55 protein-coding genes and 1 other RNA gene (1 of these 56 running past the window's edge) are annotated in these 55,685 nt (G+C 62.6%); 30 read left to right on the top strand and 26 right to left on the bottom strand.

What is annotated here, in order from left to right:
- The 3 genes from EK416_RS00280 to EK416_RS00270 form a co-directional block, all read right to left on the bottom strand.
- Positions 1–932, bottom strand: the 5' portion of a protein-coding gene (locus tag EK416_RS00280) for a hypothetical protein (RefSeq protein WP_127075161.1). The gene continues 160 nt to the left of window position 1, outside the view; the window shows 932 of its 1,092 coding nt (coding positions 1–932); the start codon lies at positions 930–932; its stop codon lies off the left edge, out of view.
- A 352-nt stretch (positions 933–1,284) separates the two neighbouring features.
- A complete protein-coding gene (locus EK416_RS00275) occupies positions 1,285–2,226 on the bottom strand; it encodes an NADP-dependent oxidoreductase (RefSeq protein ID WP_127075159.1) in 942 nt (313 codons plus the stop codon).
- 20 nt (positions 2,227–2,246) lie between these two features.
- Positions 2,247–3,638, bottom strand: coding sequence for a class II 3-deoxy-7-phosphoheptulonate synthase (locus EK416_RS00270; RefSeq protein WP_127075157.1), 1,392 nt, complete (start codon positions 3,636–3,638; stop codon positions 2,247–2,249).
- Between the two features lie 218 nt (positions 3,639–3,856).
- Here EK416_RS00270 and gatC point away from each other — a divergent pair, with 218 nt between their 5' ends.
- The 8 genes from gatC (at position 3,857) to EK416_RS00230 (ending at position 11,757) form a co-directional block, all read left to right on the top strand.
- The gene (gatC, locus tag EK416_RS00265) at positions 3,857–4,153 is read left to right on the top strand and encodes an Asp-tRNA(Asn)/Glu-tRNA(Gln) amidotransferase subunit GatC (RefSeq protein WP_127075155.1); all 297 of its coding nucleotides are present in this window, start codon (positions 3,857–3,859) and stop codon (positions 4,151–4,153) included.
- A gap of 16 nt (positions 4,154–4,169) precedes the next feature.
- A complete protein-coding gene (gene gatA, locus EK416_RS00260) occupies positions 4,170–5,741 on the top strand; it encodes an Asp-tRNA(Asn)/Glu-tRNA(Gln) amidotransferase subunit GatA (RefSeq protein WP_245433892.1) in 1,572 nt (523 codons plus the stop codon).
- Positions 5,738–6,055, top strand: coding sequence for a chorismate mutase (locus EK416_RS00255; RefSeq protein ID WP_127075152.1), 318 nt, complete (start codon positions 5,738–5,740; stop codon positions 6,053–6,055). The genes gatA and EK416_RS00255 overlap by 4 nt, the downstream gene beginning before the upstream one ends.
- Before the next feature lie 145 nt (positions 6,056–6,200).
- On the top strand, positions 6,201–6,713 hold the full coding sequence (locus EK416_RS00250) for a DUF2141 domain-containing protein (RefSeq protein WP_164729779.1): 513 nt from the start codon (positions 6,201–6,203) through the stop codon (positions 6,711–6,713).
- A 48-nt stretch (positions 6,714–6,761) separates the two neighbouring features.
- Positions 6,762–8,237, top strand: coding sequence for an Asp-tRNA(Asn)/Glu-tRNA(Gln) amidotransferase subunit GatB (gene gatB, locus EK416_RS00245; protein WP_127075148.1), 1,476 nt, complete (start codon positions 6,762–6,764; stop codon positions 8,235–8,237).
- A gap of 160 nt (positions 8,238–8,397) precedes the next feature.
- Positions 8,398–9,435, top strand: a complete 1,038-nt coding sequence (locus EK416_RS00240) for a quinone oxidoreductase family protein (protein WP_127075146.1) — start codon at positions 8,398–8,400, stop codon at positions 9,433–9,435.
- A gap of 132 nt (positions 9,436–9,567) precedes the next feature.
- Positions 9,568–11,007, top strand: coding sequence for a serine--tRNA ligase (serS, locus tag EK416_RS00235; RefSeq protein ID WP_127075143.1), 1,440 nt, complete (start codon positions 9,568–9,570; stop codon positions 11,005–11,007).
- A gap of 138 nt (positions 11,008–11,145) precedes the next feature.
- A complete protein-coding gene (locus EK416_RS00230) occupies positions 11,146–11,757 on the top strand; it encodes an NYN domain-containing protein (protein WP_127075141.1) in 612 nt (203 codons plus the stop codon).
- A 29-nt stretch (positions 11,758–11,786) separates the two neighbouring features.
- On the opposite strand, the gene EK416_RS00225 is transcribed toward EK416_RS00230, so the two are convergent.
- Both EK416_RS00225 and argB read right to left on the bottom strand, forming a co-directional pair.
- A complete protein-coding gene (locus EK416_RS00225; protein ID WP_127075139.1) occupies positions 11,787–12,584 on the bottom strand; it encodes a pyrimidine 5'-nucleotidase in 798 nt (265 codons plus the stop codon).
- 161 nt (positions 12,585–12,745) lie between these two features.
- A complete protein-coding gene (gene argB / locus EK416_RS00220; protein ID WP_181952102.1) occupies positions 12,746–13,675 on the bottom strand; it encodes an acetylglutamate kinase in 930 nt (309 codons plus the stop codon).
- A gap of 258 nt (positions 13,676–13,933) precedes the next feature.
- Here argB and EK416_RS00215 point away from each other — a divergent pair, with 258 nt between their 5' ends.
- The 7 genes from EK416_RS00215 to EK416_RS00185 all read left to right on the top strand — a co-directional run bounded on the left by EK416_RS00215 (position 13,934) and on the right by EK416_RS00185 (position 22,321).
- Positions 13,934–14,761, top strand: coding sequence for a UDP-2,3-diacylglucosamine diphosphatase (locus tag EK416_RS00215; protein ID WP_127075137.1), 828 nt, complete (start codon positions 13,934–13,936; stop codon positions 14,759–14,761).
- Positions 14,762–14,835: 74 nt separating this feature from the next.
- Positions 14,836–15,873 (top strand): CHAD domain-containing protein, encoded by a 1,038-nt coding sequence (locus tag EK416_RS00210; RefSeq protein ID WP_127075135.1) that lies wholly within the window; start codon positions 14,836–14,838, stop codon positions 15,871–15,873.
- Between the two features lie 5 nt (positions 15,874–15,878).
- An RNA gene (gene ffs / locus EK416_RS00205) (signal recognition particle sRNA small type) lies at positions 15,879–15,975 on the top strand.
- A gap of 135 nt (positions 15,976–16,110) precedes the next feature.
- Positions 16,111–17,820: a DNA polymerase III subunit gamma/tau gene (locus EK416_RS00200; protein ID WP_127075133.1), complete on the top strand. Its 1,710-nt coding sequence runs from the start codon at positions 16,111–16,113 to the stop codon at positions 17,818–17,820.
- Between the two features lie 100 nt (positions 17,821–17,920).
- Positions 17,921–18,241, top strand: a complete 321-nt coding sequence (locus EK416_RS00195) for a YbaB/EbfC family nucleoid-associated protein (protein ID WP_127075131.1) — start codon at positions 17,921–17,923, stop codon at positions 18,239–18,241.
- Positions 18,242–18,893: 652 nt separating this feature from the next.
- Positions 18,894–21,428 (top strand): circularly permuted type 2 ATP-grasp protein, encoded by a 2,535-nt coding sequence (locus EK416_RS00190; RefSeq protein WP_164729778.1) that lies wholly within the window; start codon positions 18,894–18,896, stop codon positions 21,426–21,428.
- A complete protein-coding gene (locus EK416_RS00185) occupies positions 21,425–22,321 on the top strand; it encodes a transglutaminase family protein (protein WP_127075128.1) in 897 nt (298 codons plus the stop codon). The genes EK416_RS00190 and EK416_RS00185 overlap by 4 nt, the downstream gene beginning before the upstream one ends.
- 182 nt (positions 22,322–22,503) lie before the next feature.
- Here EK416_RS00185 and EK416_RS00180 read toward each other — a convergent pair whose 3' ends face one another.
- The 3 genes from EK416_RS00180 to EK416_RS00170 all read right to left on the bottom strand — a co-directional run bounded on the left by EK416_RS00180 (position 22,504) and on the right by EK416_RS00170 (position 24,730).
- Positions 22,504–22,776 carry a type II toxin-antitoxin system HicB family antitoxin gene (locus EK416_RS00180; protein WP_127075126.1) on the bottom strand — a complete coding sequence of 91 codons (273 nt, stop codon included), beginning with the start codon at positions 22,774–22,776 and terminating at the stop codon, positions 22,504–22,506.
- A gap of 368 nt (positions 22,777–23,144) precedes the next feature.
- Positions 23,145–24,344, bottom strand: a complete 1,200-nt coding sequence (locus EK416_RS00175; protein WP_164729777.1) for a rhomboid family intramembrane serine protease — start codon at positions 24,342–24,344, stop codon at positions 23,145–23,147.
- Positions 24,344–24,730, bottom strand: a complete 387-nt coding sequence (locus tag EK416_RS00170) for a lysozyme inhibitor LprI family protein (RefSeq protein ID WP_164729776.1) — start codon at positions 24,728–24,730, stop codon at positions 24,344–24,346. Before EK416_RS00170 ends, EK416_RS00175 begins: the two co-directional genes overlap by 1 nt.
- A 186-nt stretch (positions 24,731–24,916) precedes the next feature.
- Here EK416_RS00170 and EK416_RS00165 point away from each other — a divergent pair, with 186 nt between their 5' ends.
- From EK416_RS00165 to EK416_RS00155, 3 genes are all read left to right on the top strand, one after another.
- Positions 24,917–25,342, top strand: a complete 426-nt coding sequence (locus EK416_RS00165) for a Rieske (2Fe-2S) protein (protein ID WP_127075120.1) — start codon at positions 24,917–24,919, stop codon at positions 25,340–25,342.
- Between the two features lie 265 nt (positions 25,343–25,607).
- On the top strand, positions 25,608–25,973 hold the full coding sequence (locus tag EK416_RS00160; protein ID WP_127075118.1) for a (2Fe-2S) ferredoxin domain-containing protein: 366 nt from the start codon (positions 25,608–25,610) through the stop codon (positions 25,971–25,973).
- 126 nt (positions 25,974–26,099) lie between these two features.
- Positions 26,100–28,379: an NADP-dependent malic enzyme gene (locus EK416_RS00155; protein WP_127075116.1), complete on the top strand. Its 2,280-nt coding sequence runs from the start codon at positions 26,100–26,102 to the stop codon at positions 28,377–28,379.
- A gap of 60 nt (positions 28,380–28,439) precedes the next feature.
- Here the strand turns inward: EK416_RS00155 and EK416_RS00150 are convergent, their stop codons facing one another.
- On the bottom strand, positions 28,440–28,667 hold the full coding sequence (locus tag EK416_RS00150) for a hypothetical protein (RefSeq protein ID WP_127075114.1): 228 nt from the start codon (positions 28,665–28,667) through the stop codon (positions 28,440–28,442).
- A 213-nt stretch (positions 28,668–28,880) separates the two neighbouring features.
- Positions 28,881–30,614 carry an MFS transporter gene (locus EK416_RS00145; RefSeq protein ID WP_210210954.1) on the bottom strand — a complete coding sequence of 578 codons (1,734 nt, stop codon included), beginning with the start codon at positions 30,612–30,614 and terminating at the stop codon, positions 28,881–28,883.
- A gap of 372 nt (positions 30,615–30,986) precedes the next feature.
- On the opposite strand from EK416_RS00145, the gene EK416_RS00140 reads away from it, so the two are divergent.
- The gene (locus tag EK416_RS00140) at positions 30,987–32,495 is read left to right on the top strand and encodes an alkaline phosphatase family protein (RefSeq protein ID WP_127075112.1); all 1,509 of its coding nucleotides are present in this window, start codon (positions 30,987–30,989) and stop codon (positions 32,493–32,495) included.
- Between the two features lie 83 nt (positions 32,496–32,578).
- Here EK416_RS00140 and EK416_RS00135 read toward each other — a convergent pair whose 3' ends face one another.
- The 3 genes from EK416_RS00135 to EK416_RS00125 all read right to left on the bottom strand — a co-directional run bounded on the left by EK416_RS00135 (position 32,579) and on the right by EK416_RS00125 (position 36,159).
- Positions 32,579–34,222, bottom strand: a complete 1,644-nt coding sequence (locus tag EK416_RS00135; RefSeq protein ID WP_127075110.1) for a Na+/H+ antiporter — start codon at positions 34,220–34,222, stop codon at positions 32,579–32,581.
- Positions 34,223–34,335: 113 nt separating this feature from the next.
- On the bottom strand, positions 34,336–35,109 hold the full coding sequence (gene fabI / locus EK416_RS00130) for an enoyl-ACP reductase FabI (RefSeq protein ID WP_127075108.1): 774 nt from the start codon (positions 35,107–35,109) through the stop codon (positions 34,336–34,338).
- A 513-nt stretch (positions 35,110–35,622) separates the two neighbouring features.
- A complete protein-coding gene (locus tag EK416_RS00125; RefSeq protein ID WP_127075106.1) occupies positions 35,623–36,159 on the bottom strand; it encodes a hypothetical protein in 537 nt (178 codons plus the stop codon).
- Between the two features lie 126 nt (positions 36,160–36,285).
- Here EK416_RS00125 and EK416_RS00120 point away from each other — a divergent pair, with 126 nt between their 5' ends.
- Positions 36,286–37,167 (top strand): BrxR family helix-turn-helix transcriptional regulator, encoded by an 882-nt coding sequence (locus EK416_RS00120; protein ID WP_127075104.1) that lies wholly within the window; start codon positions 36,286–36,288, stop codon positions 37,165–37,167.
- 59 nt (positions 37,168–37,226) lie between these two features.
- Here the strand turns inward: EK416_RS00120 and EK416_RS00115 are convergent, their stop codons facing one another.
- Positions 37,227–37,475: a DUF6496 domain-containing protein gene (locus tag EK416_RS00115; protein ID WP_127075337.1), complete on the bottom strand. Its 249-nt coding sequence runs from the start codon at positions 37,473–37,475 to the stop codon at positions 37,227–37,229.
- On the opposite strand from EK416_RS00115, the gene EK416_RS00110 reads away from it, so the two are divergent.
- Positions 37,474–37,773: a hypothetical protein gene (locus EK416_RS00110; RefSeq protein ID WP_164729775.1), complete on the top strand. Its 300-nt coding sequence runs from the start codon at positions 37,474–37,476 to the stop codon at positions 37,771–37,773. The genes EK416_RS00115 and EK416_RS00110 overlap by 2 nt on opposite strands.
- A gap of 116 nt (positions 37,774–37,889) precedes the next feature.
- Here EK416_RS00110 and EK416_RS18195 read toward each other — a convergent pair whose 3' ends face one another.
- Together EK416_RS18195 and EK416_RS00100 are read right to left on the bottom strand one after the other, a co-directional pair.
- Positions 37,890–38,093: a KGG domain-containing protein gene (locus EK416_RS18195; protein WP_127075100.1), complete on the bottom strand. Its 204-nt coding sequence runs from the start codon at positions 38,091–38,093 to the stop codon at positions 37,890–37,892.
- Between the two features lie 454 nt (positions 38,094–38,547).
- A complete protein-coding gene (locus tag EK416_RS00100; RefSeq protein ID WP_127075098.1) occupies positions 38,548–39,309 on the bottom strand; it encodes a matrixin family metalloprotease in 762 nt (253 codons plus the stop codon).
- 301 nt (positions 39,310–39,610) lie between these two features.
- Here EK416_RS00100 and EK416_RS00095 point away from each other — a divergent pair, with 301 nt between their 5' ends.
- The 4 genes from EK416_RS00095 (at position 39,611) to EK416_RS00080 (ending at position 43,129) form a co-directional block, all read left to right on the top strand.
- Entirely contained in the window at positions 39,611–40,276 is a 666-nt protein-coding gene (locus EK416_RS00095) for a MotA/TolQ/ExbB proton channel family protein (RefSeq protein WP_127075096.1), read from the top strand.
- 30 nt (positions 40,277–40,306) lie between these two features.
- Complete coding sequence (locus EK416_RS00090) at positions 40,307–40,813, top strand: ExbD/TolR family protein (RefSeq protein ID WP_127075094.1); 507 nt, start codon at positions 40,307–40,309, stop codon at positions 40,811–40,813.
- A 7-nt stretch (positions 40,814–40,820) separates the two neighbouring features.
- A complete protein-coding gene (locus EK416_RS00085; protein WP_127075092.1) occupies positions 40,821–41,543 on the top strand; it encodes an energy transducer TonB in 723 nt (240 codons plus the stop codon).
- A 149-nt stretch (positions 41,544–41,692) separates the two neighbouring features.
- On the top strand, positions 41,693–43,129 hold the full coding sequence (locus tag EK416_RS00080) for a coniferyl aldehyde dehydrogenase (RefSeq protein ID WP_127075090.1): 1,437 nt from the start codon (positions 41,693–41,695) through the stop codon (positions 43,127–43,129).
- 129 nt (positions 43,130–43,258) lie between these two features.
- Here the strand turns inward: EK416_RS00080 and obgE are convergent, their stop codons facing one another.
- From obgE to EK416_RS00040, 8 genes are all read right to left on the bottom strand, one after another.
- A complete protein-coding gene (gene obgE / locus EK416_RS00075; protein WP_127075088.1) occupies positions 43,259–44,293 on the bottom strand; it encodes a GTPase ObgE in 1,035 nt (344 codons plus the stop codon).
- 82 nt (positions 44,294–44,375) lie between these two features.
- On the bottom strand, positions 44,376–44,591 hold the full coding sequence (locus EK416_RS00070; protein ID WP_127075086.1) for a cold-shock protein: 216 nt from the start codon (positions 44,589–44,591) through the stop codon (positions 44,376–44,378).
- A 666-nt stretch (positions 44,592–45,257) separates the two neighbouring features.
- Positions 45,258–45,743: a F0F1 ATP synthase subunit B gene (atpF, locus tag EK416_RS00065; RefSeq protein WP_127075084.1), complete on the bottom strand. Its 486-nt coding sequence runs from the start codon at positions 45,741–45,743 to the stop codon at positions 45,258–45,260.
- Positions 45,744–45,748: 5 nt separating this feature from the next.
- On the bottom strand, positions 45,749–46,234 hold the full coding sequence (locus EK416_RS00060; protein ID WP_127075082.1) for a F0F1 ATP synthase subunit B family protein: 486 nt from the start codon (positions 46,232–46,234) through the stop codon (positions 45,749–45,751).
- Between the two features lie 102 nt (positions 46,235–46,336).
- Complete coding sequence (locus tag EK416_RS00055) at positions 46,337–46,564, bottom strand: F0F1 ATP synthase subunit C (protein WP_127075080.1); 228 nt, start codon at positions 46,562–46,564, stop codon at positions 46,337–46,339.
- A 46-nt stretch (positions 46,565–46,610) separates the two neighbouring features.
- On the bottom strand, positions 46,611–47,354 hold the full coding sequence (locus EK416_RS00050; protein ID WP_164729789.1) for a F0F1 ATP synthase subunit A: 744 nt from the start codon (positions 47,352–47,354) through the stop codon (positions 46,611–46,613).
- 119 nt (positions 47,355–47,473) lie between these two features.
- The gene (locus EK416_RS00045) at positions 47,474–47,818 is read right to left on the bottom strand and encodes an AtpZ/AtpI family protein (RefSeq protein WP_127075076.1); all 345 of its coding nucleotides are present in this window, start codon (positions 47,816–47,818) and stop codon (positions 47,474–47,476) included.
- Positions 47,819–47,926: 108 nt separating this feature from the next.
- Complete coding sequence (locus EK416_RS00040) at positions 47,927–48,601, bottom strand: O-methyltransferase (RefSeq protein WP_127075074.1); 675 nt, start codon at positions 48,599–48,601, stop codon at positions 47,927–47,929.
- Between the two features lie 97 nt (positions 48,602–48,698).
- Here EK416_RS00040 and EK416_RS00035 point away from each other — a divergent pair, with 97 nt between their 5' ends.
- Positions 48,699–49,628, top strand: a complete 930-nt coding sequence (locus EK416_RS00035; RefSeq protein WP_245433888.1) for an MBL fold metallo-hydrolase — start codon at positions 48,699–48,701, stop codon at positions 49,626–49,628.
- 70 nt (positions 49,629–49,698) lie between these two features.
- Here the strand turns inward: EK416_RS00035 and EK416_RS00030 are convergent, their stop codons facing one another.
- Positions 49,699–50,394 (bottom strand): glutathione S-transferase family protein, encoded by a 696-nt coding sequence (locus EK416_RS00030; protein WP_127075070.1) that lies wholly within the window; start codon positions 50,392–50,394, stop codon positions 49,699–49,701.
- A 110-nt stretch (positions 50,395–50,504) separates the two neighbouring features.
- Between EK416_RS00030 and EK416_RS00025 the strand changes: the two genes are divergently transcribed.
- From EK416_RS00025 to EK416_RS00015, 3 genes are all read left to right on the top strand, one after another.
- Positions 50,505–51,113: a TetR/AcrR family transcriptional regulator gene (locus tag EK416_RS00025; protein WP_127075068.1), complete on the top strand. Its 609-nt coding sequence runs from the start codon at positions 50,505–50,507 to the stop codon at positions 51,111–51,113.
- Positions 51,110–51,808 carry a glutathione S-transferase N-terminal domain-containing protein gene (locus EK416_RS00020; protein WP_127075066.1) on the top strand — a complete coding sequence of 233 codons (699 nt, stop codon included), beginning with the start codon at positions 51,110–51,112 and terminating at the stop codon, positions 51,806–51,808. The genes EK416_RS00025 and EK416_RS00020 overlap by 4 nt, the downstream gene beginning before the upstream one ends.
- A 262-nt stretch (positions 51,809–52,070) precedes the next feature.
- Entirely contained in the window at positions 52,071–53,597 is a 1,527-nt protein-coding gene (locus EK416_RS00015; RefSeq protein WP_245433887.1) for an OpgD/OpgG family glucan biosynthesis protein, read from the top strand.
- Positions 53,598–53,611: 14 nt separating this feature from the next.
- On the opposite strand, the gene EK416_RS00010 is transcribed toward EK416_RS00015, so the two are convergent.
- Positions 53,612–54,052 carry a DUF1810 domain-containing protein gene (locus EK416_RS00010; protein ID WP_127075062.1) on the bottom strand — a complete coding sequence of 147 codons (441 nt, stop codon included), beginning with the start codon at positions 54,050–54,052 and terminating at the stop codon, positions 53,612–53,614.
- Between the two features lie 133 nt (positions 54,053–54,185).
- On the opposite strand from EK416_RS00010, the gene EK416_RS00005 reads away from it, so the two are divergent.
- A complete protein-coding gene (locus EK416_RS00005) occupies positions 54,186–55,229 on the top strand; it encodes an energy transducer TonB family protein (RefSeq protein WP_127075060.1) in 1,044 nt (347 codons plus the stop codon).
- Positions 55,230–55,685 lie beyond the last annotated feature (456 nt).

Here is a 55,685-nt window from a genome sequence, read left to right as displayed (position 1 = left end):
CCAAAGCCGACACGCGTGGCGAAAGTCTGTCCCGCCTGAAGCACCGGTTGCGACAGGGCCTGCGACACCGCGATGCCTTCCGCAAGCTCGTTGTCGCGCGTCTGAAGTCCACCGATCTGGGCGTTGAGCTTTGTGATGTCGCCGGTGGTTGCTAGTCCCAGGTCGCTCGCGGAGTGAGTCGCGAGGTCTCCCGCCGCATTCGACGTGACGAGGTAGGTCGGCGTACCCTGGGCGGCGCGGCTGTCGTTCGACGTCAGGCCTGCGAACGTGTATGTGTTGGTCGCGCTGCCGACGGCTACCTGATTATCGCGCGAAGTCGCGACGCCCTGGCCGATGGCCGTGGAATTGGCATGGGTCGCACGTGCACCTTGGCCGACGGCCGTGGAGTTCGCGCCTGAGGCGAGGGAGGAAGTGCCGATCGCCGTGGCGTTCTCCGCCGTGGCCTTGGCATTCTGGCCGGTTGCGGTCGAATAGAAGCCCGACGCGTTTGCTCCTTGGCCGAGCGCCGTCGAGTAGTAGAGGGCGTCCGCATCCTGACCGATCGCTGTCGAATTCGCGCCTGCGTAGGAGCTTTGCCCGATGGCAGTCGAGTTCTGAAGCTTCGCATAGGCATCGTGACCGACGGCCACTGCGTTCTGGTCTTCGGCGTTCGCGCCATTGCCGAGGGCGGTGGCCTGGAAGCCAAACGCGCTCGAGTCCCGGCCGATGGCGGTCGAGTCGCTTCCCCAGGCTTGCGCATTCGTGCCGCAAGCCATGGAGTTCAGCCCCATGTCGACGGCGCCGCCGTTCGTATTGGTGCTGGTGTTCGACGAATAAAGCCTGCATGTCTCCGCGTGTGCTGCCGGGACGACGCTCATCGCCGCCGTCGCCCCCGCGAGTGAAGCAAGCCCCCACCGCGCAGCCCTTTTCAGGGTGCGTTCGATCTCTTTCATGGTGTTCTCCGTAAAGCCCAATTTGTCTGCACCCCGCCGATGCCCGTCGGCAAGGGTAAGCTTCGATTAAGGTTCGCCTTCATGACACGGCGACAACGCGAGATTGGGAGATCGACAAGGCTCGGTCGGATTGTGGACATTATTCAGTAGCGTTGCATACATGCAACGCTACTGCCGTGGCAGAAGCGAAGACTGTGCCCCACAATTGCGTGGTCAAAAATGCCCTGGAAAGAATTGCCCGATCTTGCTTGCGGTGGAGGGCGCGCCGCTCGGCGGCAAGCGCGAAGATGAACTCACGAGCCGCGCCATCGCCGAGTGGCTTGAGAAGAACCGGTAAATTCGCGCCGCAAAGCTATACCGTCAGCACGATCTTGCCCGCCGTCCGTCCGGTTTCCAAGAGCGCGTGGGCTTGCCCCAATTCGGATAACGGGAACGTCTTCGCAATGCGCGGCCGGATCGCTCCATCGGCGAGAAGTTTCGCGACCTCTCCCATGTCGTCGCTTCGCGACTGCATCAGCACGAAGTCGAAAGCAACGCCCTTTGCGGCTGCTTCCGCGAAAATGCGTGGGTCGTGCTGCGGCAGGATGCTGACAACCGTGCCGCCTTTCTTGACGAGGTCGAGCGAGCGGAAGGTCGCCTCACCGCCGAGCGGATCGAAGACGAAGTCGAAATCGTGTGGGTAGTCCTCGATGCCAACGCTGCGATAATCGATATGCGCATCAGCGCCAAGCGACAGCACGAAATCCCGGTTCGCGGCGGAAGACGTGCCGGTGACATGAGCGCCGAACGCCTTGGCGATCTGCACGGCCATATGTCCGACGCCGCCTGAAGCGGCATGCACGAGCACGCGCTGCCCGCGTTCGGGGCGGGCGAGGCGCGTCAGAGCCTGCCATGCGGTCAGCCCCGCCATGGACGCCGCCGCCGCTTCCTCATGCCGGATGGCAGAGGGCTTCCGCGCGAGATGGCCCGCCTGCGCGACGGCGTACTCAGCGTCGACTCTGCCGAGGCCGGGAAAACCGATGGACCCGAAGACCTCGTCTCCGACCTTCCATTCTGTCACCTCGGCGCCGAGCGCGACGACGGTGCCTGAAAGATCCCATCCGAGGATTTCCGGCAGGACGAAGGACGTCCAATTGTTCGCCCCTTTGCCTTGCCGGGTCTTGTAATCGATGGGATTGACGCTGACCGCCGAGATCTTGATCAGAACCTCGCCCGCCGAAGGAACCGGGCTTGGCACCTCCGCTTCCTTCAGATTATCGATCGGCCCGAACTGCTCCAGAACGATCGCGCGCATCTCTATGCCCCGTTGTGCGGCTATTCCGCCGCGAAAAACACGGCCTTCGCCTCGTGCAGCGAGCGGTCGCGGCGCAGGCGCTCGGCGACGAGGAAGGCCAGCTCCAGCGCCTGATCGGCGTTGAGGCGCGGGTCGCAATAGGTGTGATAGCGGTTCGACAGATCGGCGTCTGAGATCGAATGCGCGCCGCCGGTGCACTCGGTCACGTCCTTGCCCGTCATTTCCACGTGGAGGCCGCCCGGATAGACGCCCTCCGCCTGGCAGATGTCGAAGAAGGTTTCGACCTCGGCGAGCACCTGATTGAACGGGCGCGTCTTGTAGCCGCTCGCGGATTTGATGGTGTTGCCGTGCATCGGATCGCAGGACCAGATCACGATCTTGCCTTCGCGCTTCACCGCGCGGATCAGGTCCGGCAGATATTTGCCCACCTTCTCCGCGCCGAAACGCGCGATGAGGGTGAGGCGGCCCGGTTCGTTCGTCGGGTTCAGGATGTCGATCAGGTCGACGAGTTCGTCCGGCTTCATGCTCGGACCGATCTTGACGCCGATGGGGTTCCTGATGCCGCGCAGGAACTCGACATGCGCATGGTCGAGCTGGCGCGTGCGGTCGCCGATCCAGAGGAAGTGGCCCGACGTGGCATACCAGTTGCCGCTCGTCGAATCGACGCGTGCGAACGCCTGCTCGTAGCCGAGAAGCAGCGCCTCGTGGCTCGTGTAGAAGTCGGTCGTGCGCAGCCGCTCCGAATTATCCGACGTGACACCGCAGGCGCGCATGAATTGCAGCGTGTCGGAGATGCGGTTCGCAAGCTCTTCGTAGCGCTCGCCCGCCGGGCTGTCCTTGACGAAGCCAAGCGTCCACTGGTGCACGCGTTCGAGATCGGCGTAGCCGCCCTGAGCGAAGGCACGCAGCAGGTTCAGCGTCGCCGCCGACTGGCGATAGGCCTTGAGCAGGCGGCGCGGATCGGGAATGCGCGCTTCCGGCGTGAAGGCGATGTCGTTGATGATGTCGCCGCGATAGCTCGGAAGCTCCACATCGCCGTGCTTTTCGGTCGGCGCGGAACGCGGCTTCGCGAACTGGCCCGCGATGCGTCCGACCTTCACCACCGGACGGCTTCCCGCATAGGTCAGCACCACGGCCATTTGCAGGAACACGCGGAAGAAGTCGCGGATGGAATCCGCGCCATGTTCGGAGAAGCTCTCCGCGCAGTCGCCGCCCTGAAGCAGGAAGCCGCGGCCCTGCGCCACTTCGGCGAGGCCTTTCTGCAAGCCGCGCGCCTCGCCCGCGAACACGAGCGGCGGGAAGCTCGCAAGCTCCTTTTCGACCGCAGCAAGCTCAGCTTCGTCGGGATACACCGGAACCTGCTCGACAGGTTTTGATCTCCAGCTTTCCGGCGTCCAACGCGGCGATGACATTATCAAGCTCCTTCGCGCCAGCAAACGCTTGCGCCCTACAGTCCCATTTCCCAAGCCGTGTTATAAGGATTGTGAGGCGTTCCGACAACTTTTACGATTTCGGTTTGCAAATGGCCCATTCTCGAAATGGGTCTCGCAATAGAGTGTTGCGGAGCGAAGCTGAACCGGCGTACAAAAAGTTTGACTATTTTCAGCCTAATCGTCGGCAAAATCCCAAAATGGCAAAATCCGAAATCGATGAAGCGACGGTGCTGCGGATCGCGCATCTCGCCCGTGTGAAGGTTACCGCGGAAGAGGCGAAGAGCCTTCAACGCGAACTGAACGGCATCCTCTCGTGGGTGGAAGAACTGAACGCGATCCCGACGGACGGCGTCGAGCCGCTGACGAGCGTCGGTGGAGCGAAGCTTCATATGCGCGAGGATGTGGTGACGGACGGCAACAAGCCCGCCGACGTGCTCAAGAACGCACCCAAATCCGAAGACGGCTTTTTCCTCGTTCCGAAGGTCATCGAATAGCCCCATGTCGAACACCATGTCGCTGAACGAACTGACGCTTTCCGACGCGCGCGACAAGCTCCGCGCCAAGGAGATCACCGCCACCGAACTCACCGAAGCGTGCCTTTCCGCCATCGATGCGGGCAACGGCGCGCTGAAGGCGTATCTCGTCGTCACCGCCGACAGGGCGCTTGAACAGGCGAAGAAGAGCGACGAGCTGCTCTCGGGCAAGGGAAAGCAGGCGCGCCCGCTCGAAGGCATCCCGCTCGGCATCAAGGATCTGTTCTGCACGGACGGCGTCCGCACCACGGCCGGTTCGCATATTCTCGGCACATTCGAGCCGCCGTATGAATCGACGGTCACGCAGAATTTATGGGATGCGGGCGCGGTGATGCTCGGCAAGCTCAACATGGACGAGTTCGCCATGGGCTCTTCCACGGAAACGAGCTATTACGGCCAGACGGTCAACCCGTGGCGCGCGAAAGGGTCGGACGAAAACCTCGTGCCGGGCGGATCGTCGGGCGGATCGTCGGCGGCGGTGGCGGCAGGTCTCTGCATGGCCGCGACCGCGTCTGATACCGGCGGCTCGATCCGCCAGCCCGCCGCCTTCACCGGCACGGTCGGCATCAAGCCCACCTATGGCCGCTGCTCGCGCTACGGCATGGTGGCGTTCGCCTCTTCGCTCGATCAGGCGGGACCGATCACGCGTTCCATCAAGGACGCGGCGCTGATGCTTCAGGCGATGGCGAGCTACGATCTGAAGGATTCGACCAGCGTCGACCGTCCGCTTCCCGACCTTGAAAAGGCGCTCACGCAGAAGTTCAAGGGCCTCAAGGTCGGCGTGCCGAAGGAATACCGCGTCGAAGGCATGTCGAAGGAGATCGACGCTCTCTGGGAAAAAGGCATCGACATCTTCCGCCAGGCGGGCGCGGAGATCGTGGACATCAGCCTGCCGCACACGCATGCGGCGCTTCCGGCCTATTACATCGTGGCGCCCGCCGAGGCGTCTTCCAACCTCGCGCGTTATGACGGCGTGCGCTACGGCTTGCGCGCCGATGGCCGCGATATCGTCGACATGTATGAGGAGACGCGCAGCCACGGCTTCGGCGCGGAGGTGAAGCGGCGAATCCTCATCGGCACTTATGTGCTTTCGGCGGGCTATTATGACGCCTATTATCTGAAGGCCCAGAAGGTGCGTTCGCTCATCAAGCGCGATTTCGACGACGCTTTCGACACGGTCGATGTGGTGCTGACGCCGACGACCCCGACGCCCGCCTTCGGCCTCGGCTCGAAGAAGGATGCTGACCCTGTGGAGATGTATCTGAACGACATCTTCACCGTGACCGTGAACATGGCGGGGCTCCCGGGCCTTTCGGTGCCGGGCGGTCTCTCGGCGGAAGGGTTGCCGCTCGGCCTTCAGATCATCGGCAAGCCGTTCGACGAAGCGACGGTGCTGCGCGCCGGGCAGGTCATCGAGGATGCCGTGGGTCGCATGCCTGTCCCGGAGCCCTGGTGGGCGGGGGAGGCCGGCAAGCCCGACGCCAAGGCGAAGAAGAAGACCGGAGCCACCGAAAGCGCGCCAGAGAAGAAAGCGACAAGGAAAAAATGACGACGCCCCGTAAAGCCGCCGATTGCGAGAACATGGATCAGGTTCGCGTGGAAATCGACCGCGTGGATGACGCCATCCTCGACCTCGTCGCCGAGCGCTTCTCCTATGTGGACCGCGCCTGGCAATTGAAAAAGAACACGCATGAGGCGACCGTGCCGTGGCGCATCCGGCAGGTCATCGACAGGGTGGAGGCGCGCGCGAAGGAACGCGGCCTGCCGCCGGAACTGGCCGTTGCGCTCTGGCGTCAGATGATCGGCTGGTTTATTCAGTACGAGGAAGAGAAACTCGCGAAACGCGGAGAGCCGAAGGACTGACGCGATGGCTCGCCCTGACCGCATACTTCGACGCGTGCCGTCGCCCTTCGCTGTTCAGCAGCGAAATCGGGGCAGGTGGCGCGCGCGCGGTTCGGCGGTCGGTTCCGAAGCCCGTCACGCTGGCGTCGGCGCGAGGCGACTTGCCGTGCGTTTTGGCATTGCGCTTGCGGCCTTGGCCGGAGCCTTGCCCGCGCTCGCGGACGATTTCGCGGATCTGCGCGTCGACGTCTCGGGCCTTCGCAGCTACAAGGGCCGCGTGGTTCTCGCGCTCTGGGCCGACACGGCGGACTCCTCGAAATATCCGGACCACACCAAGGTCCAGTTCCGCGACGAGCGCCCCGGCGACCCGCTCTGCGACTTCGCGAATTTCCCGGTGTGCATCCGCTCCATCGGCAGCCTGCAGAACCTCACCGTGTCCTACACCTTCCCGCATATCCCCGAAGGCGACTACGCGGTGTTCGTGTTCCACGACGAAAACAGCAACGGCATTTTCGACACCGGCCTTTTCAGGCGGCCCGTCGAGGGACGCGGTTTCAGCCAGACGCTTCCCGAAGATGTGAACCCCGTTGCGGCGCGGATCGGGTTCTACAAGGCGCGCTTTGCGCTCGCCGCGCCGAGAACGCTTGTCATCGGGCTTCGCTACCCGCCGCGCCTCTAACGCGCGAAGGCGAACCCGCTTCATTTAACCGGACTTCGGACGAAACCCATGGCAGACACGAGAAAAGAAAACCTCATCGACGGCGCGACGGGCCCTTGGGAAGTGATCGTGGGCATGGAAGTGCACGCGCAGGTGCTTTCCAACGCGAAGCTTTTTTCCGGGGCGTCGGCGGCCTTTGGCGGCGAGCCGAACAGCCATGTCAGCCTCGTGGACGCGGCGATGCCCGGCATGCTGCCCGTCATCAACGAGGAGTGCGTGAAGCAGGCGATCCGCACCGGCCTCGGCCTCAAGGCGCAGATCAATCGCCGCTCCGTGTTCGACCGCAAGAACTACTTCTACCCCGATCTGCCGCAGGGCTATCAGATTTCGCAGTTCAAATACCCGATCGTCGGCGAGGGCGTCGTTACGGTGGATCTGAAGGAATATTCCTTCGATGTCGGCATCGAGCGCCTGCATCTTGAACAGGACGCGGGCAAGAGCCTGCACGATCAGGATCCCAACTATTCCTATGTGGACCTGAACCGCTCGGGCGTCGCGCTGATGGAAATCGTCTCGAAGCCGGACATCCGCTCCTCGGAGGAGGCGAAGGCCTACATCACGAAGCTTCGCACGATCCTGCGCTATCTCGGCACGTGCGACGGCAACATGGAAGAGGGCAGCATGCGCGCGGACGTGAACGTGTCCGTGAGGAAACCGGGCGCGCCGCTCGGTACGCGCTGCGAGATCAAGAACGTGAACTCGATCCGCTTCATCGGGCTGGCCATCGAATACGAGGCGCGCCGCCAGATCGACGTGTTGGAGGACGGCGGTACGATCAAGCAGGAAACGCGGCTGTTCGATGCGAAGTCGGGCAAGACGCGCTCCATGCGCTCGAAGGAAGAGGCGCACGACTACCGCTATTTCCCGGACCCGGATCTGCTGCCGCTGGAACTCTCGAAGGAATTCGTCGAGGATCTGCACAAGGCTTTGCCGGAATTGCCGGACGAGAAGCGCGCGCGCTTCATGAGCGACTACGCGCTTTCGGCTTATGACGCGGGCGTGCTGATCTCGGATCGCGCCTCGGCCGACTTCTACGAAGCCGTCGCCAAGGGCCGCGACCCGAAGCTCGCCGCGAACTGGATGATGGGTGACTTCTTCGCCGCGTTGAACAAGACGGGCAAGGACATCACTGAAAGCCCGATTTCGGCGGCGCAACTCGGCGAGTTGATCGACCTCATTTCCTCGAACGTCATCTCGGGCCGCATCGCGAAGGAAGTCTTCGAGATCATGCTCGAAAAAGGCGGCACGCCGGGCGCTATCGTGGAAGAGCGCGGGCTGAAGCAGGTGACCGACACCGGCGCCATCGAGAAGGTGGTGGACGAGATCATCGCTGCCAACCCGAAGCAGGTCGAGCAGGTGCAGACGAAGCCCAAGACGCTCGGCTGGTTCGTGGGGCAGGTGATGCGCGCCACGGGCGGCAAGGCCAACCCCGATGCGGTGAACGCGCTGTTGCGCCAGAAGCTTCAGGTGCCGGAGGAGGTCTGACGCCTCCGGCTCCGGCTGGCTCAGGCACCGCCGGGAGATGCCGCAATCGCGGGCTCCTTGGACACCGGTCGACTTTTGCGCAAAAATGGCGCATAACCGCGACAAATCGGCCAGATGGCGCGTCGGGAATGCCGGCGCGCTTTTTCACGAGAGGTGAGGCATGCCGCGTCCGACCCACGCTATCCGCATCCACGCCTATGGCGGCCCCGATGTCCTCCGATGGGAGGAAGTCGAGGTCGGCGCGCCCGGCCCCGGTCAGGTGAAGATCCGCCAGCACGCGGCGGGCGTCAATTACATCGACGTGTATCATCGCACGGGGCTCTACCCGCAACCCTCCTTTCCGTTCACGCCCGGAAGCGAAGGCGCGGGCGAGGTCGTCGCGCTCGGCGAAGGCGTGACGGATCTGGCGGTGGGCGACCACGTGGCCTATGCGGGCGCGCTCGGCGGCTATGCCGAGGAACGCCTCATTCCGGCGGACCGTCTCGTGAAGATCCCGAGCGATTTTCCCTATGAGACGGCGGCGGCCATGATGCTGCAAGGCATGACGGTCCGCTATCTCCTGAAGGAGACATATCCGGTCAAGAAGGACACCGTGCTCCTGTGGCACGCGGCTGCCGGAGGCGTCGGCCTCATCGCCAGCCAGTGGGCGCACCACATCGGCGCGACGATCATCGGCACGGCCGGCTCGGACGAGAAGGCGCAACTCGCGCGCTCGCACGGCTGCACGCATGTCATCAATTACCGCACGGAAAATTTCGTCGAGCGCGTGAAGGAAATCACCGGCGGGCGCGGCGTCGACGTGGTTTACGATTCGGTCGGCAAGGACACATTCCCGGGTTCGCTCGACTGCCTGCGCCCGCGCGGCCTGTTCGTGAGCTTCGGCAACGCGTCAGGGCCGGTGCCCCCGTTTGAACTGGGGCTTCTGTCGCAGAAGGGCTCGCTCTACGCCACGCGTCCGACGCTCAACACCTATATCGCCACGCGCGACCAGCTGGTCGCAAACGCGAACGACGTCATCGACATGGTGCAACTCCGCCGCGTGAAGATCAACATCGGCAAGGTTTATCGCCTGTCCGAGGCCGTCGAGGCGCACCGGGCGCTTGAAGCGCGCGAGACGACGGGTTCCATCGTGCTGCTGCCGGATTATGCGACGCGGCGCGTGCCGTCCGCGCATCGCGGCGACGGCGGCGGGAACTGAGCCAGCGCGCTGGCGCTTCGCTCGCATAAGGGCGGCGCACCGTCTTTACGCCCGCGCGCGAGCCTTCTATAGCTGACGCAACTTGTTCGATGGCCGGGGCGTTCCCGGCCATGCTTCTTTGGGAGACCTTCCGTGCTCGACCTCAAATGGATCCGTGAGAACCCCGCCGACTTCGATCAGGGCCTCGCACGCCGGGGCGCGGAGCCGCTGTCGTCCACCGTGCTCGCGCTCGACGAGGAGCTTCGCGCGCACAAGAAGGCGTTGCAGGATTTGCAGGCGCGGCGCAACGCGGCATCGAAGGAGATCGGCAAGGCGAAGGGCAAGGGCGGCGATCAGGCGAAGGCCGAAGCGCTGATGGCCGAGGTGGCGGAGCTGAAGGGCGCGATTGCGGCTGGCGAGGCGAAGGAGCGCGAGCTTGACGCAGGCCTCACGGCGCTGCTCGCGGGCATCCCGAACATGCTGCTGCCCGCGCCCGAAGTGCCGGACGGCAAGGACGAGAGCGAGAATGTCGAGCTTCGCCGCGTCGGGAGCCCTCGCGATTTCGCCGCCGAGGGCTTCGCGCCGAAGCAGCATTTCGAGCTGGGCGAGGCGCTCGGGCTGATGGATTTCGAGGCGGCGGCGAAGATTTCCGGCGCGCGCTTCACGGTGCTGAAGGGCCAGCTTGCCCGGCTTGAGCGCGCGCTCGGCCAGTTCATGCTCGACGTGCAGACGAGCGAGCACGGCTACACCGAGGTGAACCCGCCGCTTCTGGTGAAGGACGATGCGCTTTACGGCACGGCGCAGTTGCCGAAGTTTGCAGAAGATTTGTTCAGCGTTCCATTCGAGAATGTTGAGTTATTCGGCGCTAGACTGAGAGCGTTCGCGGAAGGGTTCGGACTTCCCGAGATGAATCTCCTAGGACAATTTGCCAAAAATCCAGAGTATTTCAGGGAGCTGAATGCTCTTAAATCGGGCCAAGCTCCATACAGATTCTTTCTCATCCCGACTGCCGAGGTGCCGCTGACCAACCTCGTGCGCGAGAGCATCCTCGCCGAAGCCGACCTGCCGCTGCGCTTCACCGCGCTGACGCCGTGCTTCCGTGCCGAAGCGGGCGCGGCGGGGCGCGACACGCGCGGCATGATCCGCCAGCACCAGTTCTACAAGGTCGAGATGGTGTCGATCACGACGCCCGAAGCCTCGCCCGCCGAACATGCGCGCATGACGGCCTGCGCCGAGGAGATCCTGAAGCGGCTCGGCCTGCCTTATCGCGTCGTCGTGCTCTGCGCGGGCGACACGGGTTTCGGCTCGCGGAAGACGCACGACATCGAGGTGTGGCTGCCGGGGCAGGGCGCCTATCGCGAGATTTCGAGCGTATCGAACTGCGGCGACTTCCAGGCGCGGCGCATGCAGGCGCGCTTCCGCTCTAAAGACGCGAAGGACGTGCAGTTCGTCCACACGCTGAACGGCTCCGGCCTCGCGGTCGGCCGCGCACTCATCGCCGTCATCGAAAACTATCAGGAGGCGGACGGCGGGGTCCGCGTGCCGGATGCGCTCCTGCCCTATATGGGCGGCATCACCCGCATCGGAGCATAAGGGCGCTGGCGCGCCGAAGCATGTTGACACTGGATGCCGCAATGTCCTATATTTGGCATATATCCGCACGCCCGTAGGCGGGCATTTATCTTAAGCTCCTGAAGCAACAGCTTTGGGAGCTTTTAATTCGTTGCTCTCATGAGAGTTGCGATATTTATCGATGGTGGGCACATTCGCGTTTTAGCGAAGGCCTCCGGCTTTCATTACAATCCAGACTTTATAGAAAAGGTTGCTCATAACTGCCTTGGAAACGATGAAGAGCTTCTTCGCGTACTTTATTATGACTGCGCACCCTATATCGGTAGCCATAAAAAACCGGTTTCAGGGGATATGCAAGAATTCAAGGGGTCCGACGGTTGGCTTCATATTCTTGCGCAAAAAGATCTTTTCGCCGTAAGGCTCGGCGTTCTCAAATTTCGAGGCTTCAAGCCGATCTCTATTCCAATCTCAGAAAAACTGAACGACGACGATTTCAAGCCCGACTTTGAACAGAAGGGCGTGGATATGCGCATCGGTCTCGACATCGCGTCTTACTCTGCCAGCAAGGCAATTGACCGGATCATCTTGGTGTCGGGCGACACAGATTGTATTCCCGCAATGAAGCATGCGCGCAAGGCTGGGCTTCAGATCGTCTTAATTACATTCCCCGCGCATAAAATAGCTTCGGAGCTATTGGAGCACGCTGATTATCGGCGTGAAATCTCTTGGCCGAAGCAAGATAAGAAAATTGTAAAGAAGTCAAAAGCGTGACGGTTTGATCGGTTGGCAAGCGCCCAGCCTTAATTCGCCGCGATGCTGTCGAGGAAGCGCGTGAGGTCGTCCGTCTCGTAGTGGATGTAGGGCGGCAGCGCGGTTGCGGCGGCGAGCGCGTGCTGCGACGGGTGGTCGAGATAATCCGAGCGGACGAGCACCGTCTTGATGCCGAGCGCGTGCGCCGCTTCGAGGTTGTGCGGCAGATCCTCGAACATTGCCGCCTTGCAGTCGCCCCCCTCGCAATAGCGCATGAAGGCGCCGAAACTCTCCGGCTTCGGTTTCGGCACATAGTTGCCCGCCGCGATGTCGAAAATGCCGTCGAAGCGGTCGAGCACCCCGAGCTTCGCCGCCACGCGTTCGGCATGGCGCGCCGAGCCGTTCGTGAAGATGAACTTGCGGCCTTCGAGGCGCGCGATGGCGGCGTCAAGCTCCGGCATGGGTGAGACCGGCGCGAGGTCGATGTCGTGGACATAGTCCATGAACTCTTCGGGCTTCACGCCATATTCGGCCATCAGCCCCGCGAGCGTGGTGCCGTAATGATAATAAAGATCCTTCTGCACCTTCCGCGCCGCCGCGTGGTCGAGCCCGAGCAGCTTCTGGATGAAGCCCGACATGCGCTGATCGATCTGCGCGAACAGGTTGCACTCGGCGGGATAGAGCGTGTTGTCGAGGTCGAAGATCCAGAGCCGCGTCTCGGCGAAGGCCTTGGCGAGCGCGCCCGCTTCTGCTGCGGCTTCGACGAGCGTTGTGGCGGCTGCGTCGGCGTCTTCCGCCTCCGTGATGGCGGGGGCGTCAGAGTGGGCAACGCGTGCGCTCCCTCGCATGGATGATTCGTCGGACAAAACTTCACTCTCGGTTTCGCGTGCGTCGCGCGCCCGCACGCCACATATAGTGCGCCTGCCTCGATCCGGCTACGCGTCAAGCTTCGGCTCGCACGACAGGCACCCCTTGCAAAGAGAAGGCCGGGTCGCCCCGGCCTCATCTCCTAGTCCCGCTCGATCAGCGTGCCGACGCCGTGCTCGGTGAACAGCTCCAGCAGCACCGCATGCGGCACGCGGCCATCGAGAATCACGACGCCTTCCACCCCCTGCTTGATGACGTTGATGCAGCCTTCCACCTTCGGGATCATGCCGCCGGAGATGGTGCCGTCCGCGATCATCGCGCGCGCCTGGCTTACGGTGAGGCGATGGATGAGCTTCTTGTTCTTGTCGAGCACGCCCGCCACGTCGGTGAGAAGAAGCAGCCGCTTCGCCTTGAGCGCGCCCGCGAGCGCACTCGCGAACGTGTCGGCGTTGATGTTGTAGGTCGTGCCGTCGCGCGCGAGGCCCAGGGGCGCGACCACCGGAATGATCTCGTTCTGCGCGAGAACCTCCACGATGCGCGGGTTCACTTCCTCCGGGTCGCCGACGAAGCCGAGGTCCACCACGCGCTCGATCGCCGAATCGGGATCGATCTCGGTTCGCGTGAGCTTCTTCGCAATCATCAGATTGCCGTCCTTGCCGGAGATGCCGCAGGCATGGCCGCCAAGCGCGTTGATCTCCGCCACGATGCCTTTGTTGATGGAGCCCGCGAGCACCATCTCCACCACCTCGACGGTGGCGGCATCGGTCACGCGGAGGCCGCCCGAAAACTCGCTCTTGATATCGAGGCGCGCCAGAAGCTTCGCGATCTGGGGGCCGCCGCCATGGACCACTACCGGCTTCACGCTCGCCTGCTCCAGCATGACGATGTCGCGCGCGAAACTCTCCGCGAGCTTCGCGTCGCCCATCGCGTGGCCGCCATACTTGATCACGACGGTCGCCTGATCGTAGCGCTGCATGTAGGGGAGCGCTTCCGAAAGGATCTCGGCGGCGATGCTGGGCTTTCTGAGGCCCCGGTAGAATTCTTCGTTCGGATCGGGTTCGGTGGCGGACATGCGGTCTCCAGATCGACTCTGCGGGGTCGGGCGTTTCGCTTGCGCCCAAAATTACGGCGCGCGCGTCAAGATGCAAGGGGCGTCGCGCGGATCGCGTCACGCGGCGAAGCGGGACAGGGAAGGAGGCTTGCCTGCGGCTTTCTCGCCCGCACCCGGGCACGTTGTGGGCCGCCCGATCGAAAGGTCCGGCTGTCACACGGTTGCAATGCAAGTGCCGTTTTCTCTCCAACGTAAGCCAAGGGGATGAGGGACACGCTGATGCATGGCTTCTTTCGGAACGCGCCGGTGATCCGGTTCGGCGAAAAGCGTTATCGCGCGCTCTTCCTTTCGGATCTGCATCTTGGCACGCGCGCCGCGAAGACAGACGGGCTGATCGAATTCCTGAGAAACCACGACGCCGAGACGATTTACCTCGTCGGCGACATCATCGATTTCTGGCGCCTGAAGCGCGGCGTGATCTGGCCCGGCGGCAACGACGAAATCCTGCAACTTCTTCTGGAGCGCATGCAATCCGGCACGCGCATCGTCTATGTGCCCGGCAATCATGACGAGGCGCTGCGCGCCTATTGCGGCATGAGCTTCAGCGGCATCGAGATCGCGCGCGATTGCGTGCACACGACAGCCAACGGCCGCAAGCTGTTCGTGCTGCATGGTGACGAGTTCGACGTGGTTGTGCGCTACGCGAAGTGGCTGCGCTTTCTCGGCGACCGCTCCTACGAGTTCATGCTGTGGTGCGACGGTCCGCTGAACTTTCTGCGGCGCAAGCTCGGCTTCGGTCACTGGTCGCTCTCCGTCTATGTCAAGACGCGGGTCAAGGCGGCGGCTGCGTTCATCGACGAGTTCGAGGTGGCGCTCGCGGGCGAGGCAAAGCGTCGCGGCTTCGACGGTGTCGTGTGCGGTCACATCCACCATCCCGCCGACCGGCTGATCGATGGCGTCCGCTATCTGAATTGCGGCGACTGGACGGAAAACTGCACAGCCATAGCCGAACACGCGGATGGGCATATCGAAATCCTGCACTGGCGTCAGGGCGACCGCGAACGCGAACCGGCAAAGATCCCCGAGCCGATGCTCAAGGCGGCATAGGGCTTCAGCCGCTTGACGAGCTGGCATGCAAACCCGATTTTGAAAAAACAATCCCTCGTCCAGAGCATACTCAAGTGAATTATCGCCTAAATCTGTTCGAGCCATTGAGCCAATCGGTTTCTTCGGTAGGCTGCGAGCAACTGGACGCCGCGATTGAAAGGCTCATGGGCGCCGAGCATGACGAAACGGCCGTCCATGCGGCGCGGCGGCATTTCAAACGTACCCGCGCGCTTATCGCTCTCGTGAAAACGGCAGATAGAGGCGACGCGGCCCGAATCTCGCAGGGGCTGATTTCGCATGCGGGACGGCTTCTGTCCGCCAGCCGCGACGCGCAGGTGGCCGTGGGCGCGGCTGAAACGCTCCGCGCGGAATTCGCGGACGCTTCCCACGAACGGCTTTTCTCCGATCTGTCTTCATGGCTTGAGGCAAGGCGCGGGAATGCGTTGGAGCGGGCGGTTTCCGAAAAGATCGGAAATGCCATCGCGGAAGTCGCCAAGGCGAAAGCGGGTCTCTTCCAGTTCGATTTCGGCGACGCTTCCGTAAAGGATTTGCTCGGCGCCGCGGTGCGAACATACAAGCGCGGTCGCCGCGCGATGAAGAAAGCGCTCGCTTCCGGACACGCCGAGGATCTCCACGAGTGGCGAAAACAGGTGCAGCGCCATTGGCGTCAAACGCTGCTTCTGAGAACGGCGTGGCCAAGGGAAGCGAAGGCCCGCTCGAAACTTGCCAAGACGCTTTCGGACGCGCTCGGCCTCCATCACGACCTCGCGGTGTTGCGCGACATGATCGAGCAAAATCGCGCGGTGTTTCGCTCGCCTTCCGACGTCAATACGCTTCTGCGGTTTATCGATGAGAAGCAGGCCGCGCTGCTGGCCGATGCGAAGGAGCGCGGCAAGCACCTCTACGCGGAGAAGCCGAAAGCGTTCCACGCACGGCTGAAAGCCCATTGGAGGAGCCTCAGCCGCACGGATGAAAATGGCCGTGACCGCCGGAAAAGGCAGAAATGCACGAAGAAGCCGCCATGCGGGCCCGGCTGCAAATGCGAAAAAAAGCGCGCGGCCAAGGCTGAACGCAAAGCCCTCTTGCCAGAGACGCGCGAAACGGCGATATAGGGGGCGGGAGGTTGGCGCAGGCGTATCGCTCGCCAACCGGGTCAGGTCCGGAAGGAAGCAGCCCTAACGAATCCGATGCGGGTTGCTGTCCAGCCTCTCACCGCCGTCTTTCGCGGCTTTTCTTTTACCGCCTTGTTGTTGGCGGTCGTCGCAGTTGCTTCTGCGACAGAAGGCTTTGATGCCGCCGTCGCGGCACCATGATCGGGCGCATGACGGTCCGCCTGCCGGATCTGGGACATGAGCAACAGCGATAACGCCTCGGCGCTCCCCACCTCCGAAGTTTCGGGCAAGGCGCAATCCTATCTCGTCCTCGCGCGCAAATACCGTCCGCACACGCTAGACGATCTCATCGGTCAGGACATTCTCGTCCGCACGCTGCGCAACGCATTCGCGATGGACCGCATCGCGCAGGCCTACATGCTGACGGGCGTTCGCGGCGTGGGCAAGACCACCACCGCCCGCATCCTCGCCCGCGCGCTGAATTACGAGCGCGACGGTCTGCCGGACCGCCCGACGCTCGACATCGCCGAACTCGGCCGCCATTGTCAGGCCATCATGGAGAGCCGCCATGTCGACGTGCTTGAAATGGACGCCGCCTCCAACACCGGCATCGACGACATTCGCGAGATCATCGAGGCGGTTCGTTACAAGCCGGCGTCGGCGCGCTACCGCGTGTTCATCATCGACGAAGTTCACATGCTGTCCAAGTCCGCCTTCAACGGGCTTCTGAAGACTCTCGAAGAGCCGCCGCCGCATGTGAAGTTCATTTTCGCAACGACCGAAATCCGCAAAGTCCCCGTCACGATCCTGTCGCGCTGCCAGCGCTTCGACCTGCGCCGAGTCGAGCCGGAGCTTCTTTCCGCCCATTTCGCGCACATCCTCGAAAAGGAAGGCTACGCCGCCGATGAAGCGGCGCTGGCGCTGATCGCGCGGGCGGCGGAAGGTTCCGTGCGCGACGGGCTGTCGCTGCTCGATCAGGCGCTGACCATGGCCGAAGGCCGCCTCACCGCCTCCTCGGTGCTCGACATGCTGGGCCTTTCGGGCCGCGCCGCGATCTTCGATCTGCTGGAGCGCATCTTCGATGGCGATGCGGCGGGCGCGCTCACGGCACTCGGGGCGTTGAACGAGCGGGGCGCTGACCCTTCACTGATCATTTCCGACGCGGCCGACGCGGTGCATGCGCTGTCGCGCCTCAAGGTGCTTCCGGGCGCCTATCCGCCGGACCTGTCGGCCGAGGATCGCGCGCGCGCCGACCGTCTCGCGGCGGCGCTTCCGGTTCCCCGCCTCGCCGTTGCCTGGCAGATGCTTCTCAAGGGGCTGGATGAGACTGCGCGCGCGCCGCGTCCCTTTGCGGCAGCAGAGATGCTCGTCATCCGCATGTGCTATACGGCGCAGTTGCCGTCACCCGCCGATGTCATCGGAGATCTGAAGGGTGGCGAACGAGCCGCAGTCCGCGATTCGGCTCAAGGCGCGCCGTCGCCGACCGCCGGTTTCGATGCCGCGCGCCCCCGCGCAATCGCCTCACGAGGAAACGAAGGGGCACAGGCTGTCGCGCGCATCGTTCAGGCCCCGGAAGAAACCGCGCCCCGCTTCGGATCTTTCGAGGATATCGTTGCCGAGGCCGCAGCCACCCGCGACATCAAGCTCAAAATCGCGCTTGAAGAACAGGTCGAACTCGTGAAATTCGGCTCTGGCTTTCTTGAACTGCATCTTCTCGAAGGCGCGCCGCAGTCGCTCGCTCCCGAGCTTGCGAAGAAACTGCAAGCCTGGACCGGCGAGCGCTGGATCGTTTCGCTCTCGGAGGAGCGCGGGCTTGCCCCGCTCGGCGCGCGCATGAGGGACGAAAAGGCGCAGGCCAAGGAAGAGATTCGCAAGCATCCTGCGGTGAAGAGCATTCTTCATCATTTCCCGGATGCCGAGATAACGGATGTGCGAAAGCTCGATTGAGAGCGCCCGGCGGATCGTCCGGCGCGGATCGGTCGTTGAGCAAGAATGGGTTCCGGGCTTCGGCCGAGGCTTCTGAACCGAACCAAGGAGAGGTTTCCTAATGAAAAACATCATGTCGATGATGAAGCAGGCGCAAGAACTGCAAACCAAGATGGCCGAGCTTCAAACCGAGCTTGAGACCATGCAGGTGGAAGGCACCTCGGGCGGCGGACTCGTCCGCGTGCGGCTCACCGGCAAGGGTGTGATGGCCGGTCTGTCCGTCGATCCGAGCCTCATCAAGCCGGAGGAAGCCGAAATTCTGGAAGATCTGATCGTTGCCGCCCACAACGACGCAAAGCAGAAGTCCGAGCAGGTCATGGCCGAGAAGATGCAGGCGCTGACGGCGGGTCTGCCTCTGCCTCCGGGCCTGAAGCTGTTCTAGTGATCCGATTCCGACATTTGCATCCGCTTGCAGCACGCTTGCGAGCAAATGTCGGAATCGAAAGGACCACGAGCCACATCATGATTCTAGTGGAGCTATTGAATTTGACATTTGAGCTAGAGCGCGCAGCCACCGGGACTCAAATGTCAAATTCGCTCCACTAGCGACTTGCGGCGGCCTCTCCTCGCTTGAAGAGCAGCTGCCATCACCAACGCTTTTGCGTCGGGGATTTCTTTTGGCGCCGGTGTTCGATCACCTGGCGTTCGGGCTTGTCATGGAGCGCGCAGATGATGCAGGCTCAGATCCCCGAAGAAACTTGTTTATTATCCGGATTGTCGAACGACGGGCGCCGTCGATTTTCTTGAGACCGAAACGCCAGGCTGGAGCGGAGTTGTCCGAACGCATGGCGCTCGCACTCCGCGCCGCCTTGTCGCATCCGACGGCAATCATTTTTTGCCAAAGGCGCAACATTATTAGCGTTTCCAACCGCCACGCTGGCGAAGCCCCGGAAGGAATGTTACAATTGGGTGAAACTGGAAGCATTCCACGGCCGCTTGGGGGCGAAATGATCGACCGAAACGGATGGTGTCCTCCGGCAATGCCGGGGGAAGCTTAAGTGCAGGCCATGAGCAGCACGGTGCAAAATCCCATTATGCCGCAGGACTTGCTTGCAGCCTACACGCCGCCGACGGTCGGGCACGACGAAGCCATCGATGCCGACGGAAGAATCCGGCCTCAGTGGCGCGCGTTTTCCGAGGCTTTCGGCGCAATTCCCCTTGAGGAGCAGGCGCAGCGTCAGGAGCGGCTTCGCCGCCTCGTCGCCGAGAATGGCATAGCGCACGACCTCTTCGCCGAGCCCGGCAGCCGCCAGCCCTGGTCGATCGACCTCATTCCCATCATGATTTCGGCCGGCGAGTGGGCGATGCTGGAACGCGGCCTCATCCAGCGGGCGCAGCTTTGCGACATGATGGCCAAGGACTTCTACGGCTCGCAAACCCTGCTTCGCTCGGGCCGTGTGCCGCCGCGTCTCGTGTTCAGCGATCCGGCCTTCCTTCGCGCCTGTCGCGAGCCGAAAAACACCGGGCATCTCATCAATTTCTTCGCCGCCGACCTCATACGGGACGCAAGCGGCGAATGGCGCATCATCGATGTGCACGCCGAGACGCCGGCGGGCGTGGGATTTGCTCTGGCGAACCGGCTGCTGCACGGCCAGCTCATGGGCGACGTCTTCCGAGACTGTCGCGCGGTCCGGCTCGCTTCGCATTTCCAGCAGATTCAGACCGAACTTCTGCAGCGCATCGAGCGCGACGACCCGCTCATCACTTTGCTTACCCCCGGTCCGAGGCACGACGACTATTTCAGCCACGCCTATCTTTCGCGCTATCTCGGCTTCCAGCTCGTGGAAGGCGGCGATCTGCGCGTGATCGGCAGCCGCGTGTACATGAAGACGCTCGAAGGGCTGAAGCCCATCGATCTCATCATCCGCTGCGTGGAAGGTTCGCATTGCGATCCGCTCGAACTCGATCCGAACGGTTTTGCCGGTCCGGTCGGGCTCGTGCAGGCGCTCAGGCGCAATCCGCGCCTGATGATGAACTTCCTTGGCTCGTCGATCATGGAGAACCGGGGGCTCGGGCCGCTTCTGCCCGACATCAGCCGCGCGCTTCTCGGGCAGGATCTGGTGCTCCACGACACGCACCGCCGCTGGCTCGGCGACATGGAATCGCGCGTCTTCGTGTTCGCGCATCCCGAGCGCTTCGTGATCCGCCACGCGCATGAGGGCACGGGGCGCCCGGGCCGCGCCGAAGTCGGCATCATGCTCGAAACGCTGACGCCCAAGGCGCTCGACGCGCTGCGCTTCGAGCTCGATGTGAACGGGCAGGATTATGTGGCCGAGGAGCGTTCGGACAGCGCCTATGCGCCGTCCTGGACGGCCGAAGGGCTGACATCGCGCCGCTTCGCGATGCGGCTGTTCGTGGCCGGAATCGATGGCGACTATCGCGTGATGCCGGGCGGTCTCGCCATGTCGCTCGACGGAACGCCGGGCGTCGCCATGTCGGCGCGCGACGGTCATTCGCGCGACGTGTGGATCGCCTCCGACGACGATGTCATGCCACCGCATATCTCGCTGATGCGCCCGGCCGCCGAGGTGGCGCGCGTGCTGCGCGCGGGCATCGGCCTCAGAAGCCGCATCGCGGACAACCTTTATTGGCTCGGCCGTTATTGCGAGCGCGCGGACTGGGTGATGCGTCTCATGCGCGGTGCGTTGAGCCGCTCGGAGGACTCCGGCACGGTGCCCATCGGTGCGGGCGGACGGCGCGCGCTCGAACTCATCCTGTCGAAGGATCAACCCGCTTCGGCGGCGGGGATCGGCCACGATCCGCGCGCCATCGAGCAATCGGTGCGCCTGCTGATGACCGCCCCCGGGCGCTCGCACAGCCTGCCTGGCCTCGAAAGCAACATGCTGCGCGTGGGCAGCATCGTGCGCGAGCGCCTTTCGCTGGAGGTGTGGCAGACGCTGCTCCGCTTCTCGAACATCGCGTCTCCGCAGGCGAACGACCTCTCCGACTCGGTGAAGCTGCTCGACAGGCTCAACGCGGGCATCGTCACCATGGCGTCGCTCAACGGGCTGACCGCCGAGAACATGACGCGGAACTACGGCTGGCGCTTTACCGACATCGGGCGGCGGCTCGAACGCGCCTATAATCTGGCAGAACTGCTTCTGGCGCTGTTCGGCGAAGTGCGGCGCGAGGACGACGAGACGGCGCGCCTCTTCTTCGTGCTGAACGTGGCGGACAGCACCATCACCTTCCGCCAGCGCTATCTGTTCGCGCCGATCCTCTCGCTCGTGCTCGACCTTCTCATGGTGGACGAGGCGAACCCGCGCGGTATCGGCTTCCAGCTCTGCGCGATCACGGATCATCTTCAGGCGCTTCCGCAGGCGTCGCCCCATGCGCCGCACAATGAAGAACAGCGGCTCATTCTTGAACTCCTGACGAAGGTGCGCCTGGCAAAGGTCGCGAGCCTTGAGCATGCCGACGCGTCCGGCCGGCGCGTCGAGCTTCAGGAGTTGCTGGGCGCCCTGATTTCGGGCTTGCCGAAGCTTTCCGAAGCGATTACGCGCCGTTACTTCAACCTGACCGAAGACGAGCTTCGGCGCGTCTACACCCGCTTCGGTAGCCATTCATGAATTTCGAGATCAGTCATCGAACGACGTATCGCTATTCGGCGCCGGTTTCGCAGTCCCACCATGTCTTGCACCTGACGCCCCGCTCCCACTATCGCCAGACCGTCTCGCGGCACAGCCTCATCATCGATCCGGCACCCGCCTCCAAGGCGGAGATGATCGACGATTTCGGCAACCCCGTCTCGCTCATCGCCATCGAGCAGGATCACCGCGAATTGCTGATCCATTCGCGCGCGCAGGTCGAGGTGTTCGCGCCCGCGCCGATCGATACGCACCGCACGGCAAGCTGGAACGACGTCGCCGCGCAACTTCGCGCCAATCTCGGCCCGGAGACGTTCGAGGCCATCCAGTATTCCTGCCCCTCGCGCTTCATCCGCCCGTCGCGCGACATCCACAAATTTGCGCGGTCGAGCTTCGTGGAAGGCCGCCCGATGCTCGAAGCCGTGCAGGATCTGACGGCGCGCATCAACCGCGATTTCAAATATGAGAGCGGCGCGACCGATGCCGCGACCTCGGTCGAGGAAGTGCTCCGCATCCGGCGCGGCGTGTGCCAGGACTTCGCTCATCTCGAAATTGCCTGCCTGAGGACGATGGGCCTCGCCGCCCGCTATGTAAGCGGTTACCTGCTCACCTATCCGCCCGCCGGGCAGCCGAAGCTTGTCGGCGCGGATGCGAGCCATGCGTGGATTTCGGTCTGGTCGCCGGAAATCGGCTGGGTCGATTTCGACCCGACGAACAACATGATCCCGGGCGAGGAGCATATTGCCATCGCCTTCGGGCGCGACTTTCAGGATGTAAGTCCCGTCAGCGGCGTGCTGCTCGGCGGTGGCGAGCATGAGGTCGAGGTGGCCGTCGACGTCAATCCCGTCAACGGTTGGGCTAACATCACGCGTTAATAAAACGAAAACTCAATTGTATCGTAAGCAAACTGCGTATGCTGCCGCAGTCACAGGTAACGCATCGTCGTCCCAACCCGCTTGGCGTAGAAGATACCGATCAGAAGACATTATATCTTCTACGCGCGATCTAACAGCATCAAGCTCGGAATTGAGATCGTTGATTAAAGCTTATCGCTTTTCTAACGTTCCGTCTGCAGCTTAACCAAATGAGCCACATCTTCCCGGTGGGTCTGCGCAGCTTTCGCAGCAGACCCAGGCTTGGGTACGTCTCTTCCCAGCCTTTTAGCCTCGTCGCACCATTCGTCTACGGCAAGCCTTAAATATTGCAGAGCTTCAGCATCGGTTTCTCCATCTGACATACATCCCGGTAAATCAGGGGCATATGCTAGAAATCCGCCACCATCCTTTTCAGGAAGCTTGATGACAACTGCCGGATAGGTAGCGTCAGTCATCTCTCTCCACCTTTCATACAACGCTCGATATGAGCATCGATGAGCTTAACAAACTGCTTTATATAAGGTGCTTTGATCGGTCTGTTATAAGGTATCGTTAACACGTACTGACTCACAAGGTCACTTGCTATCTTTTAATGTGATCCCCTTGTCGGAGCCATAACGCTACACCGACATTATCACATATTTTTTGGATATCCTCGATCGTCCAGTCCGACTTCGGATTATCTCTCATGGACGAGAGGAGCTTGCCATATTTTTTGCTCATCGTGCTGCGACGAGCTTCTTCGGCACGATTCTTCAAGACATTGATCCGTGTTCGGAGTTTTTAAATCTTTACCCGAATCGATGATTAAGATCAATGTAGCTTATCGCGGGCAAAGCCCCGCATTTTCGAGCAGGATCTGGCGTTCGCCGCTGGAGGCGCAGACCGGGCTTGCCATCTCGGCGGCCTCCGCCCGCCGCCCGCTATCCTTCAGGAGCAGCGCAAGGTTCACCCGGATCAGATGCTCAAGCTCGGGCTTGAAGAACGTTCGCAGCATCTCGCGGTCGGCAAGAGCCGCGCGCCATTCGCGTTCCGCGCCGGCATTGTCGTTGTCGCCTTGCAGGGTGACGGCGCGGTAGATATGCGAGCGGGGATCGCGGGGAAACTCGGCGAGAAGTTCCGCCGAACGGGTCCGTATCTCGTCGATGCCCTTGGGTAGCCTTGCATCCGGGATGATGAAGACGGCCAGGGTCTGCGAACTGTAGGTCGCCGCGACCTGCGAAGCGGCGAATATCGCGCCACACAGGCCGAGTACCGCCACGAGAAGGGCCGTCTTGCGATGCGGCGGCGCTTCGCCGTCCGGATGCCAGAGGCCGAGCAGCGTCGCTCCCACAATGCCACCCGCGACCGCGCCGCCGATATGCGCAGCAAAGTCGATCCGTTGCCCGAACAGCCCGTCGAACAGCGGAATGAGCGAAGGGATGAGCACGCCGAGCGAGCCGGACAGCATCAGCCGCCGCTGGCGCGAATGCTTCGGAAAGCGGTAAGCGATGACGAGCGCCGCCGCGAAAAGCCCCATGATCGCGCCCGACGCGCCGACCGAAATCAGGTCTGCCGCGTTGATGGCAAGCGAGGCCAGCCCGCCGCCGAGCGCGCCGACCACGAAGATCGCTGCGAACCAGCTGGGGCCGACCACGCGCTCCAGCGCAGCGCCCGCAAAAAGAAGTGCGAGGCCGTTCAAGGCAAGGTGCGGCACGCCGCCATGCAGCAACGGCGCCGAGAAGAGCCGCCACCACTGGCCGCCTTCGACGACGAGGCTCTTGTCGAGCGCGCCGAGCGCGACGAGCGTCGAGATGCCGGGATCGAAGAGGGTGCCGCTTCCTGCGATGCGGAACACGGCTTCGCACAGATAGACGGCGAGGATGACGCCGATCAGGCCCAACGTGGCGGTCAGCGGCGGGCGCTGGTATTCGACCGCGTCCTGCAGCGGCGAGGCGGGCGGCATCCGCTCGCCAGCAGGAAGGGAATCGCCGGCCACGGCTCCGCCGGTATCGCGGGCGCCTTTCATGGGCGTTTCTTGCATCAGTCCGCCTTCAATTCCTTGGTCCGGTCTTTCGTCATATCGTTCAAGCATCCGGCGACGATCAGGTCTTCGCTCGTTCCGCCAATCATCTTGGCGCCCTGCCAACTGCAATTGGCGTCGCGAAAACGAAGCCACAAGCGCTGCGCCTCGATCAGCCGCCGCCGCCTCTCGCGGGTGTCGGCGTCGTCGGCGGAATATTTTTCGAGAAGCCGTTTATAAATCGCGTTCAGTTCGCCGTCGTTTCGCTCATAATCGCGACCGATGCAGTTTCGCGTTTCGACGGTCGAATTCGCCGTGTCGAGACAGGCTTCGAGCGGCTCGGCGGCATCGGCCTGCGCAGGCGCGCCGACGAGTGCCGCAGCAAAAACAGCCAGCAAAATTCTCATCGTCCCTCCCGGAAAAAATCTCTCCTCCCCGACACTATGCGAGCGCACCATGCCTGCGCGGAGCGCCTTGCGCAAACGATTAGCATCCGGCCTGAAATGGTTCTAAGGTAAGGGCGCGCCGGGGGGCATGCTCCTTGCATCACATCGCGAAAAGATCATGGCGCAACCCAGCACAGGGACGGACATATGACCGAGACCAAAGAAACCATCGTCTACGCTGTTTGCGAGGCGAACATCGCGCCCGGCTGGGTGCAGCCCTTCACCCTTGCGAAGGTCGGACCGGATGGCAAGGAAGAGCCTTTTCCCATCCTCATCGTGCGCGACGAGGCGCGGAAGTTCTACGCCTACGTAAACGCCTGCCCGCACGAGAAGCGGCCGCTTTACGAAGAGTCCGAAAACTATGTGTCGGACGGGCGGCGCCATCTGCACTGCATGCAGCATGATGCGCGGTTCGAGCCGAGTACGGGGCTTTGCGTCGAAGGCGAGTGCAAGTTCCAGAGCCTCGAAAGCATCCCTGTCGCGATCATCGACGGCGACGTGTGCATCGCGGGCGTCGAGCTTGCGGAGGATGACGACGCCGGGCCGCCGGAGATCATGATCGTTTCGGAATAGCGGCTCGCGGGATCGCGAATTTGCGGGCGGTGTGCAAAAGTGCACCGCCTTTTCTTCGAAGGGCGCCGAAGCGGCGCGGTCAGCATGCGTCATTTTGGCCGGAACGGAACATTCGCTTTGTTTAATTAGTCCAGTTCCAGCCCCCGCCCCGGCCTACACAGCGCAACACTCCCCACCGTTCGCTCTTTCTACACCTGTGAGGGCTTTCGGTACGAACCTTGCTCTTTGCCTTCTGCCGCGCGCGGCTGATGCACAGGAGAAGCGAATGACCGAAGCCCTCACAACCGCCCCCGAGGGCAGACCCTTCGACCTGCCGCTTGTGTTCAAGCGCCACGTCTTCATCTGTGCGCAGCAGAGGCCGCCGATGCATCCGCGCGGCAGTTGCGCGGCCTCGGGCGCGATGCCGCTGATCGAGCGGCTTTCCGCAAAAATTCAGGCGCTGCAAGACCCGGAACTCGCCGTCACGGTGACGGGCTGTCTCGGCTTCTGTCAGGCGGGGCCGGTGGTCGTCGTCTACCCGGAGGGGATCTGGTACGCGCCGAAGTCTGTCGAGGACATCGACGAAATCTGCGTATCGCATCTTTGCGAGGGAGAACCGGTCGAGCGGCTCATCTTCGTCCCGAAGGTGTGATTGCGCTTTTTGCTCTATCCTCGCATGGCTGATAGTCGCGCGGCGGCGTAGCGCAAGCGTGCATTGAACAGGCGGCGCGAATGGCCTAGCTGTGGGGCGACAAACACCCGCAGGAGAACGGCCCCGATGGCGAAGGATTTCAAGCAGAGCGCGATCGAATATCACGAGAGCGAGCCGCCGGGAAAACTCGCCGTCACGCCCACGAAGCCGCTGTCGACCCAGCGCGACCTTTCGCTCGCCTATTCGCCGGGCGTCGCGTTTGCCTGCGACGAGATCGTGGCGGACCCGGCGGCGGCGGCGCGGCTTACCGCGCGCGGCAATCTGATCGGCGTCATCACCAACGGCACAGCCGTTCTCGGCCTCGGCAATATCGGTCCGCTCGCCTCCAAGCCGGTGATGGAAGGCAAGGCCGTGCTTTTCAAGAAATTCGCCGGCATCGATGTTTTCGACATCGAGGTGGACGCGAAAGACCCCGACCGCTTCGTCGATGCGGTGGCGGCGCTTGAGCCTACCTTCGGCGCGATCAACCTTGAGGACATCAAGGCGCCCGAGTGCTTCGAGATCGAACAGAAACTCCGCGAGCGCCTCAAGATCCCCGTCATGCACGACGATCAGCATGGCACGGCCATCGTTGTCGCCGCCGCGATCCTGAACGGGCTGAAGCTCGTCGGCAAGGATATCGGCAGCGTGCGCCTCGCGTGCTGCGGCGGGGGCGCGGCGGCGCTTGCCTGCCTCAATCTGCTCGTGAGCCTCGGCCTCAAGCGCGAGAATATTTTCGTTTCCGACCGTGTCGGCGTGGTCTACGAAGGCCGTACCGAGGAGATGAATCCCTACCTCGCGCGCTATGCCCAGCCGACGAACTTCCGCAAGCTCGCAGAAACGCTGGTCGATGCGGATATCTTCCTCGGCCTTTCCGCACCGCGCGTCGTCTCCGCCGACATGGTGAAGACCATGGCGGACCGGCCGATCATCATGGCGCTCGCCAACCCGACGCCCGAGATCATGCCGGACGAGGTGAAGGCCGTGCGCCCGGACGCGATCATCGCCACGGGCCGGTCGGACTTCCCGAACCAGGTCAACAATGTCCTGTGTTTTCCCTTCCTGTTCCGGGGTGCGCTCGATGCGGGCGCGACCGAGATCAACGAGGCGATGAAGAAGGCTTGCGCGATGGCCATCGCCGACCTCGCGCAGGCCGAGGCGCATGACATCGTGCTGACGGCCTACGGCGCGGAGAGCTTCCATTTCGGGCCGGATTATATCATTCCGAAGCCGTTCGATCCGCGTCTCATCACGCGGCTTGCCCCCGCCGTGGCCCGCGCCGCCATGGAGTCGGGCGTCGCCACACGCCCCATCGCCGATTTCGCCGCCTATCGCGAGAAGCTCGTGCGCTTCGTGTTCCGCTCGGGCCTCGTCATGAAGCCCGTGTTCGAGGCGGCGAAACGCGCGCCGAAGCGCGTCATCTTCGCGGAGGGCGACCGCGTCAAGGTTCTGCAGGCAGCCTATCAGGTGCTGTCGGAAGGCATCGCGCAGCCGATCCTCGTCGGCAGCCGCAAATTCATGGAAGAGCGCCTGCGCGACCTCGCATTGCCGATGAAGCCCGGCGTCGATTTCCAGGTGTTCGACCCGACCGAAGATGCTAGCGTCGATGATCTCGCCGCAGCGTACCACCGTCTCACCGACCGCAAGGGCATCACACGCTCGGATGCGCGCGTTGCCGCGCGTCGGCAGAACACCGTGATCGCGGCGATGCTGCTGAAACGCGGCGACGCGGACGCGTTGATCTGCGGCACGACCGGCCGCTTCGACAGGCACTTGAAGGACATCGGCGACATCATCGGCTTGCGCGCGGGCGTCAGGAATTTCGCCGCGCTGAACGCGCTTGTGCTCGAGTCCGGCACGTTCTTCGTCGCCGATACGCAGGTCAACTACGACCCGACCGCCGAGGAAGTGGCGGAAGCCGCTTCTCTCGCGGCGAAGCAGGTGGCCCGCTTCGGCCTGACCCCGAAACTCGCCTTCCTGTCGCACTCGAACTTCGGCAGCGCCAACACGCCAAGCGCGAAGAAGATGCGGGAGGCGCTGCAACTGTTCTGGGAGCGTGAACCGGGTGTCGAGGCCGAGGGCGAGATGCATTCCGACATGGCGCTGGCGGAAGGTGTGCGGCGCGAGCTGTTCCCCTATTCGAAGCTCGAAGGGGAGGCGAATGTGCTCATCATGCCGTCGCTCGACGCGGCCAACATCGCCTATAACGCGATCAAGGTGCTCGGTTCGGCCATCTCCATCGGCCCGATCCTGCTCGGCGCGGCGATGCCCGCTCATATCGTGACGCCCTCCGCCTCCGTGCGTGGCCTCGTGAACATGACGGCGGTGGCCGTCGTCGGCGCGGGCGAAAGCCGGGAGGCGGACTGACACCTGTCAAGATCGCGCGGCGGGCTCGAAGCTCACGCCCCCGCCGCGCTTTGTCGCTCCCTATCTCACAACGGGACCCGGTCCGGGGCATGCCCATTTCCGGCCCATCGCACACAAGCGGCGCATGCGCGCTTCCCTGATCTTCTGCTTCTTGTACCAGTCGGCGGATGCGAAGGGCGGGTAGTAGCATCCACCCTTACCGTCCGGAAGCGAGCCGCCGCTGCAGGCAGCCCAGGCGGCGCCGCTGAAGCAGACGGTCATCGCGGCTGCCGCGATCATTCGTTTCATCGTTTCCTCTCCTGTCGGTATTTTTTGGCGCGCTGAACGCGATTGAAGTGAAACGCGTTTCTCGCGCGTTGGCTCACGGGCTTGCCCGATGCATCGACAAACGACCGCGGATGCCTTGCGAGGCATTAACGGAAACGAAAAAAGCCCGCGTAAAACGCGAGCTTTCCCAATGAGTGGCAGCCTCCGGGGCCTAAGCCCCGGGGCGAAGTTTCGTTAGTTGATGATGTCGCGGCCCTTCGTCTCGCGCAGGAAGAGCACGCCGAGGACGAGGGTCATGATCGCCACGATGATCGGATACATCAGGCCGGCGTAGATGTTGCCCGTCGAGGCCACGATGGCGAAGGCGGTGATCGGGAGGAAGCCGCCGAACCAGCCGTTGCCGATGTGATAGGGCAGCGACATCGCGGTGTAGCGGATGCGGGTCGGGAAGAGTTCGACGAGCATCGCCGCGATCGGGCCGTACACCATCGTCACGAGGATGACGAGGTAGACGAGGAGAGCGACAACGGTCCAGCTCACGCCTTCGAGCGAAGACTTGGCCGGATAGCCAGCGGTCTTGAGCGCTTCGGCGAGTTCCTTCTTGAAGCGGTCGCCCTGCGCCTTCGCATCGGGGCCGGCAGCGTCATAGGACTGCACTATCGTATCGCCGATCTTGATCGAGGCTGTGCCAGCCGCGCCCGTTTCGTTGATGTAAGGCACGCCGGCCTTGACGAGCGAGGACTTCGCAACGTCGCAAGGCGAGGTGAACTTCGACTTGCCGACGGGGTCGAACTGGAGACGGCACTGGCTCGGATCGGCGAGGACCGTCACCGGTGACGTGTCGATGGCCTTGGCAAGCTGCGGGTTACCGGCATGGGTCAGGAGTTCGAACACGCCGGGATAGGCATAGGAGCCGAGGCCGAGAGGCTTCAGAAGGCCCGTCGGGTAGTAGGTGAGGATCGCGAGCAGCAGACCCAGCATGATGATGGGCTTGCGGCCGATCTTGTCGGAGAGCCAGCCGAAGATCACGAAGAACGGCGTGCCGATGAGCAGCGCAATCGCGATCATGATGTTCGACCAGTAGGGATCGACCTTGAGCGTCTGCGTCAGGAAGAACAGCGCGTAGAATTGGCCCGTGTACCAAACGACGGCCTGACCGGCCGTGAGGCCGAGAAGCGCGAGAAGAACGATGCGGCCGTTGGTCCAGTTGCCGAAAGCTTCCGAGAGCGGAGCCTTGGAGGTGCGGCCCTCTTCCTTCATCTGCTTGAAGACCGGCGATTCGTTCAGGGTCATGCGGATCCAGACCGAGATGCCGAGCAGCACGATGGAAACGAGGAAGGGAATCCGCCAGAAGCCGTATTCCGCCGCGAACGAGGCAGCCTTTTCGGCAGCGGTATCGCCGGGCGAGAACTGGCGGCAGAGCAGGATCACGATGAGCGAGAGGAACAGGCCGAGCGTCGCCGTCGTCTGAATCCAGCTCGTGCGATAACCGCGCTTGGAGGGTTCCGCATGCTCCGCCACGTAGATCGCAGCGCCGCCGTATTCGCCGCCGAGTGCCAGGCCCTGCAGCAGGCGCAACCCGATCAGGATGACGGGCGCCGCGACGCCGATCGTGTTGTAGCCGGGCAGGACGCCGACGAGGAAGGTCGACAGGCCCATGATGAGGATGGTGATAAGGAAGGTGTATTTACGGCCGACGAGATCGCCGAGGCGGCCGAACACGATGGCGCCGAAGGGGCGCACGAAGAAGCCCGCAGCAAAGGCGAGCAGGGCGAAGATGAACTGACCGGACTCGGTCAGGCCCGAGAAGAAGTGCGAGCCGATGATGGCCGCGAGCGAACCGTAAAGGTAGAAGTCGTACCACTCGAAGACCGTCCCGAGCGATGACGCAAAGACCACCTTGCGCTGTTCCGCCGGGCTTATTTCCCCGGCAGGCGTGTAGGCTCTTCCTGCTGCGATGTCTGTCACTAAACCCTCCCAATCTTGGATATGCGTCTGTTTTCGAAAAACCGGACAAATGGCGGTTGCCGGAGGCGTTTCCGGTGCGCGAATACATCGCAGATTTAGCATAGCTCCCATGCGACGGAGCTAAGACATTGGGGCTAAGACTTTCGGACTACCGTTGAAAACAAAACGAAAAATTTAAAAATACCCACGAAAGAGGGAGGAGGGGCGCCGCCAGACCGGGACCTCATCCATTCGCGCGGCGCATGTCTGACATGATCGGGAATCGGTGCGAAACCTGTCCCGTTCGGGCGTCGACACATATCTGTGACAAGGCCGTCGTAAGAGGGAAGCCAGGGTTTGCCGATCGGCTGGCAACCCATCATGGAGCACGACATGACATCACGGACCGTCGCTGTCGCCCTGGGGTTCGCGGGCATTGCAGCGCTTTGCGCACCAGCGGAGGCGCAGAGCATCAAACAGGCTCAGGACAGCTATTTTCTTGCGGCGAAAGCGGATCTCGAAAAGATCCTCGCGCGCCAGCCCAACACGAAAAAGGCCAAAAACATTATCCTTTTCGTCGGCGACGGCATGTCGATTCCGACGGTGACGGCGGCGCGCATCCTCGACGGCCAGCGGCGGGGCGGCGACGGCGAGAGCAACTCGCTCGCCTTCGAGACGCTTCTTCCCTACGTGGCGCTGTCGAAAACCTACACGCATGACAGCCAGGTGGCGGACTCTGCGCCGACCGCGACCGCGATGGTTTCCGGTGTGAAGTCGGTCAACGGGACCATCGGCGTCGATCAGCATGTCGTGGTTGGCAATTGCGCGAGCCAGAAGGGCAACGAAGTCACAACGATTTTCGAACTCGCGGAAAAGGCCGGGCTTTCGACCGGCATCATTACGACCACGCGCATCACCCACGCGACACCGGCTGCCGCCTACGCCAAGACTGCGGGCCGCGACTGGGAAGTCGACACGAACCTGCCCGGCCCCGCGAAGGCGGCAGGTTGCAAGGACATCGCAACCCAGCTCATCGAATGGCCGGCCGGCAATGGTTTTGAGGTGATTTTCGGCGGTGGCCGCTCGTACTTCCTGCCGAAGGAAGCTGCCGATCCCGAGTACGAAGGCAAGACGGGTGCTCGCGCCGATGGTCGAAACCTCGTCGAAGAGTGGCAGCGCAAATACAACGATGGGGCCTACGTCTGGAACAAGGCGCAGTTCGATTCTATCGACCCGGCCAAGACGGGCCATGTGCTCGGCCTTTTCGAGCGCAGTCACATGCAATACGAGGCGGAACGCGAGAAGGACAAGGCGGGCGAACCCTCGCTCGCGGAGATGACCACCAAGGCGATAGACCTTCTATCGCAGAACAAGGACGGTTTCGTGCTGATGGTGGAGGGTGGCCGTATCGACCACGCCCATCATGACGGCAAGGCCGGACTCGCGCTTCTCGACACGCTGGCGCTCGACGAGGCGGTAAAGGCCGCCTACGCCAAGGTCAATCCCGAGGAGACGCTGATTATCCTCACAGCGGATCACAGCCACGTCTTTTCGATCTCGGGCTATCCCAAGCGCGGCAATCCGATCCTCGGCCTCGCCGGTTATGGCCTCGACGGCAAGCCCTACACCACGCTCGGCTACCTGAACGGTCCGGGGGCAAAGGCGAACGAGCCGCGCGCCGATCTCAACGGCGTGGACACAACCTCCCTCGACTTTCGCCAGCAGTCGCTGATTCCGCTCGACGCGGAATCGCACGCGGGCGACGATGTGGCGGTTTTCGCCCAAGGGCCTTCGGCGCATCTCTTCCAGGGCGTGATCGAGCAGAACATGATCTTCCACGTCATGACGCACGCTTCAGGTCTTCTGGAAAAGGCGGGCACGGAGTCTGCCGCCGTGAAGTAGACAGTCTCGCCGCACGGGGGGATACGGCGCAAGCGAGACGGGAGACGGTCGCCCATGGCGGCCGTCTTTTTTTGTGCCTCGGCTCAGGCCGACATCAGCCGCGCTTCGATGAAATCGAGTTCGCGGACGAACTTGCGCGCCACTTCCTCCGAAATCTGCCGGGAGCGCCGGAGGCGCAGAATCTCCATGCGCTCGGCCCGGATCGCTGCGAGACGAAGCTCGCGTTCGATCTCGTAGGCGCGGCGCACCGCTTCGCGGCCTTCGCCGTCGGCCGACTTGTCGCGGATGCGCTGTCGGTAGAAGTCGCCGATGTTCGCCGCGACATCTGCGTAGAGAGCCGCGTCTTCGAGATCGTCTCCCCCGGAACGCTTGTGCGTCTCGATGGCTCTCAGCGCGGCTTCGGCGACGAGACTTCGAGCCATGTCCTCTTCTTCCTCCCGCGCCGGTTCCGGCGGAAGCTTGAGTTTGCCGAGGAGAAACGGCAAGGCGATGCTGGCGATGACGAGCGACACGATGATCACGCCCGCCGCGAGGTAAATCGCGAGGTCGCGGGCAGGAAATGGCGTAAGCCCGTCCTCCATCACGAGGGGAAGCGTGAGAACGCCCGCGAGAGTTATCGCCCCCCGCACGCCCGCGAGCGCGGTGACGGCGACGAGGCGCCAGCCCGGCTTCCGGATGACTTCGCCCCGAAGCGCCGCGCGAAAAAGCGTGAAGCGCAGCGACACCCAGACCCAGACGAGACGGAGCGCGATCAGCGCGGCGCTTATGGCGACGACGTACATCATGAGCCACGCTGGATCGCTATGGCCTGTGTCGCGTACCACCTGCGCGGCTCCCGCCCCGATGGTGGGCAACTGCTCGCCGAGAAGCACGAAGATCACGCCCTTGACCGCGAACTGCACCGTATCCCACACGGCGGCCCGGCTGACCCGCGTCAACGCCATGGCCTGGCCGGTCTGCTCCGCGTAGCTCATGGTGATGCCGGCGGCCACCGCCGCCAGAATGCCCGAACAATGGAAATGCTCGGCCAGAAGATAAGCGCCGAACGGTATGAGAAGGCTGATGAGGATCTGCGTGCCGGGGTCTTCGCCGAAGGTGCGGGCGAACCAGTTTTTCGACCGTGTCACCGCCCATGTGACACCGGTGCCGATGGCGATGCCTCCCGCCGCGAGCCAGACGAATGTGCCGGTTGCATCGATGAGCGAGAATGTTCCGGTCAGCGCCGCGGCCACGGCAAACTGCATGCAGACGAGGCCGGATGCGTCGTTCAGGAGCGACTCGCCTTCGAGAATGTGCATGAGCCGCCTCGGCACGGGAACGCGCTGGGCAATGGCGGACACCGCGATCGGGTCCGTCGGCGATACCACGGCGGCGAGTGCGAAGGCCACCGCGAGCGGCATCGACGGGATGAGCCAATGCACAAACAGCCCGACGCCGAGCACCGTGAAGATCACGAGGCCGAAGGAGAGTTCCAGGATGGTCGTCGCGTCGCGGAACAGCCCTTCCTTCGGGATGCGCCAGCCGTCGAGAAACAGCAGCGGCGGCAGGAACAGCAGAAAGAAGATGTCCGGCTTCAGCTCCACGCCGAGATCCGCGATGTTGGCGACGCCCGCGCCGAGTGCGATCTGGACGAGCGGCAGCGGCAACGCGACAGGGAGCGCGCGCGACACCCATCCGCTCAGCACAACCGCGAGTGCGAGCACGAGGGCGGTCGTGATCGTGTCCATTTTCCTACCTTTCAACGGCGCGCTGGTCTGATCGGCTCGCGCCGGAGCGTTGCGTGGAGGTCGAGGTACGGCCGCAAGCGCAAGCCTGCAACTGTACCTCGGTCTGACTTGCGTCAGGCTACCGTGTGGAAGCCATTGTCGGCGAACACAACGGAGCCGTTCGTCGAGGCGCCCGCATCGCTTGCAAGGAAAGCGGCCACGCGGCCGATATCCTCGATGCTGACGAGGTGATGACCGGGCGTGCGCTGGCGGACTTCATCGAGAAGCTCATCGAAACGTCCGATGCCCGAAGCCGCGCGTGTCTTGACCGGACCTGCGGAAATGGCATTGGCACGGATGCGCTTGTCCGCAAGGTCGGCGGCGATATAGCGGACTGTCGATTCGAGCGCGGCCTTCACCGGGCCCATGAGGTTATAGTTTTCGACGACCCGCTCCGATCCGTAGAACGTGACCGTCAGCAGCGAGCCGCCGTCGCTCATCAGCGGCACCGCGAGTTTCGTCGTGCGGATGAAGGAGTGGCATGAAATATCCATCGCGAGCGCGAAGCCCTCGGCCGAGCAGTTAACGACGCTGGTCTGCAAGTCCTCGCGCGGCGCGAAAGCGATGGAATGCAGCACGAAATCGAGCTGTCCCCACTGGCGGGCGATGGTCTCGAACACCTCTTCAAGCTGGCCGGGAACGCGGACATCGCAGGGAACGAGGATTTTGGCCTTGAGCGCCTCGGCAACGGGACTGACGAATTTCAACGCCTTGTCGTTGAGGTATGTGACCGCGAGTTCCGCACCGGCCTGATGAAACGCCGCAGCACAACCGGCCGCGATGCTGTTTTCGTTCGCTATGCCGATAACAAGGCCGCGTTTTCCGTTAAGATCCACGATAGCGGTCATGGCAATTCCTCTTCGAGTTTGAACACGTTCCTTTCGCGTTCTCCCTGAACATTGCCTTTTCCGCTTTCTGATGTGCGGTTTACGATCGCTCGCGCGCGCATTCTCATGCGCCGGTCTTGCGGCTCATGAGTCAACGGTGGCCGCTACGGCTTCGCGTGTTTCGTCCTCGCCTCCGCGTAGAGGCGCGCGCGTCGTTGATAATGCACAAACCTGACAGGAATGCGATGATTGCGGCAAATCGGCTCGCACATTTCCGGGCCGCGGGAGCCGATGAAACGACCGGGGGATTGCGTGAGATCCTCGCCGCGTCGCGCCCATGGCCGCCGTCTGTGTTCCCGGCGTTGGCGCTTCCCCGGCACGCGTTCAGCGCTCCGGCGACAGTGAAGCGCATTGCGAAGAGCGCCTCCGCGAGAGTGTGAAGCGATTTTCCGATGAGATGAAAGCGCTTGCCGGGGAGGCGACTGAAGGCAACGGCGGAGCGGCGGAAAATTGGATCGCGCGGCGACGGTTTGTCTAATGCGGCAGCGAGGTCGGCGTATCCGCGATGCGATTGCGGCCTCCGGTGCCAGCCATGTCGACAAAAAGATGCTGGTTGCGGTCGAAATCGACGCCGTGGCGGTCGACCCACGCACGGACGCTTGGCACGCCGCAGAAGACAAGCACACCTTTGCCCTGACGAAGACGAAACAGCGCTTCCCGGCGCACGAGTTCGTCGCCGTCTCGCGCATCTTCCTCCATCAGAAGCGAGGCTGGAACGCGAAGTTCGTCGATCCGGATGCGGTCGGGAGCCTGATATGCGGCAGAATGCCGGAGCCAGAAGACATCGCCGAAGTGGCGGCAGGCGTTCCGTTCGGTAATGCACACGGTTGCGAGGCCATCGCGGCCGGATTTCTTCAGATGGCGATGCAACTCCGTCATCGCTTCCGGCCCACCATCCGTGTCGAGGTCGGGGCTGGAAGCCTCCTTCGAATAGACGAGCGAGGACCGGCCGTCTCCAATGTCGATGAGGAAGGCTCCGGCGGCCGCGATAATGTCAATCTTTACACCCATGACGGCGCACCTTCCGCTCAAAATTTTGTCTACCCCGTTGAAAGACAACGAGAACCACATTATAGTTCAATTATGCGTATAATTTTATGACCCGTCAAGAAACTTGATCCGTAGGGAGAGCAAAATTTGGATACGGCGGACGAGCGCCTGCGCTGGGGCACAGAGCAACGTCTGGAGTTCATCGAGTTTCGCGCCTTCTGGGAGGGCGGGATTCGCCGAGGCGACATCACCGGGCGATTTGGCGTTTCCGTGCCGCAGGCTTCCAATGACCTTGCGCTGTACCAGCGCCTTGCGCCGCTCAATCTGCGTTATGATTCAAGCGAGAAGCGTTACGTGCCGACGGCGGAGTTTCAGCCCCGCTTCATGAAGCCCGACGCGGACCGTTATCTCGACCAGCTCTGGTGTGTCGCCGACGGGCTTATCGGCCTTGACGACACCTGGATCGTACGCGCGCCGGAAGCGGGCGTCGTGCCGGTGCCGAGGCGCCGCATAGACGCCACCGTGCTGAAGCGTCTCGTCGGTGTCATCCGGGACCGGCATTCCATCGAGATCCTCTATCAGTCCATGGCGCCGGGCCGTATCGATGGGCCGATATGGCGGCGCATCACCCCGCACGCCTTCGCGCATGACGGAATGCGCTGGCACGTTCGGGCTTTCTGTCACAGGGATGAGAAGTTCAAGGATTTTCTTCTGTCGCGGTGCCGCGACGTGCGCGATGAGGGGGAGGCAGGGGCGAACGCGGCGGACGATATCCTGTGGCACACGACGTTCACGGCGGTTCTCGTGCCGAACCCCGAGCTTGCGCCGAGCCAACAGGAAACCATCGCTCTCGATTACGGAATGACGGACGGACAGGCCGAGATCCCGATGCGGCGCGCGCTGCTTTACTATTTCAACAAGCGCATGCGCCTCGATGTGCCGGCGGGGGTCGACAAACCGGCCGAAAGGCCCGTCATTGTGGCAAATATCGAGGCGTTCAGGAAAGCGCTTGCTGAGGCGTCAGGGTAGGCGCTGAGCCGTTTATGGCATTCTACCCATCGCCTGCTACCCGCCGACCGGACGAAATATCAGAGATGGCCTTCCTTTTGCTGTTTGGCGGTGGCCCCTTCGCGCTCCTTCCTTTTCGTGCGGCGGAGATTATCGCGATTTTTTTGTGATGAGTTCCGGTTTGAAGCCCCAGCCTCGTTCAGCGCGATGGCGACGGCCTGCTTGCGCGATTTGACCGGCTTACCGGTTCCCGACTCCAGCTCGCCATGCTTGAACTCGTGCATCACGCGCTCGACGACTTCCTTCTGACGGGGGGATTCCTTTGGCATGAGCTTCTCTCCTGAGCGAACGGCCATCAGGCCGCCCGCCGTTGCTTTACCTGCTATCGAAGGCCGACCGTTGACGCTCACGCGTCTTTTCGCTTCGCTGGACGAGTTCGGTGTTTTGGCGTTCACGCCTCCTCTGCAGGAAGCGAGCAAAATGCACCGCCGCGAACACGAGAACGATGCCCAATGTCACGAAGGCCAGGGTGGGGATAATATTTTCGTTGTTGATCAAGCTTTCCTCCTTGTTTCATCGATTTTCGCCGATGTGTTGAGAGAAGGAACGCGTCGCGGTCTGGATTGATCCGAAAGAAAAGCGGGTCTTTGGTAAACCGGCCGATCAAAAGACTATAAATTTTTATATTTGACTCATATCGTTGAAAAAGAAACGGCGGCCACGCCGCCGTTTCTTCCGATGATCTATTTGTTCTTGTGGCTTTGCTGGCCAGCTTTTACGTGCTGTTCATGGGTGCCGCCCTGCGTGGACGAGGAACGACTGCCCTGACCGCCTTGCGATTGACCGCCGTGGGATTGCTCGCCGCCCTTCTTGCCTGCCTCGGAAGCGCGCTGAGGGTTATTCTTGAAGTTGCCGGGATTTTTGTCCTGCGACTGTTTGTCAGCCATGACTGAGACTCCATTTGGAACATGCGATCTCTTGTTGCCGTATCGCGTGGGAAGGAAAAGGCGTTGGAGCGTGGTAAGTTCCGTGAAGAGGTTTGGAAAAAATCATTCTCCAAGACAGACCGCTTCGCCAGAAATTCATTCCGAATGAGCGAAGCGCGGATTCGATATGATCAGTGTAAGAAGTAACAACGATGCAGGGAATGGCCTCGCTTCTTGCGCCGTCTACGGAATGAAATCCGCAGCCCGCTCTGGCGTCCTGGACGAGGCGCGGGTTCTACTTGATCGTGTACGTCATATTGTTAGCATTGCTACACAGCGCGAGATGTCGGTCTTGAGACACAGCCATTGTGCTGCACAAGCCGCGGGGGGAGGGCGGCATCATCTTGCCGCTCATCGAAAAAAAAGACGGCCGAAGCCGCCTTTCGTTCTGCCGAATTGAAGGAGCGACGCGCCTTCAGCGCGAGGCGACGCCATAGAGGCGTTGCACGCCCGCGATATCCGAGGGCTGCAATGTCCGCGCCTGTTCATCGTAGCGGTAGCCCATGATGGCCCCGGTCGCGTCCGGATGGTCGAGGCCGATGGCGTGGCCCACCTCATGTGTGAAGGTGTGACGGAGGTCGTACACATTGAGATTGCCGTCGAAGCCGACTTTCCATGGCGACTTCGGATTGAGACACACATAGGCCTGATCGATCGCCACGGCGTCGCCCTCGCCGTCGACCCGCGCGCCTTCGGCAGGTGCGGGCGCGGCAGGCTTGCCGAGCGCCATGGTCACGGGAGTCGGGATGCCCTTTCCGCTGCGGTAGCTGAGATTTGCGAATGCCCGGCCGCCCGGATCATCGGCCGCGCCGATGACGATCTCGGCGGCGGTCGGATCGGAAACCTCGTGGAACGCGATGTTGGCGACGCTCTCCCACGTGCGCAGAGCCTCGCGCAGTTCTTTCCTGGCTGCCTCTTCCGTCACGCCCGGCGATACGGCGACGATGTCTGCGAAAGATCGCATATGGGCGCAGTTGCTCGGACTAAGGATGCTGCGATTGCTTTTGACGTTGTAGGGGGCCGAGAGAAGCGCATAGGTGATCACGGTCGTCTTGCCGGGCGCTTCGGGCGACCAGCGCATAGGGCGGCCATCGACCTGCAAGAGCACTCCTGCCTGCGCTGCCACGGTGTACCCGAAGCAAAGCGCCAGCATGCCTATCCGCAAAGCTCGTGTCATCTGAACCTACTTACTTCCCCTGCTCCTGCGGGATTACGCGATACCGCATATTAACTCACGCTTAAGACTAACAAATCAAGAACGTGATTGCCGGATTGGTAAATGCAAGCCTCGGGCCAAACCCGGTTTGTAGCGCTGTCTTGTTGTTGTCGGGATCACCGGCAAGCTTCCACGCGGACTGTAGCCGACATGTTTTCGCGGAAGCCATGGTTGCGAAGTCATGCCTCATGGGGCATAGCTTCAGGTGCGCTCGCCGCCCTGGCGGCCTGCGATCCGAACGCCACTTCCAAGAGAGAGAAGCATGGATCACCTCGCGATTGGCGACCTGTTAGCAAATGCCGATCCGGTCGTCAAAGGTGTGATGGCCATTCTTGTGATCGCTTCCATCGCCTGCTGGACGATCGCGATCGAAAAGCTCGCGCGCCTTATCGCTTTCTCGAAAGAGGTTACGGCGCTTGAGAGCGCGACCCCGACAGGCGGCGTGCCGTCGTCGTGGCTCGTCGCGCGCATCCGGCAGATTGTCGACGAGGAGCCTCGCTCGAATGGGGAGCGGCCTTCCGAATTCGCCGCGCGGCTCGAAAAAAGCTTGCATGCCGAAGCGGCCGCGCAGTTGCAGCGGCTTCAGGCCGGGCTTCCCTTCCTCGCAACGGTCGGTTCGACGGCGCCGTTCGTCGGCCTGTTTGGCACAGTCTGGGGCATCATGCGCAGCTTCGCGGGCATCGCGGCAGCAAAGGACACGAGCCTCGCCGTGGTTGCGCCGGGCATCGCGGAAGCGCTGTTCGCGACGGCCGTCGGCCTCGTCGCCGCCATTCCCGCCGTCATCTTCTACAATCAGAGCAATGTGATGCTCGGCCGCGTCGCCGAGCGCCTCGCCGCCGCCTCGACGCGCTTCGCAAAGCTCAAGGTCTATGGAGCGGGGCAGGGCGAAACGCTGAGCGAGCCCGTGCTGGCACAGGCGAGGCGCTGACATGTCGCGCACCGATATTGTGAGGGCTGAATGGCCGGTCTGATCCCCGGAAACGGGTCGTCGCGCCCGCAAACGAAGATCATGGCGGACATCAACGTCACGCCCATGGTGGACGTGATGCTTGTGCTGCTCGTCATCTTCATGGTGACGGCGCCGCTACTCATGGCGGGCGTGCCGGTGCAATTGCCGAAGACCTCCGCGCAGAAGATCGCCAAGCCCGAGAAGCCGGTGATCGTTTCGCTCACCGCCGAACGCCGGCTCTATATTCGCGATGAGGAAGTGAATGCCGGTTCGCTTATTCCGCGCCTGTCCTCGATCCATGCTGCCGAGGGTGACGGATTCGTGTTCCTGCGCGCCGACAAGACGATCCCTTATGGAGAGGTGATGGAGCTTCTGGGCCGCCTCGACGCTTCGGGCTACAAGCGCATCTCGCTGTTGTCGGAAGCGTCCGCCGAAAGCGCGCCTGCGGGCTCGATCGTGCATAAGGAAGCGGAAGGTTCCCACGCCGCGCACGGCAAGCCATCGCTCGCGCCGTGATACTCCCATGAACAGCGCGTCCCTCATTCGCATCCGCCTCGTCTCCGCGCTTGCCGCGCTCCTCCTGCACGCCGCGCCTTTTGCGCTGCTCATGTCCGGCGCCGCCGATTTCGACTCGGACGCGATCCAGTCCGGCGCGGGTGGCGACGATCTGACCATCGTCGCCACGGTCTCACTCGACGAGATCCAAAGCATCGGCCCCGACGCGGCGAACGTCGAGCAGGCTGCGGCCTCGGCCGGAAGCGAGCAATCGCCGCCGCCCGAGCCCGAGCCGGTACAGGAGGCCGAAAAGATCGAGCTTCCCCCGGAGCAGGCCGAGGTCATGCTGCCGAAGAAGGAAGAGGAGCAGCCTGAGAAGCCGCAGGAGCAGCCGCCCTCCACGCCCGCGCCTTCAAGCACGGCGCAGGATGAAGCCCGTGCTTCCACCCGCGCCTACGAGGCGAGGATTGCCCAGCTTCTCGCCGCCTACAATCACAAGGTTCATCAGGCGCTCATGCGCAACGCGTCGCGGCCGAAGAACCGGGAAAAAGGCCGCGTCATGCTCGAACTGAAAATCGCGCCGTCGGGAGAACTACTCTCCCAGCGCGTGGTCAAAAGCTCGGGCGCGCGCGATCTCGACGAAACGGCGATGGCGTCGCTGCAACGCGCGGCACCGTTCCCGCCAATGCCGTTCGAAATCGCGAAAGGGCCACGAACGCTGCTTGTGCCCTTCGATTATTCGTCCAATTGAAGCCTTGAAACGTTGCGTGCGCGACCCGGGTTCTGACAAAACTGTCAGGAAGTCGCCCGAGCGTCTTCCCGGAGGGGCTTGTCGGCCCTATCTTCTCAAAAAACGCCCGCAATCGATGCGATGGCGGGTAACGCGGGGAGGACGGCAGCATGACCACTCTTGAGGCTCCCGACGTCAAACCGCAGACCCGCCTTGCCGAGGTGCTGACTCTTCAGCGCACCGCCTTTCTGCGCGACGGGCCGCCTGACCTCGATGAGCGCCGCGAGGATCTCAAGCGCCTCATCGCCGCCATCGGTGAAAAGGCCGACGCGATCGCGAGCGCCATTTCCGCCGATTTCGGTTCGCGGTCGTCGCATGAGACGATCGTAGCCGATGTCTGGCCTGTGGTTGCGGGTGCCCGCAACACCGTGAAGCAACTGCGCGGGTGGATGAAGCCCAGGAGCGTCGGCGTCGGCATCGAGCTTTTGCCGGGACGGGGGCGCATCCTGTATCAGCCGCTTGGCGTGGTGGGCATCATCAGCCCGTGGAATTATCCGTTCCAGCTCGCCGTCGCCCCCCTCGTCGCCGCCCTCGCCGCCGGCAATCGTGTCATGCTGAAGCCGTCGGAACTGACGCCGCGCACGTCGGAGTTTCTGTCTGAGTTCCTCGCGAAGCTGTTCCCGGAAGAGAAGGTGGCGACGGTGCTCGGTGGCGCGGATGTCGGCGCGGCGTTCTCGTCGCTTCCATTCGACCATCTGCTTTATACCGGCTCGACGGAGATAGGCCGCCGGGTCATGCGAGCCGCCGCCGAAAACCTGACACCCGTGACGCTGGAACTCGGCGGCAAGTCCCCGTGCATCATTGCCGCGGATGCGAATCTTGCCGCCGCCTGCCGGAGCGTTGCGTTCGGCAAGCTACTGAACGCCGGTCAGACGTGCATCGCGCCCGATTACGCTCTGGTTCCGAAGCAGATGCTGGCTGATTTCGTCGGCGGTCTTGAAGCGGCGATCCGGGCTCTGTACCCAACGCTTCGCGACAATCCGGACTACACGAGCATCATCAACGCGCGCCATTACGCCCGCATCGCGCGTCTCGTGGACGAAGCACGCGCGCGCGGCGTGCGTATCGTGGAGATCAATCCCGGGGGGGAGCAGCTCGCTCCGGATGCGCGGAAATTCGCGCCGACACTCGTCATCGAACCGCCCGCCGATCTGGCCGTGATGCGCGAGGAAATTTTCGGGCCGGTGCTGCCGATCCTTTCATACAACACGCTCGACGACGCCATCGCCTTCGTCAACGCGCGCCCGCGCCCGCTTGCTCTGTACTATTTCGGTGTGGGGACGACGGACCGGGACCGTGTGCTTGCGCGGACCACGTCCGGCGGCGCGGCGGTCAACGAAACGCTGCTGCACGTCGCGGCAGAGAATCTGCCGTTCGGCGGCGTGGGCGCGTCGGGCATGGGCGCGTATCACGGCGAAGCCGGGTTCCGGACCTTCAGCCACGCCAAGAGCGTTTTCTTGCAGAACCGCATCAATGCCACGGGCCTGCTGCACCCGCCCTATGGCCGCGCTGCCGATTTCATGCGCAAGTTTCTGCTTGGGCGGTAGCCGGGCGCCGGCTGACACAAAGGCCCCGCGAGACCGCGCCCTCCGCCGTGCCGTGACTTGAAAGCGGCACGGCCTCCGTCTTTGCATTGCCCGTCGCTTGGCTTCGGTGCCGATATAACGCAGGCCGACCTAAAGCTCCGGTTGCCATTCGGCGGGGGCGGGCTTTTCTTCGCGGCCGGGCTCACGGATGACCTTTGCAAGGCGCAACAGCGCGTCACGCACGCCCGCGCCCGACACGCCTGAAATGAGCAGCGGGTTCTTCCGCGCGACGGCCTTGAGCGCGGCCGCCTTCTCGGCGGCGACCTCCGGCGTAACCGCGTCGCATTTCGAAAGCGCGACGATCTCGCGTTTGCGGCCAAGCCCCGCCCCGTAAGCCTTCAACTCCCCACGGATCGTGCGATAGGCCGCCGCGACGTCGGGTTCTGTCACGTCGACGAGGTGCAGGAGAACGCGGCAGCGCTCGACGTGACCGAGGAAGCGGTCGCCGATGCCCGCGCCTTCATGCGCCCCTTCGATCAGGCCGGGGATATCGGCGAGCACGAAATCGGTGTCGCCCGCCTTGACGACGCCGAGGTTCGGATGAAGCGTCGTGAAGGGATAATCGGCGATCTTGGGCTTTGCCGCGCTGACGGCGGCCAGGAAGGTGGACTTGCCGGCATTCGGCAATCCGACGATGCCCGCATCGGCGATCAGTTTCAGCCGGAGCCAGATCGTCATCTCCGCGCCCTGCTGGCCGGGGTTGATCCGCCGGGGGGCGCGATTGGTCGATGACTTGAAGTGTGCGTTGCCGAAACCGCCATTGCCGCCGGCCGCAATGAGCGCGCGCTGGCCGGGTGTGGTAAGGTCTGCGATCAGCGTCTCGTTATCTTCGGCGAAGACCTGCGTGCCGGGCGGAACCCGAAGAACGGCGTCGGAGCCGCCCGCGCCGTGGCGATTCGCGCCCTCGCCGGGGCGGCCATTGCCGGCCTTGAAGTGCTGCTGATAGCGGAAATCGATGAGCGTGTTGAGGTTCGTGACGCATTCGACATAAACATTGCCGCCGCGTCCGCCGTCGCCGCCATCGGGGCCACCGAACTCGATGAACTTCTCGCGCCGGAAAGAGAGGCAGCCACTGCCTCCATCCCCGGAACGAATGTAAACTTTTGCCTGATCAAGAAATCGCATGGCTCGCAGTTAAGGAGATTTGCTCTCCGACGCAAGCGACACAGTGAGGTTTTTCGAACTCGCCGGGCGATTTGCGGAATGTTCAGTCGGCGCGCTCGAGATTGACCGCCTTGGGGCCCTTGCCCTTGGGGTCCGGCTGGGTTTCGTAGGTCACCCGCTGGCCTTCGTCGAGCACCCCGACGCCCGAGCGTTCGACAGCCGAGATGTGCACAAACACATCCTTGCCGCCCTCATCCGGCGTGATAAAACCAAAGCCCTTCGCCTGATTGAAAAATTTGACCGTTCCGGTCTGGCGCATGGGATGACACTCCTCTTCCCCAACGAAAGAACATGGCTACGGGCCATGTTTTAACTTATGCGAGCAAGCGGCATCGGGGGAAGTCATGCGTATCTTGTTCCGCTAACGCGGCATTCTATTAAACGCGCAGTTCCACGGGTTCCGATCATTTGCCCGATTGCAGCGAATTATGCGCGAACGGCCTCAATTCGTAAAGTGCCGTGCGATAAGTTTTCAAACACTTTTTAACAAGTCGCAAAGACTGGTGCTGAACAGCATCAGTCGCTTAGCCTATACCTTCTGGGGAATAGCTTGGCTCCTTTTGCTGCGTTCATTTGAACTTTGGCCAGGCGCAAGGGATCACGTGACGTCCAGGATGCCCCCGAAGCGACCGGTTGGCTTTCTTGACGAGGAAGGGCAGAAGACGGGCATGGGGGCGGCAGTGGGCGCTTTAAGCAGTGGCCCTTTCAATAGCGAGGGCTTTGCAGCAGGCGACAAGCCCTAAATGAAAAAACGCCCGCCGTCTCTCGACGGCAGGCGCTTTGGGGCACGCCCCTGAACGGACCTCTGGCGCACGCTCTTTCGAACGTGCTGGCTTCGAGAACACCGGCAACTTGTGAAAATCCGGCGCGTTCCGAATTTTCACATCCGATGCCGACGCCTTCAGCGGGAGTGAATCAATCGCCGCTAGTGAAGACGCTTCTTGATGCGGTCGAGACTGGCCGTGATCGTATCGTCGGCGATCTTGCCCGTCACCTTGTGCTGGAGAAGCTGCTCGGCCGCCGAAACGGCAAGCTCTGCCGCTTGCGCGCGGATCTGCTTGCGAGCTTTTTCCTCTTCGAGCTTGATCTTCTGTTCGGCAACCGAGAGCCGACGTGTGATCAGCTCGTCGAAAGAAGCGCGGGCTTCCGTGGCGTAGGCCGCGGCTTCCCGCTCCGCCTGCGCGATGATCTCCTGAGCTTCGATCTCCGCGTTTGCCGCGCGGCTCTTGTAATCGGCCAGAAGCGTCTCTGCCTCGGCGCGAAGTTTCCGGGCTTCTTCCAGCTCACGAGCGATCGCGTCGGAACGCTGGTCGAGCGCCTTCAGAGCCAGGCCGGGCACGTTGTAGTACAGGATGAGGCAAATGAAGAGGACGAAGGCAATGGCAACCCAGACTTCAGGATCCATCAACATGCTGTTTACTCCTTCGATCCCTGGCGCAGCGCCTCGCGAACCTCGTTTTCGGTGACGTCGACGCCGGCCAGTTCCTTGACGATATCACTGACGACATCGGCGGTGATGGCTTCCATCTCGCCGGAGGCTTTTTCGAGAATCGCCTTGACCTTGGTCTCGGTTTCGGCGGCCTTGGCCGCAAGCTCTGATTCGAGCGCCCGCCGCTTATCGTTGATTTCCGCTTCGAGCTTTTCGCGAGCGCTCCGGATCGTGCCGTTGCCCTTCGCCTTGGCGTTGGCGAGTTCGGTCTCGTAACGCTGAGCTTCCTGATCGGCTGCGGCCTGCGCCTCTCGGGCAGCCGAGAGATCGCCGCCGAGTTTCGCCTTTCGGTCGGCGAGGACTTGCGCGATGCGTGGAAGCGCAAGGCGGGAAAGCGCGACGTAGAAAAGCGTAAAAATGATCGCCAGCCAGATCAACTGGGGAGCGAAATCGCCGGGTTGCAGTTGTGGCATGGAAAAAACCGCCTGTGCGCTAAGAGAGACGGCGCCTCTGGAGCCGTCCGCTCGGATATCCGATCGGAAAGAGGCTCCCGGGCGCCGTCGCGTCTTTGATGATTAGAACACGAACAGAAGGATAAGGGCGACCACAAGGCCGAACAGACCCGTCGCTTCGGCCAGCGCAAAGCCGAGGAGCAGGTTCGGGAACTGGCCCGGAGCGGCGGACGGATTGCGCAGCGCGCCCTGAAGGAAGTTGCCGAAGATGCTGCCGATGCCGACGCCGGCGCCGATCAGGGCCGAGCAGGCGAGGCCCGCGCCGATGAGCTTGGCTGCTGCTGGATCCATAACGAAATCTCCTATTCGATCGTTCGGTTGAGTGGCTGGGAGTTAATCAGTGCGAACCCGCGTGGAGCGCGTCGCTGAGGTAGATGCAGGACAGCACCGCGAAGACGTAGGCCTGCAGGAACGCAATCAGGATTTCGAGGCCCATGAGAAGGACCATGAAGATGAGGGGCACGCCGCCGGCGGCGAGTCCGACATTCACGCCGAGACCGACCACGAAGCTGCCGAACACGGCGAGCATGGTATGACCGGCCATCATGTTCGCGAAAAGACGAACCGAGAGGCTGACGGGGCGGGTGAAGTAGGAAATGATCTCGATCACCGAAATCAGGGGCAGAAGCGCGATCGGCACACCGGAAGGCACGAACAGTTTCAGGAAGCCGAAGCCGTGCTTGAAGATGCCGATGAGCGTGACGCCGAGGAACACGAACGCCGCGAGCGCGAAGGTGACGATGATATGGCTCGTCACCGTGAACTGTCCGAGGCCGGGAATCGGAATCATCCCGAGCAGGTTCAGCGAAAGGATGAACATGAAGAGGGTGAAGATGATCGGGAAATAAGGCATCCCCGACGTCCCGGCGTTCTGGCGGACCATGTTCGCCACGAACTCGTACGAAATTTCGCCGAGCGATTGCAGCCGCCCCGGCACAAGCCTAGCACCGACGGTGCTGTACACGAGAAACGCCGTCACGAGCGTTGTCGCCATCACCATCCACAGCGACGCATTCGTGAACGACGCGTCGTAGCCGAACAGCTCAATCGGCGTGTAGCGGTTGATGACGAACTGGTGCATGGGGTCGAACCCCCCGCCGCCTCCGCCGTGATGGCCGCCTTGTTCGGTGGCGGCGTGCGCCGCACTGATAAACCAATCGATCATAGCAATCCCTGCCGAGCCGGAAGTCTCAGCCGTTTCTACTTGTCACCCATCCTCCGGGCCTCGCGGATCACGTTCAGGAACCCGGCGGCGATGCCGAGAAACAGGAACACCACTATAAAGAAGCGGGTGTCAAGCCACTGATCCAAGGCCCAGCCGATAAAGCCCCCCACGAACACACCTGCCACCATCTCGGTGGAGATCTTGAACGCTTTCCCGAGCAGGGAACTGCGTTTTTCCAGTTCGCTGTCGGACATGCCTTCGCGCTTATTGCCCTCCGGATCGAGCTTTCGTTCCAGCTCCCTCAGCCGCTCTCGCAAGCTTTCGCTTGTCTCGGGCAAACCTTTTCGGTCGCCCTGATCGCCGTCGCCGGAGGGATTCATAGAAACCCGATCACGTTAGGAATAATAAGCGCGTATAAAATTTCAGGTCGTTTCTAAGCTACGCTACAAAGCGAAGTCAACCACCGCGTTGCGGTGCGGCAAGGAATTTCATCGCATCTCCCGCACGACCGCCAGGACAAGACCGTCGTGAGACTTCACACCCACCGTCTGGATGATGGTTGCGTCGACAGCCGGGTGAGTGGCGAGCGCGTCGGAAAGTCGCTTCACGCCTGCAACCGCCGGAACCTCGGCGCGAGTCGGGTCGATCACCGCGCCGTGGCGGATCACATTATCCGCGACGATCATCGTTCCCGGTTTCGAAAGCTGCAATGACAACTCGAAATAGTCGAGATAGGGCTCCTTGTCGGCGTCGATGAAAATGAAGTCGAACGGCGGCTCGCCCGAGGCGATGAGGCGCGGCAGGATATCGAGCGCGACGCCCTCGCGGACCTCCACCTTGTCTTGCAGCCCCGCGCGGGCGAGGTTGCCGCGCGCGATGGCTGCGTGACGCGGATCTATTTCGAGCGAAAGCATCCGGCCGTCTTGCGGAAGCGCGCGGCCGAGCCAGATCGCGCTATAGCCGCCGAGTGTGCCGATTTCCAGAATCCGCCGGGCGCGGACCGCCTTCGCGAGCACGAACAGCAGCCGCCCGAGGACGGGTGAAACGCTGATTTGCGGTATCTGAGCCGCCTTCATATCCGCGACCGCCGCCGCAAGCGCTGCATCCTCCTTCGCGAACAGGCCTTCGATATAGCTGTCGACAGCGGAAAAGATGTCGGTCATCGGAAACTCCTCGCGCTCTGACGCGCGGCGTTTTGCATTGACAAAAAGGGCGCGCGCCCAAAGCTTTTTGCAACGGGACATTATTTTAGAGGTTTCCTTGACGAACCCCAACCACAAGACGCCGTCCTTCTCGCGAGAAATGGCATTTGAGTACGGGAAGCTGGAACTGATCGCGCCCGGCGTGCGGCGCATCGTGTGCGAGAATCCGGGGCCGTTCACGTTCAGGGGTACGAATCTTTATGTGGTGGGCGAGGGCGATGTCGCCGCCATCGATCCGGGGCCGGCGGGCGAGCGGCAGATCGACCTGCTTCTCGACGCGCTCGGTCAGAGCGGCGAGCGGGTGGCCCATATTATTCTTACGCATTGCCACGCAGATCATAGCGGTGCGGCAACGGCGCTGAAGGCGCGCACGGGCGCGCCGACTTATGGTTTCGCGCGCAACGCCGACGATCCGGTCATCGGCAAGCGTGGGCCGTCCGGCGGCGATTTCGTCATCCCCGTGACGTTCGATGTGCCGCTCCGCCATGGCGATGCGGTACGCGATGCAAGCTTCGAACTTCGCGCGATCCACACGCCGGGGCACGCGCCCGATCACCTCTGCTTCCACCTCGCGGAAGGCAACATCCTTTTTTCGGGCGATACGGTGATGGGCTGGAATACGAGCGTCGTCGCCCCGCCGGAAGGCAACATGGGAGATTATCTCAGGTCGCTCGACATGCTGATCGGGCGAAACGATGCGGTATATTTTCCCGCCCATGGGGGGCCGGTCCACGAGCCGCAGCGCTTCGTCAAGGCGCTTGTCTTCCATCGCCGTTGGCGCGAGCTTGAAGTGCTCGAAGCGCTGCGGGCGGGTGCCACGAACATCGGCGACATGGTCCCTCGCATTTACGCTGGCCTGGAGCCCGCACTCGTTCCCGCCGCCGCGCTTTCGGTGTTCGCGACGCTTGAACATCTGGTCGAGAAACAGATGGTTGCGACGACGAGGCCGGGCGCGCTCGATATGAGGCAGGAGTTCGCGCTTCTCTGATAAAGGGCAGCAGACGCGCGGCATGTCCCCTCGCCCGGCAGGTTCTTGCCGCCGTCTATCCCGGCTGTCTTCACAAGCCCACGCCTTCATGGTCGAGGTGCTTGAACATATGACGGCGAGCCGCCTCGTCCGTCTCTGTCACGAAGGTGAAGCGGTCCTTCAGCGCAAGGGCGCGCTGGGCCGCTGGCCGCTTCTCGATCTCGTCGCAATGGCGCTTGAGATAGGGAAACTTCGCCCACGCGCCTTCGCCCAGCACGCGTTCCACATTGCGCGACCAGCCCCACACGGCCATGTCCACGATGGTGTAGGCGTAGCTCACCATATGGCGGCGATTCTTGAGCCGGTCGTCGAGGATGCGGAAATGCCGCTCGGCCTCGAAGAAATAGCGCTTCTCGGCATAGGGCACCTTTTCCGTGGCGTAAGACCTGAAATGGCGCGCCTGACCCGAGAAAGGCCCGACGCCGGTCCCCACGAACTCAAGCCACGAGAGCATTTCCCCGCGCGCGGCCCAGGTGTTGTTCGGCGGCAGGAACTTGCCCGTCTTGTCCGCGAGATAAAGCAGGATCGCGGTCGAATCGAACACGGCGTGGCCGCCATCGACGATGACGGGCACCTTGCCGTTCGGGTTCAGCGCGAGGAATTCCGGCTCGAACTGCTGACCGAGCCGCACGTCCACCGGGATCGGCTCGTAGGCAAGCCCGGCCTCTTCGAGAAACAGGGCAACCTTCATCGGGTTCGGTGTCGGGTTGAAATAGAACTTCAGCATCGGGGATCTCCTTGCGTGACGCTTTTTTCTGTAGGGGAGGTGGTTGCAAGCGGCGCATGGGACAATATATTTTGGAGCGATCGATCTAATTCAATGGTAAATGAAGCGACATGAGCCGCCCCCGCGCATTTGATGAGGACAAGGCGCTCGAAGCTGCCGCCGCCTGCTTCTGGGCGAAGGGCTTCGCGGCGACGTCCGTGCGCGACCTGGCGGCCGCAATGAGCATCACGGGCGCGAGCCTTTACAACGCCTATGGCGACAAGCGCGGCGTGTTCGAGGCGGCGCTTTATCATTATTGGAATGCGGGCGCGCGGACCCGCATGGCTGCCATAGAGGCGAAGACGAGCGGGCTTTCCGCCATCGAGGCGTTTTTCGCGGCCGGGATCGAGCGCGCGGCAGCCGATTGCGAGCGCAAGGGCTGCCTGATCGTCAATTCGGCGCTCGACGTTGCGCCGCACGATCCGGGCCTCGCCAATGTGATCGCGGGCTACCTCATGGAAATCAAAAGTTTCTTCGTCTGGCACATCGAAACCGCCATCGAGCGCGGCGAGAGCCCGAAGTCCATCAATCCCCAGACGCACGCCGCGAATCTGCTCGCTGTGCACATGGGGCTGCGCGCCCTGTCGCGCTGTTATTCCGAGCGCGCGTTTCTTGAAGCGGCGGTAGCGCCCGCGCTCGCCGCGCTTCGCAACCAACCTCACAAGGAGGAAGTCGCATGATCGAGCTTTATTACTGGCCGACGCCGAATGGGCACAAAATTACCCTGTTTCTGGAAGAAACGGGGCTCCCCTATGAAATAAAGCCGATCAACATCGGCGCGGGCGACCAGTTCAAGCCCGAGTTTCTCGCGTTTTCACCCAACAACCGCATGCCCGCGATCATCGACCGCGAGCCGAAGGACGGCGGCGAGCCGGTCACGGTCTTCGAATCGGGCGCGATCCTGCTTTATCTCGCGGAGAAGACCGGCAAGTTTCTGCCCGCCGATGTGCGCGGGCGCTTCGACGTACTGCAATGGCTGTTCTGGCAGATGGGCGGACTTGGACCGATGGCGGGGCAGAACCATCACTTTGTGCAGTACGCGCCGGAGCGCATTCCTTACGCGATGGATCGCTATGTGAAGGAGACGAACCGGCTCTACGGTGTGCTCGACAGGCGGCTCGCCGACCGCGAGTTCATCGCGGGCGATTATTCCATCGCCGACATGGCGAGCTATCCCTGGATCGTGCCCCACAAGAAGCAGCAGCAGAACCTCGACGATTTCCCGCATCTGAAGCGCTGGTTCGATGCGATCCGCGCGCGGCCCGCCACGGTGCGCGCCTATGAGAAGGGCGCGGCCATCAGCAACACGTCGGTCATGACGGAGGAGGGCAAGAAAATCCTCTTCGGCCAGACGGCCGGGGTGGTGAAGCGGTAGACGAAAACGGCGGCAGCCGTCGCGTCGCTGGCTTCGCGCGACCGCCTCTCGTCCCTGGCCGGCAGGCGAGAAGCCATCCGGCGACAGATCATTGCGGCCTCGACCGTTCGCGCGGTTGATAAGTTTGCCGTCGCCGCAATCTACGCGCAAGTCCGTCACGTCACGGTCAAATTCGCGGCGGGTGTTTCTCCTTGCTGGAGATGACGCACGGCAAACAAGGATAAACGCGGGAGATCGGATGATGGATCGTCGGGCTTTTTTGATGGGAACGGCTGCCGCGGCGCTCGCGTCGAAGGTTTTCGCCGCCGAGGGAGCGGGAATTCTGTCCGGGCCGGAAATCCCCTTCTCGTTCGACAAGCTCATCGCCGACGCGAAGGCTCTATCCGAAAAGCCCTTCGAGAAGGCGCAGGTTAAGGACCGCGATACGCTGGAACGGCTCGATTTCGACGAGCATCAGCAGATCCGCTTCCGCTCCGATTCCGCGATCTGGGTCAAGGGCGACGGCCCCTATCCGATCGAGCTGTTTCATCCCGGCAAATGGTTCAAGGAGCCGGTGCGCATCTTCGTCGTGAACGGGACGAGCGCGCGCGAAGTCAAATACAGCTCCGATCTCTTTTCCTATGGCACGAGCGAATTCGCAAAGACGCTGCCGCCGGACACGGGCTTTGCCGGTTTCCGGGTGATGACCGCGCCCGGCGTGCCGGACTGGCTTGCGTTTCTCGGCGCCTCTTATTTCCGCAGTCCGGCCGAGACGGGGCAATACGGCCTTTCGGCGCGCGGCCTCGCCATCGACACCGCGCTCAACCGGCCCGAAGAGTTCCCGCGTTTCACCCAGTTCTGGCTGGAGAAACCGGCGGACGGGCGCAAGGGCGTGATCGTCAACGCGCTGCTCGATTCGCCGAGCATAACCGGCGCCTATCGCTTCGACGTCGAGCATCCGGGGCGCACGGTGATGGATGTTCGCGCGCATCTCTTCCCGCGAGCGGACATCGAGCGCGTCGGCATCGCGCCGCTTACCAGCATGTACTGGTACGGCAAACCGAATCGGAAGGTCGCGGTCGACTGGCGCCCCGAAATACACGACAGCGACGGCCTCAGCATCTGGTCGGGCGGCAATGAACGCATCTGGCGCCCGCTCAACAATCCGCGCTCGATCCAGACAAGCTCGTTCTACGATACCAACCCGAAAGGATTCGGCCTCCTCCAGCGCGAACGGAATTACTCTCAGTATGAGGACGACGGCGCGTTCTACAACAAGCGCCCGGACGTTTGGGTGGAGCCGCAGGGCGACTGGGGCGAGGGCGCGGTGCAACTCGTGGAGATTCCAACCGATGATGAGATCCACGACAACATCGTCGCCTACTGGACGCCGAAGGAGCCGTTCAGGCGCGGGCAGCATCGCGAGGTCCGCTACAAGCTTTACTGGAGTCTCGAAGAGCCGTTTCCGTCGCCGCTGGCGAAGGTGGTAGCGACGCGCGTAGGCGCAGGCGGAATTCCGGGGCGCCCCCGCCCGCGCGGTCTTGTCAAATATGTCGTGGACTTCGAGGGCGGCAAGCTTTCCGAGCTTCGGCGGCGCGGCGATATCGACGTCGTCATCACAGTGTCCACGGGCCGCGTCGAGCGCGAGGCCGTTTATCCCGTGGTCGATAGCGAACGCTGGCGGGTGATGTTCGATTACACCGCCGCGTCGGAAACGCCTGTCGATATTCGCGTTTATCTGAAGAAGGGCAATGACGCTCTGAGCGAGACCTGGCTTTTCCAGCATCTCGCATCGCTCGCGACGCTATAGATTGCAGCGACGGCTCAGGCGTTGCCGAGAAGCCGAAGCGTGGCGGCATCCGGTTCACCGTCGCACAGCGTGTCGATGGCTTCGGCGAAAATCGGTTCGCCGGAGCTGGCCGCTTTCCCGAACAGCGTCATCGATGACCGGAATTTCAAATCGTCGGGCGACGGCAAGATCGCGTTGACCGGCTTCCCCGCGTCGAGCACGAGCTGCGTGCATGCGACGAGACGCGACCCCAGCACCTTGTCGCAAAGATAGGCTCGCGCTTCATCGAGCGATGCGATGCCGTATCGCGACGCCATCGGACTGCGTCCGAGCCCGCGCAATTGCGGAAAAATGTACCACATCCAGTGTGTGAGTTTCAGCCCTTGCCGCAACTCCGCCACCGCGCGGGCGTAAGAATGCTCCTGTGCGTCGACGAATCGCCGCAAATCGAACGTTACGGGGCTTTTTCCTGTCATGATCTTCGCCATGGCCGCTCTATCGCCGGACTTGTTTGGTTGCGCGAGCGGATTCTCCTCAAATGGTGTGGAGCGGGCCCGAGAAAACCGTCCAACTTTTCCGCGAAGCAGATAGATTTCGAGCGTGTCGCCCTTGGCCAACATCGCTCACCTCCTTCGCATTCCGGAAGCCGATTCCGGGCGAGCCGCGCCGGCAGGTCGCGGATGGGGTGGCGTTTCCCTCGTGGCGGAGCGGGCGACCTGGGTTGCCGATCTCGCCGGGCCTGTGTCGTCGCCGCTTTTCGCCCGCGCCTCGGTCCCGACCGGTGCCTTGCCCCGGGCCTGCGATCTCGTGCCCGAGCGGACCGCGACGCCGCCGCTGCGCGGATCGCGGCGCGCGATTGTCGCGGCAGTCCTGGCGGCGCTGGCGCTGCATTTTCTGGTGATCGCGCCCCTGATTCCCTTGTCGGCGCCCGCTCCTGACGACGAGGTTACCCAGCGTCTCGGCATGGAGACCGGCCAGCCGCTGAACGTCTCCGTCATCTCGGCCGAAGATCTGAAGCGTCTGAACTCCAATCCATCCAAAGTGGGCGAGCCCGAGCCTGCGCAGCCCGCGCCGCCTCAGCCTGACATGGAGGCGGAACCGACGCCGCCGCAGGAGGCGCAGCAGCCCTCGCCTCGGCAGGAGCAGAAGCCAGAGCCTTCCACGGAGCAGCAGAAAGCCGCTTCTGCTTCGCCTCTTGAATCCAAATCCGAGAAAGAAAGACCGTTCGATCTGGAAAGTTATATCGCGAATTTCATGAAACCCGCCCGGCCCGATCGTGAGGCCGAGCAGAAATCGGCAGCGCGGGAGGCCCAGCCGCAACGCAAGGTTACGCGCGCAGGAAGGGTGAGCGGATATCGGCCGGGGGCGACGTCGAGCGGCAAATCGAACGAATTCGAGCGCGCGGTGATCTGGGCGCTCGGCGCCACGACGCCGATGGGCAACGGCAAATGGGGCAGCGTGGTCGTCACCTTCGCCGTGGGCGACGCGGGGCGCGTGGACGGTCTGCGGCTCATCAAAAGCAGCGGCGATAATTGGCTCGACCAGGGCGCGCTGATGGCTGTCCGGCAGGCGAAACTCCCGGTGCCGCCTTCCGGTTTGACGGTCGGCGACCGCACCTTCGTTGTGGAATATATTTCGACGCCGAAATTGTAGCCGCGAGGCTTTCGCGAGGCTGGCGGCGTCCGGGCGATTTCGGTTTTTCCGAGAATTCCACAAGTCCGCATTTTATGCGTTGACAGGGGGCGGCCCCATGGCTAGAAAGCGGCCTCCAGCGATTGACCAAGTCATTGAGAAATCGCGGGAAGACCTCCTGAAATCGAAGCGGCAATGATCAGTTCCCGGATTGGTCGCCGATTTGGCATCAGGTTCGAGCCTAAAGTTTTTCAGGAACAACCTTCTTGACAAAGCTTGTGGGTTCGATTAAATAGTTATCCCCCTGCCGCTAATCGGTTAAGTCCCGATGAAAGGTTTTGGGGTGCTTCCTCAGCATGGTGTGGGCTTGATCCGGCCGAAAGGCTGGCGATGGTTTTCTTCGCCTTGTTGGACTCCGCATCTTAGCATCGCTGCTTTTTTTTAAGAAAGCGCTTGACGAGGTTAGGGTGGTGGGGT

This window comes from Rhodomicrobium lacus, assembly GCF_003992725.1.
GTDB lineage: Bacteria > Pseudomonadota > Alphaproteobacteria > Rhizobiales > Rhodomicrobiaceae > Rhodomicrobium > Rhodomicrobium lacus.
Note: the sequence above shows the minus strand (reverse complement) of the source record. Positions and strands in the feature narration are given on the sequence as shown.

Bases quoted from the DNA above. Each gene is read 5' to 3' on its own strand.
- EK416_RS00095 (WP_127075096.1), top strand. From the start codon at position 39,611: ATGGATCACCTCGCGATTGGCGACCTGTTAGCAAATGCCGATCCGGTC.
- EK416_RS00100 (WP_127075098.1), bottom strand. From the start codon at position 39,309: ATGACACGAGCTTTGCGGATAGGCATGCTGGCGCTTTGCTTCGGGTAC.
- EK416_RS00135 (WP_127075110.1), bottom strand. From the start codon at position 34,222: ATGGACACGATCACGACCGCCCTCGTGCTCGCACTCGCGGTTGTGCTG.
- gatA (WP_245433892.1), top strand. From the start codon at position 4,170: ATGTCGCTGAACGAACTGACGCTTTCCGACGCGCGCGACAAGCTCCGC.
- EK416_RS00200 (WP_127075133.1), top strand. From the start codon at position 16,111: ATGAGCAACAGCGATAACGCCTCGGCGCTCCCCACCTCCGAAGTTTCG.
- EK416_RS00030 (WP_127075070.1), bottom strand. From the start codon at position 50,394: ATGCTGAAGTTCTATTTCAACCCGACACCGAACCCGATGAAGGTTGCC.
- EK416_RS00225 (WP_127075139.1), bottom strand. From the start codon at position 12,584: ATGCGAGGGAGCGCACGCGTTGCCCACTCTGACGCCCCCGCCATCACG.
- EK416_RS00190 (WP_164729778.1), top strand. From the start codon at position 18,894: ATGCCGCAGGACTTGCTTGCAGCCTACACGCCGCCGACGGTCGGGCAC.
- EK416_RS00155 (WP_127075116.1), top strand. From the start codon at position 26,100: ATGGCGAAGGATTTCAAGCAGAGCGCGATCGAATATCACGAGAGCGAG.
- EK416_RS00125 (WP_127075106.1), bottom strand. From the start codon at position 36,159: ATGGGTGTAAAGATTGACATTATCGCGGCCGCCGGAGCCTTCCTCATC.
- EK416_RS00270 (WP_127075157.1), bottom strand. From the start codon at position 3,638: ATGTCATCGCCGCGTTGGACGCCGGAAAGCTGGAGATCAAAACCTGTC.
- EK416_RS00080 (WP_127075090.1), top strand. From the start codon at position 41,693: ATGACCACTCTTGAGGCTCCCGACGTCAAACCGCAGACCCGCCTTGCC.
- obgE (WP_127075088.1), bottom strand. From the start codon at position 44,293: ATGCGATTTCTTGATCAGGCAAAAGTTTACATTCGTTCCGGGGATGGA.
- EK416_RS00090 (WP_127075094.1), top strand. From the start codon at position 40,307: ATGGCCGGTCTGATCCCCGGAAACGGGTCGTCGCGCCCGCAAACGAAG.
- EK416_RS00140 (WP_127075112.1), top strand. From the start codon at position 30,987: ATGACATCACGGACCGTCGCTGTCGCCCTGGGGTTCGCGGGCATTGCA.
- EK416_RS00085 (WP_127075092.1), top strand. From the start codon at position 40,821: ATGAACAGCGCGTCCCTCATTCGCATCCGCCTCGTCTCCGCGCTTGCC.
- EK416_RS00185 (WP_127075128.1), top strand. From the start codon at position 21,425: ATGAATTTCGAGATCAGTCATCGAACGACGTATCGCTATTCGGCGCCG.
- EK416_RS00050 (WP_164729789.1), bottom strand. From the start codon at position 47,354: ATGCACCAGTTCGTCATCAACCGCTACACGCCGATTGAGCTGTTCGGC.
- EK416_RS00110 (WP_164729775.1), top strand. From the start codon at position 37,474: ATGAGCTTCTCTCCTGAGCGAACGGCCATCAGGCCGCCCGCCGTTGCT.
- gatB (WP_127075148.1), top strand. From the start codon at position 6,762: ATGGCAGACACGAGAAAAGAAAACCTCATCGACGGCGCGACGGGCCCT.
- EK416_RS00025 (WP_127075068.1), top strand. From the start codon at position 50,505: ATGAGCCGCCCCCGCGCATTTGATGAGGACAAGGCGCTCGAAGCTGCC.
- atpF (WP_127075084.1), bottom strand. From the start codon at position 45,743: ATGTTGATGGATCCTGAAGTCTGGGTTGCCATTGCCTTCGTCCTCTTC.
- EK416_RS00160 (WP_127075118.1), top strand. From the start codon at position 25,608: ATGACCGAAGCCCTCACAACCGCCCCCGAGGGCAGACCCTTCGACCTG.
- EK416_RS00180 (WP_127075126.1), bottom strand. From the start codon at position 22,776: ATGACTGACGCTACCTATCCGGCAGTTGTCATCAAGCTTCCTGAAAAG.
- argB (WP_181952102.1), bottom strand. From the start codon at position 13,675: ATGTCCGCCACCGAACCCGATCCGAACGAAGAATTCTACCGGGGCCTC.
- EK416_RS00215 (WP_127075137.1), top strand. From the start codon at position 13,934: ATGCATGGCTTCTTTCGGAACGCGCCGGTGATCCGGTTCGGCGAAAAG.
- EK416_RS00115 (WP_127075337.1), bottom strand. From the start codon at position 37,475: ATGCCAAAGGAATCCCCCCGTCAGAAGGAAGTCGTCGAGCGCGTGATG.
- EK416_RS00015 (WP_245433887.1), top strand. From the start codon at position 52,071: ATGGGAACGGCTGCCGCGGCGCTCGCGTCGAAGGTTTTCGCCGCCGAG.
- EK416_RS18195 (WP_127075100.1), bottom strand. From the start codon at position 38,093: ATGGCTGACAAACAGTCGCAGGACAAAAATCCCGGCAACTTCAAGAAT.
- EK416_RS00020 (WP_127075066.1), top strand. From the start codon at position 51,110: ATGATCGAGCTTTATTACTGGCCGACGCCGAATGGGCACAAAATTACC.
- EK416_RS00045 (WP_127075076.1), bottom strand. From the start codon at position 47,818: ATGAATCCCTCCGGCGACGGCGATCAGGGCGACCGAAAAGGTTTGCCC.
- EK416_RS00275 (WP_127075159.1), bottom strand. From the start codon at position 2,226: ATGCGCGCGATCGTTCTGGAGCAGTTCGGGCCGATCGATAATCTGAAG.
- EK416_RS00230 (WP_127075141.1), top strand. From the start codon at position 11,146: ATGAGAGTTGCGATATTTATCGATGGTGGGCACATTCGCGTTTTAGCG.
- fabI (WP_127075108.1), bottom strand. From the start codon at position 35,109: ATGACCGCTATCGTGGATCTTAACGGAAAACGCGGCCTTGTTATCGGC.
- EK416_RS00195 (WP_127075131.1), top strand. From the start codon at position 17,921: ATGAAAAACATCATGTCGATGATGAAGCAGGCGCAAGAACTGCAAACC.
- EK416_RS00010 (WP_127075062.1), bottom strand. From the start codon at position 54,052: ATGACAGGAAAAAGCCCCGTAACGTTCGATTTGCGGCGATTCGTCGAC.
- EK416_RS00165 (WP_127075120.1), top strand. From the start codon at position 24,917: ATGACCGAGACCAAAGAAACCATCGTCTACGCTGTTTGCGAGGCGAAC.
- EK416_RS00240 (WP_127075146.1), top strand. From the start codon at position 8,398: ATGCCGCGTCCGACCCACGCTATCCGCATCCACGCCTATGGCGGCCCC.
- EK416_RS00060 (WP_127075082.1), bottom strand. From the start codon at position 46,234: ATGCCACAACTGCAACCCGGCGATTTCGCTCCCCAGTTGATCTGGCTG.
- EK416_RS00170 (WP_164729776.1), bottom strand. From the start codon at position 24,730: ATGAGAATTTTGCTGGCTGTTTTTGCTGCGGCACTCGTCGGCGCGCCT.
- EK416_RS00055 (WP_127075080.1), bottom strand. From the start codon at position 46,564: ATGGATCCAGCAGCAGCCAAGCTCATCGGCGCGGGCCTCGCCTGCTCG.
- EK416_RS00175 (WP_164729777.1), bottom strand. From the start codon at position 24,344: ATGCAAGAAACGCCCATGAAAGGCGCCCGCGATACCGGCGGAGCCGTG.
- EK416_RS00070 (WP_127075086.1), bottom strand. From the start codon at position 44,591: ATGCGCCAGACCGGAACGGTCAAATTTTTCAATCAGGCGAAGGGCTTT.
- gatC (WP_127075155.1), top strand. From the start codon at position 3,857: ATGGCAAAATCCGAAATCGATGAAGCGACGGTGCTGCGGATCGCGCAT.
- EK416_RS00150 (WP_127075114.1), bottom strand. From the start codon at position 28,667: ATGAAACGAATGATCGCGGCAGCCGCGATGACCGTCTGCTTCAGCGGC.
- EK416_RS00255 (WP_127075152.1), top strand. From the start codon at position 5,738: ATGACGACGCCCCGTAAAGCCGCCGATTGCGAGAACATGGATCAGGTT.
- EK416_RS00040 (WP_127075074.1), bottom strand. From the start codon at position 48,601: ATGACCGACATCTTTTCCGCTGTCGACAGCTATATCGAAGGCCTGTTC.